At 64.7% G+C, this 57,671-nt stretch carries 50 protein-coding genes and 1 pseudogene (2 of these 51 running past the window's edge); 15 read left to right on the top strand and 36 right to left on the bottom strand.

What is annotated here, in order from left to right:
• Positions 1 to 60: the 5' end (the start) of a phage holin family protein gene (locus tag ACDI39_RS23610; protein WP_225787366.1), read on the bottom strand. It extends 279 nt beyond the left edge of the window; the window shows 60 of its 339 coding nt (coding positions 1–60); it begins with the start codon at positions 58 to 60; the stop codon falls past the left edge of the window.
• Positions 61 to 323: 263 nt separating this feature from the next.
• Positions 324 to 1,070, bottom strand: coding sequence for a LexA family transcriptional regulator (locus tag ACDI39_RS23605; RefSeq protein WP_486537093.1), 747 nt, complete (start codon positions 1,068 to 1,070; stop codon positions 324 to 326).
• A 125-nt stretch (positions 1,071 to 1,195) separates the two neighbouring features.
• Between ACDI39_RS23605 and ACDI39_RS23600 the strand changes: the two genes are divergently transcribed.
• Positions 1,196 to 2,092, top strand: a complete 897-nt coding sequence (locus ACDI39_RS23600) for a LysR substrate-binding domain-containing protein (RefSeq protein ID WP_253102055.1) — start codon at positions 1,196 to 1,198, stop codon at positions 2,090 to 2,092.
• 33 nt (positions 2,093 to 2,125) lie between these two features.
• On the opposite strand, the gene ACDI39_RS23595 is transcribed toward ACDI39_RS23600, so the two are convergent.
• Positions 2,126 to 3,511, bottom strand: coding sequence for an amino acid permease (locus ACDI39_RS23595; RefSeq protein ID WP_225787363.1), 1,386 nt, complete (start codon positions 3,509 to 3,511; stop codon positions 2,126 to 2,128).
• Between the two features lie 233 nt (positions 3,512 to 3,744).
• On the opposite strand from ACDI39_RS23595, the gene ACDI39_RS23590 reads away from it, so the two are divergent.
• The 3 genes from ACDI39_RS23590 to fdxA all read left to right on the top strand — a co-directional run bounded on the left by ACDI39_RS23590 (position 3,745) and on the right by fdxA (position 7,974).
• Positions 3,745 to 4,545 (top strand): phytanoyl-CoA dioxygenase family protein, encoded by an 801-nt coding sequence (locus ACDI39_RS23590; protein WP_486537092.1) that lies wholly within the window; start codon positions 3,745 to 3,747, stop codon positions 4,543 to 4,545.
• Between the two features lie 396 nt (positions 4,546 to 4,941).
• The gene (mutS, locus tag ACDI39_RS23585) at positions 4,942 to 7,512 is read left to right on the top strand and encodes a DNA mismatch repair protein MutS (protein WP_225787465.1); all 2,571 of its coding nucleotides are present in this window, start codon (positions 4,942 to 4,944) and stop codon (positions 7,510 to 7,512) included.
• Between the two features lie 138 nt (positions 7,513 to 7,650).
• On the top strand, positions 7,651 to 7,974 hold the full coding sequence (fdxA, locus tag ACDI39_RS23580; protein ID WP_225787361.1) for a ferredoxin FdxA: 324 nt from the start codon (positions 7,651 to 7,653) through the stop codon (positions 7,972 to 7,974).
• A gap of 513 nt (positions 7,975 to 8,487) precedes the next feature.
• On the opposite strand, the gene rpoS is transcribed toward fdxA, so the two are convergent.
• The 8 genes from rpoS to ACDI39_RS23540 all read right to left on the bottom strand — a co-directional run bounded on the left by rpoS (position 8,488) and on the right by ACDI39_RS23540 (position 15,689).
• Positions 8,488 to 9,495 carry an RNA polymerase sigma factor RpoS gene (rpoS, locus tag ACDI39_RS23575; protein WP_253090632.1) on the bottom strand — a complete coding sequence of 336 codons (1,008 nt, stop codon included), beginning with the start codon at positions 9,493 to 9,495 and terminating at the stop codon, positions 8,488 to 8,490.
• Between the two features lie 107 nt (positions 9,496 to 9,602).
• On the bottom strand, positions 9,603 to 10,457 hold the full coding sequence (locus ACDI39_RS23570; protein WP_253090653.1) for a peptidoglycan DD-metalloendopeptidase family protein: 855 nt from the start codon (positions 10,455 to 10,457) through the stop codon (positions 9,603 to 9,605).
• Positions 10,458 to 10,638: 181 nt separating this feature from the next.
• A complete protein-coding gene (locus tag ACDI39_RS23565; RefSeq protein ID WP_225787463.1) occupies positions 10,639 to 11,277 on the bottom strand; it encodes a protein-L-isoaspartate(D-aspartate) O-methyltransferase in 639 nt (212 codons plus the stop codon).
• 38 nt (positions 11,278 to 11,315) lie between these two features.
• Complete coding sequence (gene surE, locus ACDI39_RS23560; protein WP_225787359.1) at positions 11,316 to 12,065, bottom strand: 5'/3'-nucleotidase SurE; 750 nt, start codon at positions 12,063 to 12,065, stop codon at positions 11,316 to 11,318.
• Positions 12,053 to 13,111: a tRNA pseudouridine(13) synthase TruD gene (truD, locus tag ACDI39_RS23555; protein ID WP_225787358.1), complete on the bottom strand. Its 1,059-nt coding sequence runs from the start codon at positions 13,109 to 13,111 to the stop codon at positions 12,053 to 12,055. The genes surE and truD overlap by 13 nt, the downstream gene beginning before the upstream one ends.
• Positions 13,108 to 13,581: a 2-C-methyl-D-erythritol 2,4-cyclodiphosphate synthase gene (gene ispF / locus ACDI39_RS23550; RefSeq protein ID WP_225787357.1), complete on the bottom strand. Its 474-nt coding sequence runs from the start codon at positions 13,579 to 13,581 to the stop codon at positions 13,108 to 13,110. The genes truD and ispF overlap by 4 nt, the downstream gene beginning before the upstream one ends.
• Before the next feature lie 132 nt (positions 13,582 to 13,713).
• On the bottom strand, positions 13,714 to 14,568 hold the full coding sequence (gene fghA / locus ACDI39_RS23545) for an S-formylglutathione hydrolase (RefSeq protein ID WP_253079940.1): 855 nt from the start codon (positions 14,566 to 14,568) through the stop codon (positions 13,714 to 13,716).
• 8 nt (positions 14,569 to 14,576) lie between these two features.
• The gene (locus ACDI39_RS23540; RefSeq protein WP_225787355.1) at positions 14,577 to 15,689 is read right to left on the bottom strand and encodes an S-(hydroxymethyl)glutathione dehydrogenase/class III alcohol dehydrogenase; all 1,113 of its coding nucleotides are present in this window, start codon (positions 15,687 to 15,689) and stop codon (positions 14,577 to 14,579) included.
• Between the two features lie 108 nt (positions 15,690 to 15,797).
• Here ACDI39_RS23540 and ACDI39_RS23535 point away from each other — a divergent pair, with 108 nt between their 5' ends.
• Positions 15,798 to 16,694 (top strand): LysR substrate-binding domain-containing protein, encoded by an 897-nt coding sequence (locus tag ACDI39_RS23535; RefSeq protein ID WP_225787354.1) that lies wholly within the window; start codon positions 15,798 to 15,800, stop codon positions 16,692 to 16,694.
• 94 nt (positions 16,695 to 16,788) lie between these two features.
• Here ACDI39_RS23535 and ispD read toward each other — a convergent pair whose 3' ends face one another.
• The 23 genes from ispD to rpsB all read right to left on the bottom strand — a co-directional run bounded on the left by ispD (position 16,789) and on the right by rpsB (position 42,945).
• Positions 16,789 to 17,496 (bottom strand): 2-C-methyl-D-erythritol 4-phosphate cytidylyltransferase, encoded by a 708-nt coding sequence (gene ispD, locus ACDI39_RS23530; protein WP_225787353.1) that lies wholly within the window; start codon positions 17,494 to 17,496, stop codon positions 16,789 to 16,791.
• Entirely contained in the window at positions 17,493 to 17,774 is a 282-nt protein-coding gene (gene ftsB, locus ACDI39_RS23525; protein ID WP_225787352.1) for a cell division protein FtsB, read from the bottom strand. Before ftsB ends, ispD begins: the two co-directional genes overlap by 4 nt.
• Positions 17,775 to 17,931: 157 nt before the next feature.
• Entirely contained in the window at positions 17,932 to 19,221 is a 1,290-nt protein-coding gene (gene eno / locus ACDI39_RS23520) for a phosphopyruvate hydratase (protein ID WP_225787351.1), read from the bottom strand.
• A gap of 152 nt (positions 19,222 to 19,373) precedes the next feature.
• The gene (gene kdsA / locus ACDI39_RS23515; RefSeq protein ID WP_225787350.1) at positions 19,374 to 20,219 is read right to left on the bottom strand and encodes a 3-deoxy-8-phosphooctulonate synthase; all 846 of its coding nucleotides are present in this window, start codon (positions 20,217 to 20,219) and stop codon (positions 19,374 to 19,376) included.
• A gap of 3 nt (positions 20,220 to 20,222) precedes the next feature.
• Positions 20,223 to 21,851 carry a CTP synthase gene (gene pyrG, locus ACDI39_RS23510; protein ID WP_225787349.1) on the bottom strand — a complete coding sequence of 543 codons (1,629 nt, stop codon included), beginning with the start codon at positions 21,849 to 21,851 and terminating at the stop codon, positions 20,223 to 20,225.
• Positions 21,852 to 22,120: 269 nt separating this feature from the next.
• The gene (tilS, locus tag ACDI39_RS23505) at positions 22,121 to 23,416 is read right to left on the bottom strand and encodes a tRNA lysidine(34) synthetase TilS (protein WP_253102040.1); all 1,296 of its coding nucleotides are present in this window, start codon (positions 23,414 to 23,416) and stop codon (positions 22,121 to 22,123) included.
• 233 nt (positions 23,417 to 23,649) lie between these two features.
• Positions 23,650 to 24,597 carry an acetyl-CoA carboxylase carboxyltransferase subunit alpha gene (locus ACDI39_RS23500; protein WP_225787347.1) on the bottom strand — a complete coding sequence of 316 codons (948 nt, stop codon included), beginning with the start codon at positions 24,595 to 24,597 and terminating at the stop codon, positions 23,650 to 23,652.
• Positions 24,598 to 24,702: 105 nt separating this feature from the next.
• Entirely contained in the window at positions 24,703 to 28,227 is a 3,525-nt protein-coding gene (gene dnaE / locus ACDI39_RS23495) for a DNA polymerase III subunit alpha (RefSeq protein WP_225787346.1), read from the bottom strand.
• Between the two features lie 129 nt (positions 28,228 to 28,356).
• Positions 28,357 to 28,986 carry a ribonuclease HII gene (rnhB, locus tag ACDI39_RS23490; protein ID WP_225787345.1) on the bottom strand — a complete coding sequence of 210 codons (630 nt, stop codon included), beginning with the start codon at positions 28,984 to 28,986 and terminating at the stop codon, positions 28,357 to 28,359.
• Position 28,987: 1 nt separating this feature from the next.
• Complete coding sequence (gene lpxB / locus ACDI39_RS23485) at positions 28,988 to 30,115, bottom strand: lipid-A-disaccharide synthase (RefSeq protein WP_225787344.1); 1,128 nt, start codon at positions 30,113 to 30,115, stop codon at positions 28,988 to 28,990.
• 1 nt (position 30,116) lies between these two features.
• Positions 30,117 to 30,893, bottom strand: coding sequence for an acyl-ACP--UDP-N-acetylglucosamine O-acyltransferase (gene lpxA, locus ACDI39_RS23480; protein ID WP_225787343.1), 777 nt, complete (start codon positions 30,891 to 30,893; stop codon positions 30,117 to 30,119).
• Entirely contained in the window at positions 30,890 to 31,330 is a 441-nt protein-coding gene (fabZ, locus tag ACDI39_RS23475; RefSeq protein ID WP_225787342.1) for a 3-hydroxyacyl-ACP dehydratase FabZ, read from the bottom strand. Before fabZ ends, lpxA begins: the two co-directional genes overlap by 4 nt.
• 113 nt (positions 31,331 to 31,443) lie before the next feature.
• Positions 31,444 to 32,499, bottom strand: coding sequence for a UDP-3-O-(3-hydroxymyristoyl)glucosamine N-acyltransferase (lpxD, locus tag ACDI39_RS23470; protein ID WP_253090631.1), 1,056 nt, complete (start codon positions 32,497 to 32,499; stop codon positions 31,444 to 31,446).
• Between the two features lies 1 nt (position 32,500).
• Complete coding sequence (locus ACDI39_RS23465) at positions 32,501 to 33,004, bottom strand: OmpH/Skp family outer membrane protein (protein ID WP_225787340.1); 504 nt, start codon at positions 33,002 to 33,004, stop codon at positions 32,501 to 32,503.
• A 44-nt stretch (positions 33,005 to 33,048) separates the two neighbouring features.
• Complete coding sequence (gene bamA, locus ACDI39_RS23460; RefSeq protein WP_253079938.1) at positions 33,049 to 35,397, bottom strand: outer membrane protein assembly factor BamA; 2,349 nt, start codon at positions 35,395 to 35,397, stop codon at positions 33,049 to 33,051.
• Between the two features lie 76 nt (positions 35,398 to 35,473).
• Positions 35,474 to 36,814: an RIP metalloprotease RseP gene (rseP, locus tag ACDI39_RS23455; protein WP_225787338.1), complete on the bottom strand. Its 1,341-nt coding sequence runs from the start codon at positions 36,812 to 36,814 to the stop codon at positions 35,474 to 35,476.
• An 84-nt stretch (positions 36,815 to 36,898) separates the two neighbouring features.
• Entirely contained in the window at positions 36,899 to 38,089 is a 1,191-nt protein-coding gene (ispC, locus tag ACDI39_RS23450) for a 1-deoxy-D-xylulose-5-phosphate reductoisomerase (RefSeq protein ID WP_486537091.1), read from the bottom strand.
• On the bottom strand, positions 38,086 to 38,901 hold the full coding sequence (locus ACDI39_RS23445; protein ID WP_225787336.1) for a phosphatidate cytidylyltransferase: 816 nt from the start codon (positions 38,899 to 38,901) through the stop codon (positions 38,086 to 38,088). The genes ispC and ACDI39_RS23445 overlap by 4 nt, the downstream gene beginning before the upstream one ends.
• Positions 38,901 to 39,656, bottom strand: coding sequence for a polyprenyl diphosphate synthase (gene uppS / locus ACDI39_RS23440; RefSeq protein WP_225787335.1), 756 nt, complete (start codon positions 39,654 to 39,656; stop codon positions 38,901 to 38,903). The genes ACDI39_RS23445 and uppS overlap by 1 nt, the downstream gene beginning before the upstream one ends.
• A gap of 15 nt (positions 39,657 to 39,671) precedes the next feature.
• The gene (gene frr / locus ACDI39_RS23435; protein ID WP_253079936.1) at positions 39,672 to 40,229 is read right to left on the bottom strand and encodes a ribosome recycling factor; all 558 of its coding nucleotides are present in this window, start codon (positions 40,227 to 40,229) and stop codon (positions 39,672 to 39,674) included.
• Positions 40,226 to 40,969, bottom strand: a complete 744-nt coding sequence (gene pyrH / locus ACDI39_RS23430) for a UMP kinase (protein ID WP_225787333.1) — start codon at positions 40,967 to 40,969, stop codon at positions 40,226 to 40,228. Before pyrH ends, frr begins: the two co-directional genes overlap by 4 nt.
• Before the next feature lie 182 nt (positions 40,970 to 41,151).
• Positions 41,152 to 42,018 carry a translation elongation factor Ts gene (gene tsf, locus ACDI39_RS23425; protein ID WP_225787332.1) on the bottom strand — a complete coding sequence of 289 codons (867 nt, stop codon included), beginning with the start codon at positions 42,016 to 42,018 and terminating at the stop codon, positions 41,152 to 41,154.
• Between the two features lie 189 nt (positions 42,019 to 42,207).
• A complete protein-coding gene (gene rpsB, locus ACDI39_RS23420; RefSeq protein ID WP_084854358.1) occupies positions 42,208 to 42,945 on the bottom strand; it encodes a 30S ribosomal protein S2 in 738 nt (245 codons plus the stop codon).
• A gap of 347 nt (positions 42,946 to 43,292) precedes the next feature.
• On the opposite strand from rpsB, the gene map reads away from it, so the two are divergent.
• From map to dapC, 3 genes are read left to right on the top strand one after another with little or no spacing between them, the layout of a single operon-like run.
• Positions 43,293 to 44,075: a type I methionyl aminopeptidase gene (gene map, locus ACDI39_RS23415; protein ID WP_225787331.1), complete on the top strand. Its 783-nt coding sequence runs from the start codon at positions 43,293 to 43,295 to the stop codon at positions 44,073 to 44,075.
• A gap of 38 nt (positions 44,076 to 44,113) precedes the next feature.
• The gene (locus ACDI39_RS23410; protein WP_368815599.1) at positions 44,114 to 46,816 is read left to right on the top strand and encodes a [protein-PII] uridylyltransferase; all 2,703 of its coding nucleotides are present in this window, start codon (positions 44,114 to 44,116) and stop codon (positions 46,814 to 46,816) included.
• Positions 46,817 to 46,838: 22 nt separating this feature from the next.
• Positions 46,839 to 48,035 (top strand): succinyldiaminopimelate transaminase, encoded by a 1,197-nt coding sequence (gene dapC / locus ACDI39_RS23405; RefSeq protein WP_225787329.1) that lies wholly within the window; start codon positions 46,839 to 46,841, stop codon positions 48,033 to 48,035.
• A gap of 33 nt (positions 48,036 to 48,068) precedes the next feature.
• Here dapC and ACDI39_RS23400 read toward each other — a convergent pair whose 3' ends face one another.
• Entirely contained in the window at positions 48,069 to 49,715 is a 1,647-nt protein-coding gene (locus ACDI39_RS23400) for a Na+/H+ antiporter (protein WP_225787328.1), read from the bottom strand.
• Positions 49,716 to 50,014: 299 nt separating this feature from the next.
• Here ACDI39_RS23400 and ACDI39_RS23395 point away from each other — a divergent pair.
• From ACDI39_RS23395 to ACDI39_RS23375, 5 genes and pseudogenes are all read left to right on the top strand, one after another.
• Positions 50,015 to 50,235 (top strand): annotated as a pseudogene (locus tag ACDI39_RS23395) (HigA family addiction module antitoxin).
• Between the two features lie 111 nt (positions 50,236 to 50,346).
• Positions 50,347 to 50,694, top strand: coding sequence for an ArsC family reductase (locus ACDI39_RS23390; protein ID WP_225787462.1), 348 nt, complete (start codon positions 50,347 to 50,349; stop codon positions 50,692 to 50,694).
• A gap of 42 nt (positions 50,695 to 50,736) precedes the next feature.
• Positions 50,737 to 51,771 carry a 2,3,4,5-tetrahydropyridine-2,6-dicarboxylate N-succinyltransferase gene (gene dapD / locus ACDI39_RS23385; RefSeq protein WP_225787327.1) on the top strand — a complete coding sequence of 345 codons (1,035 nt, stop codon included), beginning with the start codon at positions 50,737 to 50,739 and terminating at the stop codon, positions 51,769 to 51,771.
• Between the two features lie 78 nt (positions 51,772 to 51,849).
• Complete coding sequence (locus tag ACDI39_RS23380) at positions 51,850 to 53,055, top strand: cysteine desulfurase (RefSeq protein WP_253079934.1); 1,206 nt, start codon at positions 51,850 to 51,852, stop codon at positions 53,053 to 53,055.
• Positions 53,052 to 53,462: a SufE family protein gene (locus ACDI39_RS23375; protein ID WP_225787325.1), complete on the top strand. Its 411-nt coding sequence runs from the start codon at positions 53,052 to 53,054 to the stop codon at positions 53,460 to 53,462. The genes ACDI39_RS23380 and ACDI39_RS23375 overlap by 4 nt, the downstream gene beginning before the upstream one ends.
• 113 nt (positions 53,463 to 53,575) lie before the next feature.
• Here the strand turns inward: ACDI39_RS23375 and tcdA are convergent, their stop codons facing one another.
• Entirely contained in the window at positions 53,576 to 54,397 is an 822-nt protein-coding gene (gene tcdA / locus ACDI39_RS23370; protein WP_225787324.1) for a tRNA cyclic N6-threonylcarbamoyladenosine(37) synthase TcdA, read from the bottom strand.
• Between the two features lie 274 nt (positions 54,398 to 54,671).
• On the opposite strand from tcdA, the gene ACDI39_RS23365 reads away from it, so the two are divergent.
• Together ACDI39_RS23365 and dapE are read left to right on the top strand one after the other, a co-directional pair.
• On the top strand, positions 54,672 to 57,263 hold the full coding sequence (locus ACDI39_RS23365; protein ID WP_225787323.1) for a glycosyltransferase: 2,592 nt from the start codon (positions 54,672 to 54,674) through the stop codon (positions 57,261 to 57,263).
• Between the two features lie 133 nt (positions 57,264 to 57,396).
• Positions 57,397 to 57,671, top strand: partial view of a succinyl-diaminopimelate desuccinylase gene (gene dapE / locus ACDI39_RS23360; RefSeq protein ID WP_225787322.1) — the 5' end (the start) only. 877 nt of this gene lie beyond the right edge of the window; 275 of the gene's 1,152 nt are visible here — the first part of the coding sequence; the start codon lies at positions 57,397 to 57,399; its stop codon lies beyond the right edge, outside the window.

Here is a 57,671-nt window from a genome sequence, read left to right as displayed (position 1 = left end):
CGCCAGGACGATTACCAGCCAGAGCGGGAGTTCCAGCAACACCTGCTGCTCGTTCGCCACTGTCCTGCCTCCTTTGCAAGGCCCATCGGCATTGCCCACGGGCCGGTTGTGTTTCGAACTCGGCGTAACGACGCCTGGCCTGTAGCCGAGGCAATTCCCCCAGCGGTCGAGCCCCATGTAACAACCGATGTCAGCTGATGCGAAACAAATCTATGCATTAACGCATATACAGTCAATGCATTTCATCATATTTCCAGGCGCGATATCGGCCCCCCTGGAGACGAAAAACCCGCCGAGGCGGGTTTTCAGGAAGTGGGAGGGAGTCAGCGGGCGTACATGCCCCACCAGAATACATGGCCGAGCAGGCTGATCTGCTCCTCCTGCATCTGCTGGAAACTGTAGTCCTCGTCGGGGTGTTCGTCGCGGTTGAAGCTGCGCAGGCGGATGCCCGTTGGCAGGCGATAGACCTGCTTCACGCGCAACTGGCCGTTGTGGTTGATGGCATAGAGGTCGCCATCGATGATGTCGCCGATCGCGCACCTGCCGGTGTTGACCCCCACCGTGGCGCCATCACGCAACACCGGCAGCATGCTGTTGCCCCGCACCGTCACGCACTTGGCCTGGTCGAACTGCACGCCGTTGTGGCGCAGGCTGCGCTTGCCGAAGCGCAAGCGGGCCTTCTCGCTTTCCTCGATGACGAATCTCCCTGACCCTGCTGCCAACTCGACCTCACGAAGAAAAGGAACGGACACCTCGTCATCCTCGACAGGGGTCTCGTCGTCCCATAGGCGAATGTCGCTCAATTGCGCATGGCCATGGATCGGCAGCGCTGGCGCACGGGGCTCGCCCAGTTCGGCACGACCACGCAACTGATCGGTGCTCACGCCGAAGTAGCTGGCGATCTTCGACACATGCCTGTCGGACGGATCGACGATCTTCTCGCTGAGGATGCGCGACAAGGTGGATTGAGGGACGCCCGTGCGCCGGTGCAGCTCCGTCGGTGACAGGCCGTGGCGGTCGAGCAGTACTCTGAGTACGGTGGCTACGTTGCGTTTTTGCATACCATGCATGATGGATGCGCTGCCGGGCAAATGCAATCCATGCAGGCGATTTCCCGCCTCGCACCCCACAACCGGAGAATTCCCTGTACGCTCGGTACCCGATGCCGTCCCGGGAAGAGAGGACAAGAACAACAATGATCGGCTTTACCTTCCGTCAACTCGAATACTTCGTGGCTACCGCCGAACAAGGCAGCGTCAGCGCCGCAGCGCGAGCCAAGCATATCTCGCAACCCTCGGTGTCGCTGGCGATCTCCCAGCTCGAGGCGATCCTTGGCGAGAAGCTGTTCCTGCGCCAGGCCAGCCGTGGCCTGGAACTGAGCCCGGCGGGGCGCCAGTTGCTCGAGCAGGCCCGCGAGATCCTGGCCATGGCGGCAGGCATAGGTAGTGCCGGAGACGAGCCGCAAGTGCTGCGAGGCAACCTGAGCCTGATCTGCTTCCAGGACCTCGGCCCCTGGTACGCGCCGCGCCTGCTCAGCGGCTTTCGCCAGCGCCACCCGGACGTCGCCATCACCCTGCTCGAGACCGACCTGGCCGGGGTCAACCGGCGCCTGAACGATGGCAAGGCGGAATTGGCGCTGACCTACGACGTGGGCCTCGATCCACAGGTCGAGCGGCGAGTGCTGGCGCAAGTGGCGCCCTACGCCCTGCTACCGGCCGATCATCCCTTGGCCCGCCAGGAGCAGGTGTCGTTGGCCGACCTGGCCGAGGAATGCCTGATTCTCGAAGACATCGCCAGAACCCGCGAGTACTTCCTCTCGCTGTTCTGGGCCCATGACCTGCAACCACGCTCCCAGCAGTTGACCCAGACCTTCGAGATGCAGCGTGGGCTGGTCGCCCATGGCTATGGCGTGGCGTTGTCGTGCACCCGACCGGCGGGAGACCAGAGCTACGATGGCCGGCCACTGGCGTGCCGGCCCTTGCGCGAGGCGGTCAGCCCGCAGTCGGTGGTGCTGGCGCAATCCGGCGCCATGCGCCCCTCGCCTGCGGCCCAGGCATTCCTGCGCTGGGCCAGCGAGCTGTTCGCGATCTAAGGCCTGTATGGCTGATGCCTGCAGGCTACGCCTTCATGCGCTGGCTGGCGCCGGGCGTGGCTGGCGCGCACCCCACAGCCAGTAACCCAGGGACAACAGGGCCAGCCAGCCAAGGCCGACGTACATGGCCATGCGGGTGTCCGGGAACCAGCCCAGCACGACGAAGATGAACAGCATGAACACGATGGCGCAGGCCGGGCCGACCGGCCACAGCGGCACCGGGAAGTCCAGGGCGGCGACCTCTTCGCGGCTCATGCCACGGCGCATGGCCACCTGGGAAAGCAGGATCATCAGCCAGACCCAGACGATGGAGAAGGTCACCACGGCGGCGAGCACCAGGAACAGGTTCTCAGGCACCAGGTAGTTGAGCACCACCCCCAGCAGCAGGGCGACGCCCATCACCAGCACGGTCATCCAGGGCACGCCGAAGCGCGACAGACGGGCGAAACCAGCGGGTGCCTGGCCGTTCTGGGCCATGCCGTACATCATGCGTCCGGCGCTGAAGATATCGCTGTTGATCGCCGACACCGCCGCCGAGATCACCACGATGTTGAGCAGGGTCGCCGCCGACTCGATGCCCAGGCCGCTGAAGATCTGCACGAAGGGGCTGCCTTGGCTGCCGATGTTGGTCCAGGGATAGATGGCCATCAGCACCAGCAGGGTCAACACATAGAACAGCAGGATACGCAGCGGCACCGAATTGATCGCCTTGGGCAGCACACGCTTGGGGTCCTTGGCCTCGCCGGCGGTGATGCCGATCATCTCGACGCCACCGAAGGCGAACATCACCACGGTGAACGAGGCGATCATCCCGCCGACGCCATTGGGGAAGAACCCGCCATGGCTCCACAGGTTGGAAAACCCTGTCACCGCCTCGGCGCCATTGCCCAGCTGGATGCCGAACAGCAGTACCGCGCCGCCGGCCAGGATCATCGCGACGATGGCCGTGACCTTGAGCAACGACAGCCAGAACTCCATCTCGCCGAACACCTTGACGCTGCACAGGTTCAGCGCGCCGATGAAACAGACGATGCCCAGCACCCAGATCCAGCGCGGCGTATCGGGGAACCACAGGCCCATGTAGACACCGAAGGCCGTGACGTCGGCCAGGCACACCACCAGCATGGAGAACGCATAGCTCCAGCCGGTGAGAAAGCCCAGGTAGCGGCCCAGGTACTGGCTGGTGTACAGCCCGAAGGAACCGGACACCGGGTTGCGTACCGCCATTTCGCCGAGGGCACGCATCATCATGTAGATGGCCGCGCCACCGATCAGGTAGGCCAACAGTACCGATGGCCCGGCCAGCTTGATCGCCGACGCCGAGCCGTAGAACAGCCCGGTGCCGATCGCCGACCCCAACGCCATGAAGCGGATATGCCGGGTGCTCAGGCCCCGTCGCAGGTTGTTGTGCTCGTTCATCCCAGGAGCTCCTCATTGTTCTTGTTCTTGGCCGGCAGCGCGGGCTGCCGTGGAAGGCGTCACGCAAGGCCCGGAAACCGCAGGGCGCAGGGCTATTAACCGGCCAATCGGGAGGCAAGACAACAAGACGGGGCATACAGAATAGCTATAGTGGCGAATAGGAATTCTGTGATTTACCCAGCCCTCTCCGGCACCCGATGCTGGTGCCACGACAACAACGAGAGGGTTGCCCCGTGAATCCCCATATCGAAGATTTCCAGCGTGATGGCGCAGTGATCCTGCGCGGTGTCTTCAAGGACTGGGTCGAACGCCTGCGCGAAGGCTTCGAGCAGAACCTGGCCGAACCCAGCGCCTTCGCCATCGAGAACGTCGACGCCGGCGAGGGCGGACGGTTCTTCGAGGACTACTGCAACTGGCAGCGCATTCCCGCCTTCACGGACTTCGTGATCAACTCCCCCGCGGCAGCGCTGGCCGGCGAACTGATGGGCGCGCAGCAGGTGCAGGTATTCCACGACCACATCCTGGTCAAGGAGCCCGGCACCGCCAAGTCCACCCCCTGGCACCAGGACCTGCCCTACTACTGCGTCGACGGCCTGCAGACCGCCAGTTACTGGATCCCCCTGGACCCGGTCACCCGGCAAAACACCCTGAGCGTGGTGCTCGGCTCGCATCGCTGGCCCAAGCCGGTGCGTCCCAAGCGCTGGGCCAGCAACCAGGACTTCTACGGCGCCACCGATGCCGACGGCCAGAACCTGTTCATGGACATGCCCGACGTGGAGAACGGCGAATACCAGATCCTCTCGCCGGAGCTGGAGCCTGGCGACGCCATCGTCTTCGACTTCCGCACCGTGCACGGCGCAGCGGGCAACGCCGGGACGGGCAGGCGACGGGCGTTCTCCACCCGCTTCCTGGGGGATGACGTGCGCTATGTACAGCGCCCGGGCCGCACCTCGCCGCCCTTCCCCGGTATCGGCCTTACCGATGGCGAGCGCATGCGCGAGGACTGGTTCCCGGTGGTATGGAAGCGAGGCTGAAGTCTGCTACGGGGTCAGGCTGCAGGTGGTGGATGCCAGGTCTGGCCCTACCTGGCGACGAGGATGCTTTTCTCGTTGCCATCCGCCGCCTGATCCTGATTAGGTGCATAAAAGAAATCCCTGTGCGATCGATGCCCCAGCCCAGGCTGGGGCATTCGCTTTCTTGCCAGGCAGATGGACGCACGCCTGGGTTTCCCGTGCTGAAATTGGCGCTCCCGTGGTAACCTCCCTACCCTGCAAGGCAGCGGGGATAATCCCTCCCGCCATCAGCATCATCGTTGCCTGATGAACCGGCTGAACCCATCATCGTGAAGGGCAATATCGCCTTCGATGCAAAGCCCCAAATTTGCCCCACACATTTGAGACAAGCTTCATAAGCCCTTGATGAACAAAGCAATTTCAGATTTTTCCGCACATACCCCGATGATGCAGCAGTACTGGAAGCTGAAGAACCAGCACCCAGACCAGCTGATGTTCTACCGCATGGGCGATTTCTACGAGATCTTCTACGAAGACGCGAAGAAAGCCGCCAAATTGCTGGATATCACCCTGACTGCCCGCGGACAGTCCGCCGGCCAGTCGATCCCCATGTGCGGAATCCCGTTCCACTCGGTGGAGGGCTACCTGGCCAAGCTGGTCAAGCTCGGCGAGTCGGTGGTGATCTGCGAGCAGGTCGGCGACCCGGCCACCAGCAAGGGGCCGGTGGAGCGCCAGGTGGTGCGGATCATCACCCCCGGCACGGTCAGCGACGAGGCCCTGCTCGACGAGCGCCGCGACAACCTGATCGCCGCCCTGCTGGGCGACGAGCGGCTGTTCGGCCTGGCAGTGCTGGACATCACCAGCGGTAACTTCACCGTGCAGGAGATCAAGGGCTGGGAGAACCTGCTGGCCGAGCTCGAACGCATCAACCCGGTGGAACTGCTGATCCCCGACGACTGGCCCCAAGGCCTGCCGGCGGAAAAGCGCCCGGGCTGCCGTCGTCGCGCCCCGTGGGACTTCGACCGCGATTCGGCGCGCAAGAGCCTGTGCCAGCAGTTCGCGACCCAGGACCTCAAGGGCTTCGGTTGCGACAAGCTGACCCTGGCCATCGGCGCGGCCGGCTGCCTGCTGACCTACGCCAAGGAAACCCAGCGCACCACCCTGCCTCACCTGCGCAGCCTGCGCCACGAGCGCATGGACGACACGGTGATCCTCGACGGCGCCAGCCGCCGCAACCTGGAACTGGACGTCAACCTGGCCGGTGGTCGCGACAATACCCTGCAATCGGTCATCGACCGTTGCCAGACCGCCATGGCCAGCCGCCTGCTGACCCGCTGGCTGAACCGCCCGTTGCGCGACCTCAAGGTACTCAAGGCACGCCAGGACTCGATCCGCTGCCTGCTGGACGGCTACCGCTTCGAGAAACTGCAGCCGCAGCTCAAGGAAATCGGCGACATCGAGCGGATCCTCGCCCGCATCGGCCTGCGCAACGCCCGCCCACGCGACCTGGCGCGCCTGCGTGATGCCCTCGGTGCCTTGCCCGAGCTGCAGAACGCCATGGCCGAGCTGGAGGCCCCGCACCTGGCACGCCTGGCCGCGATCACCGGTACCTACCCGGAGCTGGCCAGCCTGCTGGAGCGAGCGATCATCGACAATCCGCCGGCGGTGATCCGCGACGGCGGCGTGCTCAAGACCGGCTACGACAGCGAGCTGGACGAGTTGCTGGCCATGAGCGAGAACGCCGGCCAATTCCTCATCGACCTGGAGGCCCGCGAAAAGGCGCGCACGGGCCTGGCCAACCTCAAGGTCGGCTACAACCGGGTGCATGGCTACTACATCGAGCTGCCGACCAAACAAGCCGAGCAGGCCCCGGCCGACTATATCCGCCGCCAGACCCTAAAGGGCGCCGAGCGCTTCATCACGCCGGAGCTCAAGGCCTTCGAAGACAAGGCGCTGTCGGCCAAGAGCCGCGCCCTGGCGCGAGAGAAGATGCTCTATGACGCCCTGCTCGAAACCCTGATCGGCCACCTGGCGCCGCTGCAGGACAGCGCCGCCGCCCTGGCCGAGCTGGACGTGCTGAGCAACCTGGCCGAGCGCGCCCTGAACCTGGACCTGAACTGCCCGACCTTCGTCGACGAGCCCTGCCTGCGTATCGAACAGGGTCGTCACCCGGTGGTCGAGCAGGTACTGACCACGCCGTTCGTGGCCAACGACCTGGCGCTGGACAACAGCACACGCATGCTGATCATCACCGGTCCGAACATGGGCGGTAAGTCCACCTACATGCGCCAGACCGCACTGATCGTGCTGATGGCGCACATCGGCAGCTTCGTCCCCGCGGCGCGTTGCGAGCTGTCGCTGGTCGACCGCATCTTCACCCGCATCGGTTCCAGCGATGACCTGGCCGGCGGGCGCTCGACCTTCATGGTCGAGATGAGCGAGACAGCGAACATCCTGCACAACGCCACTGACCGCAGCCTGGTGCTGATGGACGAAGTCGGCCGAGGCACCAGTACCTTCGACGGCCTGTCACTGGCCTGGGCCGCCGCCGAGCGGCTGGCCCAACTGCGCGCCTATACCCTGTTCGCAACGCACTACTTCGAGCTGACCGTGCTGCCGGAGAGCGAACCACTGGTGGCCAACGTGCACCTGAACGCCACCGAGCACAACGAGCGCATCGTCTTCCTGCACCATGTGCTGCCGGGCCCTGCCAGCCAGAGCTACGGCCTGGCCGTGGCGCAGCTGGCCGGCGTGCCGACGGCGGTGATCCAGCGTGCTCGCGAACACCTGGGGCGGCTGGAAACCACCAGCCTGCCTCACGAGCCGCCCGCGACCAAGGCCAAGGGCGAGCCGCAGGTACCGCACCAGAGCGACCTGTTCGCCAGCCTGCCACACCCGGCCATCGAGAAGCTGGGCAAGCTGGACCTGGACGACATGACGCCGCGCCAAGCTATCGAAACGCTATATCAACTGAAAAACCTGTTATAACGGCTACCCGCGCAAGCTGGTAGAATCCGCCGCGGTTCCCGCTCGGGTGCAGGTTCATTAGCCTGGCCTGCTGCCACCGGGAACCGCGCTGCCCTGCAAGGAAGGGCACGCTGCCGTCGCCTGAGGAGAAAATTAGAAATGTCCTTCGTCGTCACCGACAACTGCATCAAGTGCAAATACACCGACTGCGTGGAAGTCTGTCCGGTGGACTGCTTCTACGAAGGCCCGAACTTCCTGGTCATTCATCCGGACGAGTGCATCGACTGCGCGCTGTGCGAACCGGAGTGCCCTGCCCAGGCCATCTTCTCGGAAGATGAAGTACCTGCGGGCATGGAACAGTTCATCGAGCTGAACGCCGAACTGGCGGAGATCTGGCCGAACATCACCGAGAGGAAGGATGCCCTGCCGGATGCCGAGGAGTGGGACGGCAAGCCCGACAAGATCGAGCACCTGGAACGCTAACGCGTCTGAATCACGAGAAGGCCCTTTACGGGCCTTTTCTTTTAGCTCTTTTGGCCACCAGGTTTGCCTGGCGATGCTTTATCGCAGGCAAAAAAAGGGGCGGTTTGACCCGCCCACATTTTTTCCATAGTCCCTGATTGTCCCGTTCATCATCCTGATGAATCGCATCCTGCGATGTCCTTGGCCGTCATCCGTGAAAGCCTGTGCCAATCCGTCGGCACAGTTCGAATACTAGCCATTCCAGCTGGCCAGGCAAGGGTGAAAGCTCTCAAAACAATACGGTGGACATACTTCTTCACATCCAAAATATTCATATTTATCAGCAAGTTAAAAACACTCAACGTTTGAAAACGACAATGATTTACTGATCCCTACGGCAAAGGCTTACACAAGCTGTAAGCAATTTCCTACATGCAACGCCACGAGGGGAGCGAAAGAAACCTTGATAGAAACACTGATTGATAGAAACAGAAACGCCCCGACATGACGGGGCGTTTTTCATGACGGTCGCGATTACTGGAACAGCGACTCGCTGGACAGGCCATTCTTCTCGAGGATCTCACGCAGGCGCTTAAGGCCCTCGACCTGGATCTGCCGGACCCGCTCGCGGGTAAGGCCGATTTCCAGGCCCACATCCTCCAGGGTGCTGCTCTCATGGCCCCGCAGGCCGAAGCGACGTACCACCACTTCACGCTGCTTGTCGGTCAGCTCGCTCAACCACTGGTCGATGCTCTGGGAGAGGTCGTCGTCCTGCAGCAACTCGCAAGGATCGGTGGGACGATCGTCGGTCAGGGTATCGAGCAGGGTCTTGTCGGAGTCCGGACCCAGGGAAACGTCCACCGACGAAACCCGTTCGTTGAGCCCCAGCATGCGCTTGACCTCGGCCACCGGCTTCTCCAGCAGGCCGGCGATTTCCTCCGGCGAAGGCTCGTGGTCGAGCTTCTGGGTCAGTTCCCGCGCAGCACGCAGGTAGACGTTCAGCTCCTTGACCACGTGGATCGGCAGGCGAATGGTGCGGGTCTGGTTCATGATCGCCCGCTCGATGGTCTGGCGGATCCACCAGGTCGCATAGGTCGAGAAGCGGAAGCCGCGTTCCGGGTCGAACTTCTCCACGGCGCGGATCAAGCCGAGGTTGCCCTCCTCGATCAGGTCGAGCAGCGACAATCCGCGATTGACGTAGCGGCGGGCGATCTTGACCACCAGGCGCAGGTTGCTTTCGATCATGCGCTTGCGACCGGCGGGGTCACCTTTTTGCGACAGGCGCGCAAAATGCACTTCCTCTTCCGGAGAAAGCAGTGGTGAAAAGCCGATCTCGTTGAGATACAGCTGGGTGGCATCGAGCGCCCGGCTGTAATCGATGTACTTGTGTTGCTTGAGCGATGAGCCTTGTTTGGCCCTGGTCCGAACCGAAGGTACAGCAGGTTCGTCTGACACCACATCCGTTTCCAAAACGATGCCCGTCTCCATCAGGAGGACGTCATCGTCGATGTCAAACTCCGGCACTTCTTTGCTGAGAGCCATTGTTATAGTCCTTTGCTGAGTTCGAACTCAGGCTCGAGCGACACCTGTTCCCTGGTAACGCTGGAGCCTGTCCCCTCTACGTCAAAGGAACAGGCTGGGTACAACGATCAACGGCGTGGCAGGAACTGGAGCGGATCGACGGGTTTGCCCTGACGGCGAATCTCGAAATGCAGCTTCACCCGATCAGTGCCCGTGGACCCCATTTCAGCGATCGTCTGCCCTGCCTTGACCTGCTGCCCCTCCCGAACCAAAAGCCTGCGGTTGTGGCCGTAGGCGCTGACGTAGGTATCGCTGTGCTTGATGATGATCAACTCGCCGTAGCCCCTCAAGCCACTCCCGGCGTAGACCACTGTACCACCAGACGCAGCAAAAACAGGCTGTCCCAAATCACCGGCGATATCAATGCCTTTATTCAAACTACCGTTTGAAGCGAATTTACCAATCAGCACACCGTTGGCCGGCCAGGTCCAGCCCCCGGCGGTACGCTCTGCGGCGGGCACCGGCGTCACCACCGGCTTGCTCGCGGCAGGGGGTGGCGTGGCAGGCCTGGCAGTGCCCCCAGACGGTGGCGTGGTGGTCGCGACAGGGCGGCGGATGACGGTGGTCTTGCTCGATGAGGAGGGGCTGGATACCACCCTGGTGCTGCCGCCCACGCCGCTGCTGAAACGGATGGCCTGGCCCGGGCGGATGGTATAGGGCGCACCGATGTTGTTGCGCGCGGCCAGTTCCTTGTAGTCCCAGCCGTAACGGAACGCGATGGAATACAGGGTATCGCCGGGCCTGACGATGTACTGACCCGACGTCACGGTCGGGCGCTTGGGGACCGCGTTGCGATCGACCACACGGGCGCCGTTCGAGCCGCTGCTGGAGCAACCCGCGAGCAAGGCCCCCATGGCCAGCGCAATCACCAGAAGCTTGAAACCCGACCGATCCTTGCGCTGCCGAATGATTGTGTGACCCACCCGCGCTCCCCTTATGGTGCCGATAACCGATATGACGCTACGCAATGCAATATTGTTGCAATTATAAACGAGGCCACCCGGCTTGGGTGGCTTCATGCTCCGGGCCTTCGCCGCAGAGGCAGCCAGATAGACAGGGCCAGGGCCCGAGAATTCGTCGCCGCAGCAAATATTCCGCGTCCCCTCAGGCCAGCGGACCGTTGAGCAGCGGCACGAAACGCACGGAACCCAGGACCCGGCGGGAGAAACCGTGCTCCTCGCGCACGATGAGCATCAGTTGCTGCGCCTCGCCGGCCGCCCCCACTGGAATCACCATGCGCCCTCCCGGGGCCAACTGGTCCAGCAGGGCCTGGGGCACTTCCGCGGCCACGGCAGTGACGATGATGCCGTTGTACGGCGCCAGCGCCTGCCAGCCTTCGCAACCGTCGCCCCAGCGGAACACCACGTTGCGCAGGTTGAGCTCGACCAGGCGTTCCTTGGCCCTGTCCTGCAGGACCTTGATCCGTTCCACCGAGAACACCCGCTCCACCAGTTGGGCGAGGATCGCAGTCTGGTAGCCAGAGCCCGTGCCGATCTCCAGCACCTTGTCCAGCGGCCCGGCCTCCAGCAGCAGCTCGCTCATGTGCGCGACCATGAACGGCTGGGAGATGGTCTGGTTATGCCCGATCGGCAGCGCCGTATCCTCGTAGGCCCGGTGCGCCAGGGCCTCGTCGACGAACAGATGGCGTGGCGTGCGGCGGATGACCTCGAGCACATGGGTGTTCGAGACCCCTTCCTCGTACAGCCGCTGGATCAGCCGCTCACGCGTGCGCTGGGAAGTCATGCCGATGCCACGGCGCAGCAGATCGTCCTGTTCGCGCATCAGAGCAGTCCCTCCAGCCAGCCGTCCAGACGCTCGAAGGCGTCGTTGAAGGTGCGGTCCAGCTGCAACGGCGTGATCGAGACATAGCCCTGCATCACCGCATGGAAGTCCGTGCCCGGCCCACCGTCCTCGGCATCGCCGGCCACGGCGATCCAGTAGCCTTCCTTGCCCCGGGGGTTGACCACCTTGGTCGGCGCCGCCGCGCGCGCGCGGTGGCCGAGGCGAGTGAGCTGGATACCCCGGATGTGCTCCAAGGGCAGGTTGGGGATGTTGACGTTGAGCACGGTACGCGGCGGCAGCTCCAGGCGCGCCTGGGCCTCTACCAGGCGGCGGGCGATGTAGGCGGCGGTGGGCAGGTTGTCCGGCTGGCGCGACAGCAGCGAGAACGCCAGCGACGTGCCACCGAGGAAACGCCCTTCGAGCGCTGCGGCGACCGTGCCGGAATAGAGCACGTCGTCGCCCAGGTTGGCGCCCAGGTTGATGCCGGAGACGACCATGTCGGGCGTTTCCGGCAGCAGGCCGTTGAGCCCCAGGTGCACGCAGTCGGTGGGCGTGCCGTTGAGGCTGATGAAACCGTTGGCCAGGGTCTGCGGGTGCAGGGGCCTGTCCAGCGTCAGCGAACTACTGGCGCCGCTCTTGTCTTGATCCGGGGCAATCACCACGCACTCGGCATGATCCACCAGCGCAGCGTGCAGCGCGGCGAGGCCGGGTGCGGTAACACCGTCGTCATTCGAAATCAGAATACGCATGGGCTGTCCGTCTGCCCCGCCGGCACCAGATCGACAAGCTCGCGCACCACAACGGTGGCGAAGCATCCGGCCGGAAGGACGAATTCCAGTTGCAGGATATCAGGCTCGGGATAATGCCACGTCAGCCCGCCAATAGGGAGCCGCAGGATACGCCGCTCGTGCTTCATGTCCGCCAGGGCCAGCCACTGGCACAACGCCGGGTGCCGCTCGCCGATGGCGGTTTCCAGTGCCGCGCCAGCCCCGCCAGCAGGTGTAGAACCCGCGCCCCAGAGCGGCCCGGTGGGGTGAAGATCGAGAATGTCCAGGCGCGGATCGGCGCACTCCTGTTCGCCTGCCGCGAAGAAACTACGGCTGTCGGTGAAAGCCAGCAAATCACCGACCTGGGCCCGCTGCCAGCTGCCGTCGGCGACCCGTGCGGCCAAGACCTGGTTGAACAGGTAGCTGCGCGCCGCCGACAACAGGCGCGAACGCAGGTTGCGCTGCTCCGGCAGGGCCGCGCGGGCCGCCCAGTCCTGGGCGTCATGGACATTGCCACCGGCATGGCCGAAGCGCTGGCTGCCGAAGTAGTTCGGCACGCCCTGGCGCTTGAGTTGCTCCAGGCGAGCATCCAGGGCCTGGCGATTCGCCACCAGGGCGGTCAGGCGCAGGGTGAAGCCGTTGGCTGAATGGGCGCCACGCTGCAGCTTGCGCTGGTGGCGCACCCGCTTGAGCACGCGCAGGCTGGCGTCCTCGGCACGCGACAGATCAGGGTCGGCCTTGCCCGGCAGGTGCAGGCTGAACCACTGGCGGGTCAGGGCCTGGCGGTCCTTGAGCCCGGCGTAGCTGATGGCGCGCAGGGGCACGCCGGCAGCACGGGCCAGGCGGCGGGCAGCCTCCTCGGTGTTCAGGTCACGCTTTTCGACCCACAGCCAGAGGTGCTCGCCCTGGCCGGACAAGGGAATGTCCAGCACTTCGTCGACCTGGAAGTCTTCGGCCACCGCCTTGAGCACCGCGCTGCCCAACGCCTCGCCCGATGCACGCGGACCCAGCAGTTCCAGTTCGGTCATGCTGGCAGCAACAGGGCCACCGCGTGCACGGCGATGCCCTCCTCGCGGCCGGTGAAGCCCAGCTTCTCGGTGGTGGTGGCCTTGACGTTGACCTGGTCCAGTTGCACCTGCAAGTCTTCGGCGATCAGCTGGCGCATGGTCTCGATGTGCGGTGCCATCTTCGGCGCCTGGGCGACGATGGTGGCGTCGACGTTGCCGACCTTCCAGCCCTTGGCCTGGACGATGCCGACCACATGGCGCAGCAACACGCGGCTGTCGGCGCCCTTGAACTGCGGGTCGGTGTCGGGAAAATGCTTGCCGATGTCGCCCAGCGCCGCGGCGCCGAGCAGCGCATCGCTCAGGGCGTGCAACAGCACATCGCCGTCGGAATGGGCCAGCAGGCCGTACTTGTGGGGGATACGTACCCCACCCAGGGTAATGAAATCGCCGTCGCAGAAACGGTGCACATCGTAGCCGTGGCCAATACGCATAGAAAAACGCCCCGATTTGAGTCAGGGCGTGATTCTACCTGCTTTGCTCGACCTTGCGCGGATGCTCTTCCCTGCTCTGAGCTGCAAGCAAAAGCACATCGGCGGCGGACTGCTTTTTCTTGCAGCTTGCGGCTAGACCCGGCCCAGCGCTACGGCGTGGTGGCGCAGGTGCTCGTCGATGAAGCTGGCGATGAAGTAGTAGCTATGGTCGTAACCTGGCTGCAGGCGCAGGGTCAGCTCGTGGCCGGCCTTGCGTGCGGCTTGCTCCAGGGCCTCGGGCTTGAGCTGCTTTTCCAGGAAGTCGTCCCGGTCGCCCTGGTCCACTAGCAACGGCGGGCACTGGCCGGACGGCGTCTCGGCCAACAGCACGCTGGCATCCCACTCGCGCCAGCGTGAGCGATCCTCGCCCAGGTAGCGGGAAAACGCCTTCTCGCCCCAGGGGCAGTCCATCGGATTGCTGATCGGCGAGAACGCCGACACCGAACGATAGCGCCCCGGATTGCGCAAGGCGCATACCAGTGCGCCATGACCGCCCATGGAGTGACCGCTGATACTGCGCTGGTCGGACGCAGGGAAATGCGCCTCGACCAGGGCGGGCAGTTCCTCCACCACATAGTCGTGCATGCGGTAGTGCTGGGCCCAGGGTCGCTGGGTGGCATTGAGGTAGAAGCCGGCGCCCAGGCCAAAATCCCAGGCGCCGTCCGGATCGCCCGGCACCTGCTCGCCACGCGGGCTGGTGTCGGGGGCGACGATGATCAGCCCAAGCTCCGCGGCCAGGCGCTGGGCGCCGGCCTTCTGCATGAAGTTCTCGTCGGTGCAGGTCAGGCCGCTGAGCCAGTACAGTACCGGCAGCTTCTCGCCCTGCTCGGCCTGCGGCGGCAGGTAGACGGCGAACACCATGTCGCAGCCCAGCACCTTGGAACTGTGTCGGTAGCGCTTGTGCCAGCCGCCGAAGCTCTTCTGGCAGGAGATGTTTTCCAGGCTCATGGCAGACCTCAGAAGTGGATCACGCTACGGATGCTCTTGCCTTCGTGCATCAGGTCGAAGGCTTTGTTGATGTCCTCCAGGCCCATGGTGTGGGTGATGAAGGTGTCCAGCGGGATCTCGCCCTTCTGCGACATTTCCACGTAGCTTGGCAGTTCGCTGCGGCCACGCACGCCGCCAAAGGCCGAACCGCGCCAGACACGGCCGGTGACCAGCTGGAACGGACGGGTGGAGATCTCCTGGCCGGCACCGGCCACGCCGATGATCACCGACTCGCCCCAGCCCTTGTGGCAGCATTCCAGGGCCGCACGCATCAGTTGGACATTGCCCACGCATTCGAAGGAGAAGTCCACGCCGCCGTCGGTGAGGTCGACGATGACCTCCTGGATCGGGCGGTCATAGTCCTTGGGGTTGACGCAATCGGTGGCACCCAGCTGGCGGGCGATCTCGAACTTGGCCGGATTGATGTCGACGGCGATGATGCGCGAGGCCTTGGCCTTGACCGCGCCGATGATCGCCGACAGGCCGATACCGCCCAGGCCGAAGATGGCCACGGTATCGCCGGGCTTGACCTTGGCGGTGTTGAGCACGGCGCCGATACCGGTGGTCACGCCGCAGCCGAGCAGGCAAACCTTCTCCAGGGGTGCGTCCTTGGCGATCTTGGCCACGGAGATTTCCGGCAGCACGGTGTACTCGGAAAAGGTCGAGGTGCCCATGTAGTGGAACAACTGCTGGCCCTTGTAAGAGAACCGGGTGGTGCCATCCGGCATCAGGCCCTTGCCCTGGGTGGCGCGGATCGCCTGGCACAGGTTGGTCTTGCCGGAGCGGCAGAACTTGCACTGGCCGCATTCGGGGGTATAGAGCGGGATCACATGGTCACCGACCGCCACCGAGGTCACGCCCTCGCCCACCGCCTCGACGACCGCCCCGCCCTCGTGGCCGAGGATCGACGGGAAGATGCCCTCCGGGTCGGCGCCAGACAGGGTGTAGGCGTCGGTGTGGCAGACACCGCTGGCCACCACGCGCAGCAGCACCTCGCCGGCCTTGGGCATGGCCACGTCCACTTCGACGATTTCCAGGGGTTTCTTGGCCTCGAAGGCAACGGCAGCGCGGGACTTGATCATCAAGGGTCTCCAGACAAGGGGAAGGATTCACGCTGGCAGTGTAATTCAGGGGCTTTTCGTGAATAATCCGGCTTGAGTCAAAACATTATTGCCATACAGGGATAATCCATGAGCAGTCGCTGGGAAGGCATCGACGAATTCGTCGCGGTGGCCGAGTCGGGCCAGTTCACCAGCGCGGCCGAACGCCTGGGGGTTTCCTCCTCGCATGTCAGCCGCCAGATCGCCCGTCTGGAGGAGCGCCTGCAGACCCGCCTGCTGTACCGCAGTACCCGGCGCGTGACCCTGAGCGAGGCCGGGCAGACCTTCCTGCAGCATTGCCAACGGCTGCAGGATGGCCGCGAGGAGGCCCTGCGTGCCATGGGCGACCTGGCCAGCGAACCCAAGGGGTTGCTGCGCATGACCTGCGCGGTGGCCTACGGCGAGCGCTTCATCGTGCCGCTGGTGACCCGCTTCCTGGCGCTCTATCCACAATTGCGGGTAGAAGTGGAGTTGAGCAACCGCACCCTTGACCTGCTGCATGAAGGCATGGACCTGGCGATCCGCCTCGGCCGCCTGCAGGACTCACGCCTGGTAGCCACCCGCCTGGCGCCGCGGCGCATGTACCTGTGCGCCTCGCCGGCCTACCTGGAACGCTACGGGCGGCCCCACAGCCTGTCGGAGCTGGCCCGGCACAACTGCCTGATCGGCAGTTCGGACATCTGGGTCCTGCAGCAGGACGGACGCGAGCTGAGCCAACGCGTCCAGGGCAACTGGCGCTGCAACAGCGGGCAGGCGGTGCTGGATGCGGCATTGCTGGGGATGGGGTTGTGCCAGTTGCCGGACTACTACGTGCTCGAGCACCTCAACAGCGGGGCACTGGTGTCGTTGCTGGAGGCGCACCAGCCGCCGAATACCGCAGTATGGGCACTGTATCCGCAACAGCGGCACCTGTCGCCGAAGGTGCGCAGGCTGGTGGACTACCTCAAGGAAGGCTTGGCGCAGTTGCCGGAGTACCGGGCGGCATGAGGTGCCAGGGATTGCGCCTTTGCACAGTTCGGCAAATGCTGCGAAGCGGCCCCAAACGCCGCTAAAGATCTTAACTGACCCGCCAGAGGCTCGATCAGCGCCGGCTGGCCCAGCGCTGGCGCAACCATTCCAGGTCTTCCGGACGGGTCACCTTGATGTTGTCGCTGCGCCCCTCGACCAGTCGCGGTGCGTGGCCGGCCCACTCGATGGCGGATGATTCGTCGGTGACGACCACATCCGCCACCAGGCACTCGGCCAGCGCCCGGTGCAAGGCGCCGAGGCGGAACATCTGCGGGGTATAGGCCTGCCAGATGGTGCTGCGGTCCACCGTGGCGCTGACCCGCCCATTGCCATCGGCACGCTTGAGGGTGTCGCGCGCGGGTACCGCAAGTAAACCTCCCACAGGGTCGCCAGCCAATTCCGACAGGAGCCGGTCCAGATCGCTGCGTGCCAGGTTCGGTCGCGCGGCGTCGTGCACCAGTACCCAATCGTTGTCCGACGCCCCCTGGGCATGCAACAGCAACAACGCATTGAGCACCGAGTCGGCCCGTTCGCGGCCACCGGGCGCTCGCTGGATGCGCGGATCGCCGGCACAGCGCAAGCCGGGCCAGTACGGATCGTCGGCGGCGATACTGACCACCACGCCCTTGAGCGTGGGATGGTCGAGGAAACAGTCCAGGCTATGCTCGAGCAGGGTCTGCCCCCCCAGTTGCAGGTACTGCTTGGGGCGGTCGGCAGCCATGCGGGCGCCAATGCCCGCGGCGGGAATCACGGCCCAGAAGGCCGGTAGTGTCTGGGTCATTTCTGCGGCAGCTGGTAGAGGGTTTCGCCCTCCTTGACCATCCCCAGTTCGTGGCGGGCCCGTTCTTCCACGGTTTCCATACCTTTTTTCAACTCCAGGACTTCGGCGTCGAGCACACGATTGCGCTCCAGCAGCCGCTCGTTCTCCGCTTGCTGCTCGGCAATCTGCTGCTTGAGCTCGGCCACGTGCGCCAGGCTACCGTTACCCACCCACAGGCGATACTGCAGGCCACCGAGCAACAGGAGCAGGACGAGGAACAACCAATAGGGACTGCGCATCAAGATATCCAGAGGTAAAAGGCCGCCGCAGCGAACTTCCAATAGCACGAAGCCTGGCCGAGGCCAGGCTTCGTCGACAGAAACCCGTAAGAAGCGTCTGACTGTTCAGTACGAACGTTCAGACAGCCTCGGCTGCTGCCTTTTTACCATCTCTTGCTCAGCCGCGAAACTCGGCACGACCGCGGTACACCGCCTTGGCCCCCAGTTGCTCTTCGATGCGCAGCAGTTGGTTGTACTTGGAGACGCGGTCGGAACGGCACAGCGAGCCGGTCTTGATCTGGCCGGCAGCGGTACCGACAGCCAGGTCGGCGATGGTCGAGTCCTCGGTTTCGCCCGAACGGTGCGAGATCACCGCGGTGTAGCCGGCGGCCTTGGCCATCTGGATGGCTTCCAGGGTCTCGGTCAGCGAGCCGATCTGGTTGAACTTGATCAGGATCGAGTTGCCGATGCCCTTCTCGATGCCTTCCTTGAGGATCTTGGTGTTGGTCACGAACAGGTCGTCACCGACCAGTTGCACCTTGGCGCCGATCTTGTCGGTGAGGATCTTCCAGCCAGCCCAGTCGGACTCGTCCAGGCCATCTTCGATGGAGATGATCGGGAAGCGCTCGGTCAGGCCCTTCAGGTACTCGGCAAAGCCTTCGGCGTCGAACGACTTGCCTTCGCCGGAGAGGTTGTACTTGCCGTCCTCGTAGAACTCGGAAGCCGCGCAGTCCAGGGCCAGGGTCACGTCGCTGCCCAGCTTGTAGCCGGCCTTCTCGACGGCTTCGGCGATGGCGCCCAGGGCGTCTTCGTTGGAGGTCAGGTTCGGTGCGAAACCACCTTCGTCACCCACGGCGGTGTTCAGGCCACGGGCCTTGAGCACGGCCTTGAGGTGGTGGAAGATCTCGGTGCCCATGCGCAGGGCGTCGGAGAAGGTCTTGGCGCCGACCGGCTGGACCATGAACTCCTGGATGTCGACGTTGTTGTCGGCGTGCTCGCCACCGTTGATGATGTTCATCATCGGCACCGGCATGGAGTACTGACCCGGGGTGCCGTTGAGGTTGGCGATGTGTGCGTACAGCGGCAGCTCCTGGTCCTGGGCAGCGGCCTTGGCGGCGGCCAGGGAGACGGCCAGGATGGCGTTGGCGCCCAGCTTGGCCTTGTTCTCGGTACCGTCCAGCTCGATCATGGCGCGGTCCAGGGCTTTCTGGTCGGCCGGGTCCTTGCCCAGCAGCAGGTCGCGGATCGGGCCGTTGATGTTGGCGACGGCCTTCAGCACGCCCTTGCCCAGGTAACGGCTCTTGTCGCCATCACGCAGCTCCAGCGCTTCGCGCGAGCCAGTGGAAGCACCGGACGGCGCGCAAGCGCTGCCGATGATGCCGTTGTCGAGCAGAACATCGGCTTCCACGGTGGGGTTGCCACGCGAATCGAGAACTTCACGACCTTTGATGTCGACGATTTTTGCCATTGTTGTAAGCACTCCAAAATTGACGAAAACAACGCAGCTTAGGAAATCCGGCCGTTCGCCAGGCAGTTCGTGAACGGGCAGGCCTGGCGAAGGCGACCCCTGACTCATCGGTCAGGGGTGGAACGTGCGGTACTTTACCGGAGAAATGGGCTTTACGCGGTTTCTACCGTCGGAAAACTTTTCACCAGGTCGTCCAGTTGCTTGAGCTGGGCCAGGAACGGCTCCAGCTTGTCCAGGCGCAGGGCGCAGGGACCATCGCACTTGGCGTTATCCGGGTCCGGGTGGGCTTCGAGGAACAGGCCCGCCAGGCCCTGGCTCATGCCAGCCTTGGCCAGGTCGGTGACCTGGGCGCGGCGCCCGCCGGCGGAGTCGGTGCGACCGCCCGGCATCTGCAGGGCGTGGGTCACGTCGAAGAACACCGGGTATTCGAACTGCTTCATGAGGCCGAAGCCGAGCATGTCCACCACCAGGTTGTTGTAGCCGAAGCTCGAACCACGCTCGCAGAGGATCAACTGGTCGTTGCCGGCCTCCACGCACTTGTCCAGGATGTGCTTCATTTCCTGGGGCGCGAGGAACTGAGCCTTCTTGATGTTGATCACCGCGCCGGTCTTGGCCATGGCCACGACCAGGTCGGTCTGGCGCGACAGGAAGGCCGGCAGCTGGATGATGTCGCAGACCTTGGCCACGGGCTCGGCCTGGTAGGGCTCGTGCACGTCGGTGATCACCGGCACCTTGAAGGTCTGCTTGATCTCCTCGAAGATCTTCAGCCCTTCTTCCATGCCCGGGCCACGGAAGGATTTGACCGACGAACGGTTGGCCTTGTCGAAGCTGGCCTTGAACACGTACGGGATGCCGAGCTTCTCGGTCACCCGCACGTATTCCTCGCAGACCTTCAGGGCCAGATCACGGGACTCCAGGACGTTCATGCCGCCGAACAGGACGAACGGCTTGTCGTTGGCGATCTCGATGTTACCGACGCGAATGATCTTCTGGGTCATGGATCAGGCCTTGTTCTTCTGTGCCAGGGCCGCCTTGACGAAGCCACTGAACAGCGGATGGCCGTCACGCGGGGTCGAGGTGAACTCCGGGTGGAACTGGCAGGCGACGAACCAAGGGTGGTCCTTGGATTCGACCACTTCGACCAGGGCACCGTCGCCGGAGCGGCCGGACACCAGCAGGCCAGCGTCGATCATCTGCGGCAGCAGGGTGTTGTTGACCTCGTAGCGGTGGCGGTGGCGTTCGACGATCACGTCCTTGCCATAGCATTCATGGACCTTGGAGCCACCGACGATCTGGCACTCCTGGGCCCCCAGGCGCATGGTGCCGCCCAGGTCGGAGGCTTCGGTACGGGTCTCGACGGCACCGGTGGCATCGGCCCACTCGGTGATCAGGCCGACCACCGGATGGCCGCTGTTGCGGTCGAACTCGGTGGAATTGGCGTCTTTCCAGCCCATGACGTTGCGGGCGAACTCGATGACCGCGACCTGCATGCCCAGGCAGATGCCCAGGTACGGCACCTTGTTCTCGCGGGCGTACTGCACCGCGGTGATCTTGCCTTCCACGCCGCGCAGGCCGAAACCGCCAGGCACGAGAATGGCGTCGGCGCCCTCGAGCAGGCTGGTACCCTGGTTCTCGATGTCTTCGGAGTCGATGTAGCGCAGGTTGACCTTGGTGCGGTTCTGGATACCGGCGTGGCTCATCGCCTCGATCAGCGACTTGTAGGCATCCAGCAGTTCCATGTACTTGCCGACCATGGCGATGGTGACTTCATGCTCGGGGTTGAGCTTGGCGTCCACCACCTTGTCCCACTCGGACAGGTCGGCGCTGCCGCACTGCAGGCCGAAGCGCTCGACCACGAAGTCGTCCAGGCCCTGGGCATGCAGCACGCCCGGGATCTTGTAGATGGTATCGACGTCCTGCAGGGAGATCACCGCACGCTCTTCGACGTTGGTGAACAGGGCGATCTTGCGGCGCGACGAGGCGTCGACCGGGTGGTCGGAACGGCAGATCAGCACGTCCGGCTGCAGGCCGATGGAGCGCAGTTCCTTGACCGAGTGCTGGGTCGGCTTGGTCTTGGTCTCGCCAGCGGTGGCGATGTACGGCACCAGGGTCAGGTGCATCAGCATGGCGCGCTTGGAGCCCACTTCGACGCGCAACTGGCGGATCGCCTCGAGGAACGGCTGCGACTCGATGTCGCCGACGGTGCCGCCGATTTCCACCAGGGCCACGTCGGCATCGCCGGCGCCCTTGATGATGCGGCGCTTGATCTCGTCGGTGATGTGCGGGATGACCTGGATGGTCGCGCCCAGGTAGTCACCACGGCGCTCCTTGCGCAGCACGTGCTCGTAGATACGGCCGGTGGTGAAGTTGTTGTTCTGGGTCATGGTGGTGCGGATGAACCGCTCGTAGTGGCCCAGGTCGAGGTCGGTCTCGGCGCCATCGTGGGTGACGAACACCTCGCCGTGCTGGAACGGGCTCATGGTGCCGGGGTCGACGTTGATGTACGGGTCCAGCTTGAGCATGGTGACCTTGAGCCCCCGCGCCTCCAGGATGGCCGCCAAGGAAGCCGAGGCAATGCCTTTCCCCAATGAAGAAACAACACCGCCCGTGACGAATATGTAGCGCGTCATGAAAAACCCTAGAAGTCTGCGTTAAAGCGGCCAGCGCCGCCGGAGAAAGCGAAGGAAGGCCGAAGCCCCCGATCACCTGCGTCAATCACAGTGCATCTCGAAAAACTGCCGCGTCTGTACAGACCGGGGGCATCCCCGGCATGGAGCTCGCTCGTCATTTTAAGAATCAGCCCAGCAAAAAACTGCTTGGTAATCGGCAACTCCCGTGTTTTCGATGAACCCACAGAAGCTGTATCAAGAAGGGAGGGTAGTCTACCCGAATGTACCCTTCAGCTCAAACCTTGCACGTTCGTCGGCGGCTGCCAGCACAGGCGCACCGCGCCCTGCCCCGGCAAGGGCAGGTTGGCCAGCGCCAGCAGGCGCTCGCCCTGGTACAGCAGCGGCAGGCGCGGGCGCACGAAGTGCGGTACCTGCAGCTCGTTGAGCAGGCGCTTGAGGTCTCGTCGGCCACGGCCAGGCAGGTCGAGCACCTCGCCGCCCTGACGATAGGCGATGGACAATTCGCCAGGCGGGGCCTCGCCTGCCAGGTGCACGCTGCCGTTGCCGGGCAGCGGCAGCACCCCACCAGGATCGTCCCAACCATGCCGGCCCTGCACCGGCGCCAGCCAGGCGCCGCTCAACCACCAGATGCGGCCGTGGCTACGCTGCACCACCCCGTCGGCCAGGCACCATAGCGGCTGGCCGTCCGCCGCAGCGTCACGCAGGCACTCCCAGCCGGCCCAGTGCCGGCTGTCGGGCAGGCGTGTGCGGCTGCTCAGCCAGTACTGCAGGGCATTACGCTGGCGTGCGGGTGACAATGCTGCCAGCGTGGCCAGGTCGAGGGAGTCCAGGCCGAGCCAGGCGAATGGCGCCTGGCCGTGGGCCGCCACCAGGTCGGCGGCGGCCAGGTCGTCCAGCAGACCCAGCGCTTCGCCCAGGTGCTCGGCCGTGCGCGCCAGATTGGCGGCGGCCTGGGGCCAGCGCTGGCGCAGCAGCGGGAAGACCTCGCCACGCAGGTAGTTGCGGGCGAAGGCGGTGTCGGCGTTCGAAGGGTCCTCGATCCATGACAGCCCCCGTGTTCCGGCATATTCAAGCAACGCGGCCCGCGTCACCGCCAGCAGCGGCCTGGCCAACCTGCCCTGCCCCAGCGGCCGCTGCACAGGCATGGCCGCCAGCCCGCGCAGGCCGGCACCGCGTAGCAGGCGAAACAGCAGCGTCTCGGCCTGGTCTTCGCGGTGCTGGCCAGTGAACAGCACCTCGCCCGGCCCCAGTATTGCGGCGAAGGCGGCATAGCGGGCATCGCGGGCGGCCTGCTCGAGGCTGGCGCCAGGGGCGACCTGGACGCGGATCACCTTCAGTTCGATACCCAGGGCGGCGCAGATTGCCTGGCAATGCCCCGGCCAATCGTTGGCGGCGGGCTGCAGGCCATGGTGGACGTGCACGGCACGCAGCGGTGGCGCGTCATGGGTACGGCGGTAGTCGGCCAGCAAGTGCAGCAAGACGGTGGAGTCGAGGCCGCCGGAGAAGGCGACGCACCAGGCAGGGGCATTGAGCCAGGGAGAGAGGGAAGCGGTAAGGTCGATCATGAAGGCCTCGCACGTGAGCGGGGTAGCCCCATTACGCTGCCATTGGGGGCCGCTTCGCCCCTCGCCGGCAAGCCGGCTCCCACAGGGGCCAGCGGTGTTCAAACATCACCTGCCTGGCAGAAGCGCTTGTGGGCGCTTGGGGTTCACACATCGAGTGCCGGGCAGAGGATTCTGTGGGAGCCGGCTTGCCCGAGGGGCTGCAAAGCAGCCCCAGTGCCGCTCGACGGCTGGCCTTAGACGCCGTAGCTCATCAGGCGCTCGTACCGGCGCTCCAGCAGGGCGTCGTAGTCGAACTTGCCGAGCATGTCCAACTGCTCGACCAAATCGGCGCGGATGCTCTCGGACATCTTCGCCGGGTCGCGGTGGGCACCGCCCAGCGGCTCGTTGATGACTTTGTCGACGATGTTCAGGCTCTTCAGGCGCTCGGCGGTGATGCCCATGGCCTCGGCAGCATCGGCAGCCTTGTCGGCGGTCTTCCACAGGATCGAGGCGCAGCCTTCCGGCGAGATCACCGAGTAGGTGGAGTACTGCAGCATGTTCAGCTGGTCGCACACACCGATGGCCAGCGCGCCGCCCGAGCCACCTTCACCGATCACGGTGGCGATGATCGGGGTCTTCAGGCGCGCCATCACGCGCAGGTTCCAGGCGATGGCCTCGCTCTGGTTGCGCTCCTCGGCGTCGATGCCCGGGTAGGCGCCCGGCGTGTCGATGAAGGTGAGGATCGGCATCTTGAAGCGCTCGGCCATTTCCATCAGGCGGCAGGCCTTGCGGTAGCCTTCCGGACGCGGCATACCGAAGTTGCGGCGCACCTTCTCGCGCACTTCACGGCCCTTCTGGTGGCCGATGACCATCACCGGCTTGCCATCCAGGCGCGCGGTACCCCCGACGATCGCGGCGTCGTCGGCGAAATGACGGTCGCCGTGCAGCTCTTCGAACTCGGTGAAGATGTGCTGGATGTAGTCCAGGGTATAGGGGCGGCGTGGGTGACGGGCCAGGCGGGCGATCTGCCAGCTGGTCAGGTTGCCGAAGATGCTTTCGGTGAGGGTGCTGCTCTTGTCTTGCAGACGGGCAATTTCATCGCTGATGTTCAGCGAGTTGTCGTTGCCCACCAGGCGCAGCTCTTCGATCTTGGCTTGCAGGTCGGCAATCGGCTGTTCGAAATCCAGGAAATTCGGGTTCATAGGCATCCGTCTTGGGTCTACGGCCAGGCGGCCGGCCGGTTGATCCGTTTGGCGCCCTACCTTAAGGGATCAGGCGCATTCAGGTCGAGATTAAAATTGGTCGATTCAGCGGTATTGCAGGAAGACGTTCTCACGCCCGAACTGGTCACGCAGGGCCTGGATCAGGCCATCGGCCGGGTCGATCGACCACTCGTCGCCGAATTGCAGCATGGCCCGCGCATCGCTGCCGGTGTACTCCAGGGTGATCGGGCAGCCCCCGCGATGGCGGGTGATCAACTCGCCGAGCCAGGCCAGGCGATCGCCCTTGAGGGCATCATGGGCCACCTTCAGGCGCAGGCTCTCGGCCAGCTTGGTGCGAGCGTCCTCCATGGTCATCACTTGCTTGACCCGCAGGCGCAGGCCACCGGAGAAATCGTCGTGGCTGACCTCGCCCTCCACCACCACCATGGCGTCGGTCTGCAGCAGCGCCTGGGCGGCCATGAAGGCATCGGCGAACAGCGAGGCCTCGATGCGCCCCGAACGGTCGTCGAGGGTGATGAAGCCCATCTTGTCGCCCTTCTTGTTCTTCATCACCCGCAGGGCAATGATCATCCCCGCCACCGTCTGGGTGTCACGCGACGGCTTGAGGTCGACGATGCGCTGGCGGGCGAAACGGCGGATCTCGCCCTCGTACTCGTCGATCGGGTGGCCGGTCAGGTACAGGCCAAGGGTATCCTTCTCGCCACGCAGGCGTTCCTTGAGGGTCAGCTCGCGGACCTTGCGGTGGTTGGCATAGACATCGGCGTCCTCCTCGACGAACAACCCGCCGAACAGGTCGGCGTGACCACTGTCGGCGGTGCGAGCGGTCTGCTCGGCGGCCTTGATCGCCTCTTCCAGGGCCGAAAGCAGCACCGCGCGGTTGCGGTCGATATTGGCCTGGTAGGCCTTGAGCTCGTCGTGGAAGTACGGGCCCAGGCGATCCAGCGCACCGCTGCGGATCAAGGCATCGAGGGTACGCTTGTTGATGCGCTTGAGGTCGACCCGCTCGCAGAAGTCGAACAGGTCCTTGAACGGCCCGCCCTCGGCACGCGCCTCGACGATGGCCTCCACCGGCCCCTCGCCGACGCCCTTGATCGCACCCAGGCCATAGACGATGCGGCCATCGTCGTTGACCGTGAACTTGAAGTCGGAGCTGTTCACATCCGGCGCGTCCAGGCGCAGCTTCATGCTGCGCACTTCCTCGATCAGCACCACCACCTTGTCGGTGTTGTGCATATCCGCCGACAGGACCGCCGCCATGAACGGCGCCGGGTAGTGCGTCTTGAGCCAGGCGGTCTGGTAGGAGACCAGTCCGTAGGCGGCCGAGTGCGACTTGTTGAAACCATAGCCGGCGAACTTTTCCACCAAGTCGAAGATGTTGCCCGCCAGCTCGGCATCGATGCCGTTCTGCGCGCAGCCCTCGATGAAGCCACCGCGCTGCTTGGCCATCTCCTCGGGTTTCTTCTTACCCATCGCCCGGCGCAGCATGTCGGCGCCACCGAGGGTATAGCCAGCCATCACCTGGGCGATCTGCATCACCTGTTCCTGGTACAGGATGATGCCGTAGGTCGGTGCCAACACCGGCTTGAGGCCGTCGTACTGGTAGTCCGGGTGCGGGTAGGCGAGCTCGGCGCGGCCGTGCTTGCGGTTGATGAAGTCGTCCACCATGCCCGACTGCAGCGGGCCGGGGCGGAACAGCGCCACCAGTGCGATGAGGTCTTCCAGGCAGTCGGGCTTGAGCTTCTTGATCAGCTCCTTCATGCCACGGGATTCGAGCTGGAACACCGCCGTGGTCTCGGCCTTCTGCAGCAGGTCGTAGGTCTTCTTGTCATCCAGCGGGATGAAGTCGATGTTGACCTCGGGCAGGTTCTTGCGCGCCTGGTCGCGGTTGATGGTCTCCATCGCCCACTTGATGATGGTCAGGGTTCGCAGGCCGAGGAAGTCGAACTTCACCAGGCCCGCGGCCTCCACGTCGTCCTTGTCGAACTGGGTCACCAGGCCGCCGCCCTCTTCGTCACAGGCGATCGGCGAGAAGTCGGTCAGTTTGGTCGGCGCGATCACCACGCCACCGGCGTGCTTGCCGGTACCCCGGGTGACGCCCTCGAGCTTGAGGGCCATGTCCCAGATCTCACGGGCGTCCTCGTCGCTCTTGAGGAAGTCGCGGAGCATCTCTTCCTGCTCGTAGGCCTTCTCCAGGGTCATGCCGACCTCGAAGGGGATCATCTTCGACAGGCGGTCGGCCAGGCCGTAGGACTTGCCCTGGACCCGCGCCACGTCGCGCACAACCGCCTTGGCGGCCATGGTGCCGAAGGTGATGATCTGGCTCACCGCATTGCGCCCGTAGGCCTCGGCCACGTAGTCGATCACCCGGTCGCGGCCGTCCATGCAGAAGTCGACGTCGAAGTCGGGCATGGAAATACGTTCAGGGTTGAGGAAGCGCTCGAACAGCAGGTCGTAGGCCAACGGATCGAGGTCGGTGATCTTCAGCACGTAGGCCACCAGCGAACCGGCACCCGAACCCCGGCCGGGGCCGACCGGTACGCCGTTGTTCTTGGCCCACTTGATGAAGTCCATAACGATCAGGAAGTAACCGGGGAAGCCCATCTGGATGATGATGTCCAGTTCGAACTTCAGGCGGTCCAGGTAGACCTGGCGCTTCTCTTCGTAGTTGGGCGTGGTCTCCTTGGGCCAGAGCACCGCCAGGCGCTCCTCCAGGCCTTCGTGGGCGACGTGGCGCAAGTAGTCGTCGATGCCCATGCCGTTGGGCGTGGGGAAGTCGGGGAGGAAGTACTTGCCCAGCTGTACCTGGATGTTGCAGCGCTTGGCGATCTCCACGGTGTTGGCGATCGCGTCCGGCAGGTCGCTGAACAGCTCGGCCATTTCCTCCGCGCTCTTGAGGTACTGCTGATCGCTGTACAGGCGCGGGCGACGCGGATCGTCCAGGGTCCAGCCCTCGCCGATGCAGACGCGGGTCTCGTGGGCGTCGAAGTCCGACTGCTTGATGAAACGTACGTCGTTGGTCGCCACCAGCGGCGCGCCGAGGCGATCGGCCAGGGCCACGGCGGCATGCACGTATTCCTCGTCGCCCGCGCGGTTGGTGCGCTGCAGCTCGACGTAGAAGCGCTCGGGGAACATGCCCATCCAATCGCGCAGCAGGGCTTCGGCCTCGTCGATCTTGCCCGCCAGCAGGGCCATGCCGATGTCGCCTTCGCGGGCTGCGGACAGGCCGATCAGCCCTTCGCTGGCCGGGGCGATCCACTCGCGCTGGATGACCACCAGACCGTTGCGCTGGCCTTCGACCCAGCCACGGGAGATCAGCTCGGTGAGGTTGCGATACCCCTTGGGGTTCATGGCCAGGAAGCAGATGCGCGAGAGCGGTGCCTCCGGGTCGGTGCCAGCCAGCCACAGGTCGGCACCGCAGATCGGCTTGATGCCGGCCCCCATGGCGGTCTTGTAGAACTTCACCAGCGAGCACATGTTGCTCTGGTCGGTGATCGCCACCGCCGGCATGTTCATCCCGGCCAGGGCCTTGGCCAGCGGCTTGATCCGCACCAGGCCGTCGACCAGCGAGAATTCGGAGTGCACACGAAGATGAACGAAGGAAACCGGCATGGATGATCCTGTGGCAGTGCGGAACGACAAGGGCGGGATTGTAACCCAACAGCCGGTCGAGTGAGTGTCGGGGGGAGGTAATTAGGCAGTGCGCACGGGCTTTTCGGGAGATGGCAATCTTGGGGCCAATCAAGGCTCGAGCAGAGACCCGGTGATACCGTCGCGGGCTTCCCAGGCTGCGCGCACCGGTGCGAAGGAGCGCCGGTGGATCGGCGTCGGCCCGAGCCGCGCCAGGGCTTCCAGGTGCACCGGCGTGGGATAGCCCTTGTGTCCGCCAATACCATAGCCAGGGTAGATCAGCTCGAAGGCGCTCATTTCCCGGTCACGGGTGACCTTGGCCAGGATCGAGGCAGCGGCGATGGCCGGGACCTTGGCATCGCCCTGGACCACTGGCGCAGCCGGCACGGCCAGTTTTGGGCAGCGGTTGCCATCGATCAGCGCCAGCTTCGGCGTGATGCTCAGGCCCTCCACCGCGCGCTGCATGGCCAGCATGGTCGCGTGGAGGATATTCAGGCGGTCGATTTCCTCGACCTCGGCACGGGCGATACAAAATGCCAGGGCCTTTTCGCAGATCTCGTCGAACAGCACCTCACGCTTGGCTTCGGTGAGTTTCTTCGAATCGTTCAGGCCGAGGATTGGCCTGTGCGGGTCGAGGATCACCGCAGCGGTGACCACCGCTCCGCACAGCGGGCCACGGCCGACTTCGTCGACACCGGCGACCAGCTCCTCGACCAGGTTGAAATCCAGTCCCATTTGCATCCTATCGGGCTCCCAGCAAGCTCAACACCGCATCGGCCGCCTGGTTGGAGGCGTCGCGACGCAAGGTACGGTGGATCTGGTCGAAGTGTTCGGTCTGCTGGCTGCCATCGGTGATCAGCGGCGCCAGGGCCTGGGCGAGGGCTTCGCTGGTGGCGGCGTCCTGCAGCAACTCCGGTACCAGCAAGCGCTGGGCCAGCAGGTTGGGCAGCGACACGTAGGGGCTGCGCACCATGCGCTTGAGAATCCAGAAGGTCAACGGCGCCAGGCGATAGGCGACCACCATCGGCCGCTTGTACAGCAAGGCTTCGAGGGTCGCGGTACCGGAGGCGATCAGCACCGCATCGCAAGCCGCCAGGGCCTGGTGCGACTGGCCGTCGAGCAGGGTCAGCGGCAGGTCGCGGCCTTGCAGCATCTGTTCGAGCTGGGCACGTCGCGCCGGATTGGCGCACGGTGAAACGAAACGCACGTCCGGCACCCGTTCGCGCAGGCGCTGGGCGGTGTCGAGGAACAGTTCGCCCAGGCGCCCCACCTCGCCGCCCCGGCTACCGGGCATGAGCGCCACCAAGGGGCCGTCGCCGAACCCGAGCGCGGCTCGGGCAGCCTGGCGGTCGGCCTCCAGCGGTATGGTGTCGGCCAGCGGATGGCCGACGAAACGCACCGGCACACCCTGCTCTTCGTAGAACTTCGCCTCGAACGGGAGCAGGGTGAGCATCAGGTCGCAGCCTTCGCGAATCTTCAGCACACGCTTCTGCCGCCAGGCCCAGACCGATGGGCTGACGTAGTGCACGGTCTTGATCCCGGCCTGGCGCAGCTTCAGTTCGATGTTGAGCGTGAAGTCCGGCGCATCGATGCCGATGAACACGTCCGGTTTCTCGGCAATCAGGGTCTGGATCAGTGCCTTGCGCCGCTTGAGCAGCTCGCGCAGGCGCCCCAGCACCTCGACCAGCCCCATGACCGCCAGGCGCTCCATGGGGAAGTAGGAAACCAGACCCTCGGCCTCCATCAACGGGCCACCCACGCCAATGAAGCGTACGTCGGGATGGCGCGCCTTGAGCGCGCGCATCAGGCCGGAACCGAGAATGTCGCCGCTGGCCTCGCCCGCGACCAGCGCTACGCAGAGTTGGGCCATGTCAGCGCGTGATGCCGCGGGCGGAGCCGAGGATCGACTGGCGGAACAGCTCGACCTCCGGGAACTGGCCGGCCAGCTCCTCCAGTTCCTTGAGCGCCTCTTCCACGGTCAGGCCCTGGCGATAGACGATCTTGTAGGCGCGGCGCAGGGCGTGGATCACCTCGTCGCTGAAGCCACGACGGCGCATGCCTTCGAAGTTCATGCTGCGCGCCTCGGCCGGGCTGCCGAACACGGTGACGAAGGCCGGGACGTCCTTGCCGATCGCCGTGCCCATGCCGGAGAAAGCGTGGGCACCGATATGGCAGTACTGGTGCACCAGGGTATAGCCAGACAGGATCGCCCAGTCGCCCACATGCACGTGCCCGGCCAACGCCGTGTTATTGACCAGGATGCAGTGGTTGCCGATGACGCTGTCATGCCCGATATGGGCATAGGCCATGATCAGGTTGTGATCGCCAAGGGTGGTTTCCGAGCGATCCTGGATGGTGCCCCGGTGAATGGTCACGCCTTCGCGGATCACATTGTGATCACCGATCACCAGGCGCGTCGGCTCGCCCTTGTACTTGAGATCGGGGGTGTCTTCACCGATGGAGGAAAACTGGAAAATGCGGTTGTGCCTGCCGATCCGGGTCGGCCCCTTGAGCACCACGTGCGGACCGATGACGGTGCCCTCCCCGATTTCCACATCGGGGCCAATGATCGACCAAGGGCCCACCTCGACGCCGTCGGCCAGCCTGGCCGCAGGGTCGATGATCGCCCGAGGATCAATCGAACTCATAGTTCACGTTCCGCGCAGATAATCTCCGCCGAGCAGACCTGCTTGCCATCGACGGTGGCCTGGCACTCGAACTTCCAGATCGAACGCTTGCGGCTGAGGAACTTGGCCTCGAGGATCAACTGGTCGCCCGGCAGCACAGGCTGGCGGAAGCGCAGGTTGTCCGAGCCGACGAAGTAATAAAGGGTACCGTCCGCCGGCTTGGCATCGAGCATCTTGAAACCGAGAATCCCGGCCGCCTGGGCCATCGCCTCGATGATCAGCACGCCCGGCATGATTGGGTGCGCGGGAAAATGGCCATTGAAGAACGGCTCATTGATGCTGACATTCTTGTAGGCACGAATGCTCTGGGCCTCGAAGTCCAGGTCCGTCACCCGGTCCACCAGCAGGAACGGGTAACGGTGAGGCAGGTATTCGCGAATCTCGTTGATGTCCATCATTTCGGGGGGAAGCCTGTAGTAAGAATAGGGAGCGCAGGTGCTGACCACACGCTCCTTTTACAATCCAAAGAGGAGCCAGCTAGCGACGGTTCACTCTTGCTCAGGGAATGGTATCAGCCTTCTGATGCCGGCTGACCACCTGAGGTCACGGTATCGACACGTTTTTCCAGCTGCTGGAGACGCTTGGACATCTCGTCCAACTGGCGAATACGCGCGGCGCTCTTGCGCCATTCGGCCAAGGGTTGCATGGCCGTGCCGGAGGAATAGGCGCCCGGTTCGGTGATCGAACGGGTCACCATGGTCATCCCGGAAACGAATACGTTATCGCAAACATCGATATGACCGACCATGCCGACACCGCCAGCGATGGTGCAATGCTTGCCGATGCGGGTGCTGCCAGAGATCCCCACGCAGGCCGCCATGGCGGTGTGCTCGCCGATCTGCACGTTGTGGGCGATCTGGATCTGGTTGTCCAGTTTGACCCCATCGTTGATCCGCGTGTCCGACAGCGCACCACGGTCGACGGCGGTGTTCACGCCGATCTCCACGTCGTCGCCGATGGTCACCCCGCCGATCTGGGCGATCTTGCGCCAGATGCCCTTCTCGTTGGCGAAGCCGAAGCCCTCGCCACCGATCACCGCACCCGACTGGATCACCACGCGCTTGCCGATGGTCACGTCGTGGTACAGGGTTACCCGCGGCGCCAGCCAGCCACCTTCGCCGATCACGCAGCGCGCACCGACGAAGCAGTGGGCACCGATGGTCACGTTGGCGGCGATCCGCGCGCCGGCCTCGATCACCGCGAACGGGCCGATGCTGGCACTGGCGTCCACCTGGGCATCCTCGGCCACCACGGCGCTGGGATGAATACCCGCCACAGCCTTGGGCTTGGGATCGAACAGGTGGGAAATGCGCGCGTAGGCCAGGTACGGGTCGGCGACGATCAGGGCATTGCCGGCAAAGCCTTCGGCATCCGCGGCCTTGAGCAGCACCGCGGCGGCCTGGCTGTTGTCCAGGTACTTGCGATACTGCGGGTTGGCCAGGAAACTCAATTGCCCGGGCCCGGCCTCCTGCAAGGTGGCCAGCCCGGTGATCTGCAGCCCCTCGGGCCCCTTGAGGGTGGCCCCGAGGGCCTCGGCCAGTTGGCCAAGCGTCATGGTCACGGTCATATCAACGAGCTTGGTTCATACGCTCGATGACTTGGCGGGTGATGTCGTACTGCGGCTTGACATCGATCACCGCACCACGCTCGAGCACCAGGTCGTAGCCACCACGCTTGATGACCTCCTCGACGGCGCCGTCGAGCTTGGGCTTGAGTTGCTTGAGCATGTCGCGGTCGGCGACGGCCTTGGCTTCGTTCAGCTCCTTGGACTGGAACTGGAAGTCACGGGCCTTCTGCTTGAATTCGAGTTCCAGGCGCTCGCGCTCCTGCTGGGGCATCTTGTCGCCACCCTTGATCAGGCGGTCCTGGATGCCCTTGGCGCTGCTTTCCAGATTCTTCAGCTTGGTCAACTGCGGGCCGAACTTCTTCTCGGCATCGACCGCGTACTTCTTCGCCGCGTCCGATTCGAGCAGTGCCATCTGGTAGTTCAGCACGGCGATCTTCATTTCGGCGAAAGCCGGGGTGGCGACCAGCGCCGCGGCCAAGATGGCCAGTTGAGTCAACTTACGCACGATGCACTCCTGGATAAACCGTTTTCGTTGAGCGAGGGCCGACCTCAGAAGGTCTGGCCCAGAGAGAATTGGAACACCTGGGTATCGGCATCGTCCGGCTTCTTGACCGGCATCGCCAGGCTGAAGCTCAGCGGGCCCAGCGCAGTGATCCAGGTGACGCCCAGGCCAACCGAGCTGGCCATGCCCGAGAAGCCGACCTTCTCGCAGTCCGGCTTGCTGCCGCAGTTGGTGTCGAACACGTTACCGACGTCCCAGAACACCGAGGTACGCAGCGAACGCTGGTCCTTGACGAACGGCAGCGGGAACAGCAGCTCGACACCACCCTGGACGAGGACGTTGCCACCGAACGGCAGCGGGTCCTGGTCCGGGTCGCGGATGGTACCGGGGTTGTTGCCCTGGCTCGGGGTACTGCGAGGGCCCAGGCTGCTGTCCTTGAAGCCACGGACAGAGTTGAAGCCACCGGCATAGTAGTTCTCGTAGAACGGCAGGCCCGAGGTACCACCGAAACCATCACCATAGCCCAGTTCGGTGTGCAGGCGCAGGGTGTAGTCGTTGGTGATCGGCTTGAACAGCTGGCCACGGTAGTCGAGCTTGTAGAACGACAGGTCGCTGCCCGGCACGGTGGTTTCCAGGGTCAGGCTCTGGGAATGACCACGGGTCGCCAGCACGCCCTTGTTCAGGGTGGACTCGGACCAGCCCACCGACGCCTTGAAGTTCAGGAAGCTGTCGCCCTCCTCCTCGAGGAAGTCGAAGATCTCGTCGACGGTGTAGCGGCCGGTCTTGATCTCGTCCCGCTGCACGGAAAGGCCGTAGGTCAGGCGCGAGGTCTCGCTGATCGGGTAGCCGATGCTGACACCGGCGCCCAGGCTGTCCACCGCATAGCTGGCCACGTCGACGTCGAGGTCGTCGTAGTCGGTGCTGCGGTAGAAGGCGTTGTAGCCCAGGCTGACGCCATCGGCGGTCCAGTAGGGGTCGACGAAGCCGAAGTTGTAGCGGGTCTGGTACTCGCTACGGGTCAGGCCGATGGAGACCTTGTTACCGGTCCCCAGGAAGTTGCTCTGGCTGATCGAGCCACCCAGGATCAGCCCCGCGCTCTGGGCGAAACCGACGCTGGCGGTGATCGAGCCGGAGGCCTGCTCCTCGACGCTGTAGTTGACGTCGACCTGGTCGTCGGTGCCCGGCACCGGCGGGGTCTCGACGTTGACTTCCTTGAAGAAGCCCAGGCGCTCCAGACGGGTCTTGGACTGGTCGATCAGGTAGGTCGAGGCCCAGCCGCCCTCCATCTGGCGCATCTCGCGACGCAGCACTTCGTCTTCGGTCTTGGTGTTGCCGCGGTAGTTGATGCGGTTGACGTAGGCGCGCTTGCCCGGGTCGACCACGAACATGATGTCGACGGTATGGTCTTCGTCGTTGGGTTGCGGCACGCCGTTGACGTTGGCGAAGGTATAGCCCTCGTTGCCCAGGCGACGGGTGATCAGGTCGGAGGTGGTGGTCATCACCTTGCGCGAGAACACCTGGCCCGGCTGCACCAGCAGCAACGACCGGACCTGGTCTTCCGGTACCTTGAGGTCGCCGGAGAGCTTCACGTCGCGAACGGTGTACTTCTCGCCTTCGTTGATGTTGACGGTGATGTAGACGTGCTTCTTGTCCGGGGTGATGGACACCTGGGTCGAGGCGATGTCCATGTTGATGTAGCCGCGGTCCAGGTAGTAGGAACGCAGGCGCTCCAGGTCACCGGAGAGCTTCTCGCGGGCGTACTTGTCATCGTTCTTGAAGAACGACAGCCAGTTGGTGGTCTTGAGCTCGAAGAGCTGGGTCAGGTCTTCGTCGCTGAAGACGGTGTTGCCCACCACGTTGATGTGCTGGATGGCGGCGACGGTGCCTTCGTTGATCTTGATCTTCAGGCCGACCCGGTTGCGCGGTTGCGGCACCACCTCGGCGTCGACCTCCGCCGAATAGCGGCCCTGGGCCACGTACTGGCGCTGCAGCTCGTTACGCACACCCTCGAGGGTGGCCCGCTGGAAGATCTCGCCCTCGGCCAGGCCCGACTGCTTCAGGCCCTTCATCAGGTCTTCGGTGCTGATGGCCTTGTTGCCCTCGATCTCGATGCTCGAGACCGACGGACGTTCGACCACGTTGATGATCAGGACATTGCCGTCGCGGCTCAGCTGGATGTCCTGGAAGAAGCCGGTCTTGAACAGCGAGCGGGTGGATTCCACCAGACGCCGATCGTCGACCTGGTCGCCCACGTTCAGTGGCAGGGCCCCGAACACGCTGCCTGCGGAAACCCGCTGCAGACCATTGACACGAATATCGGAGATGGTGAAGGACTCGGCGTGAACTTCAGCGATCATCAGTGCGGAGAGGACCGCAGTTAGCAGCAGACGTTTCATGAAGTCCTTTTATTCCAACTGGCAATAAACAACCCGCCGCGAGTGGGGCGGCAGGTTCGCAATTGAGCGAAGCTTTTTATAGTCGACCCAGATCGTTGATCAGGGCGAGCAACATCACCCCAATGACTAAACTGATACCGATCTGGACCCCCCAACCTTGCACCCGATCCGAGAGCGGACGACCGCGCGCCCACTCGATCAGGTAGAACAGCAAATGCCCCCCATCCAGTACTGGGATGGGCAGCAGGTTAAGAACCCCCAGGCTTATGCTCAGGTAGGCCAGGAAATTCAGGAAATCCCCCACGCCCGACTGGGCTGAAGCGCCCGCCACTTTAGCAATGGTTATCGGTCCGCTCAAGTTTTTTACCGAGAGCTCCCCGAACAGCATTTTCTTCAGCGATTCGAGGGTCAGGACGCTCATGCTCCAGGTTCGCGACAGGCCCTCGCCCACCGCTTCCAGGGGGCCATAGCTGACTTCGCGAAGCATGCTGGCGGGCCATTCGACGCCCTTGACACCTGCCCCCAGGTAGCCACCCTCGCCCTGCCGGGCCAGGGTGACCGGGACCTCCAGCTGCGCCCCGTCACGCTCCACGCGCAGCAGCACCTTGGCCTCTGGGCGGGCACGCACGCCGTCGACCACCTGCTGCCAGTCGCTCAGCGCGACCCCGTCCAGGGCCAACAATTTGTCGCCACTCTTGAGCCCGGCGGCGGCAGCCGGCCCCTTGGGATCGATCTGCGCCAGCACCGGCGTCACCGCCGGGCGCCAGGGGCGCAAGCCGAGGGAGCGGATCGGGTCGGGTTCGTCGACGCCCTTGAGCCATTGGTCCAGGCGGATATCGTGCTGGCGCTCGACCGAGCCGCCCTCGTCACGCACACCGACCCGCAGGGTCCCGCTCTCGCCCAGGCGACGAACCAGCTGCAGGTTGACCGCCGACCAGCCATTGGTCGGCTTGCCGTCGACGGAGACGACTTCCTGACCGGCGGCCAGGCCGGCGGATGCCGCCAGGCTGCCCGACTCGACCGCGCCGATCACCGGACGGACCTGCTGGGTGCCGAGCATGGCCAGGAGCCAGAAGAACAGGATGGCCAGGAGGAAGTTGGCGATGGGGCCGGCCGCGACGATAGCGATGCGCTGGCGCACCGGCTTGCGGTTGAAGGACTGCTCCGCCAATGCCGGCGGCACGTCGCCCTCGCGCTCGTCGAGCATCTTGACGTAGCCACCCAGGGGAATCGCCGCGACCACGAACTCGGTGCCATGACGGTCGTGCCAGCGCAGCAGTGGCGTGCCGAAGCCCACGGAGAAGCGCAGCACCTTGACGCCACAACGCCTGGCCACCCAGAAGTGGCCGAATTCATGGAAAGTGACCAATACACCCAAGGCAATCAGGGTGCCGATAATCATGTAGAGCGCTGTCATATCTATCTCCAAATGACGTTCAGCCCAGCCCTGGACCTTGTACGAAAAGTGCCGGAGCGGCGACTTTTCGTACAAATCTCACCATCAGCGACCGTGGCGCCTCAGCCATTCCCGGGAAAGCTCCCGGGCGCGCTGGTCGGCGGCGAACACCGCGCCCAGCGACGGCAACGGCACCACGGACTCCTGGTCGAGCACCTGTTCGATCATACCCGCGATCTCCGGGAAGCGGATACGCCGCTGGAGAAATGCCTCCACCGCCACTTCGTTGGCCGCATTGAGTACCGCCGGGGCGCTGTTGCCGGCCTCGGCAGCCTGGCGCGCCAGGCGCAGGCAGGGGAAGCGCTGTTCGTCGGGCGCCTGGAAATCCAGGCGGGCGATGGCGAACAGGTCCAGCGGCGCGACCCCGGAATCGATCCGCTCGGGCCAGGCCAGGGCATTGGCGATCGGCGTGCGCATGTCCGGGTTGCCCAGCTGGGCGAGCACCGAACCATCCACGTAGTCCACCAGGGAGTGGATCACACTCTGCGGGTGCACCACCACTTCCACCTTGTCCGGCGCGGCATCGAACAGCCAGCAGGCCTCGATCAGCTCCAGGCCCTTGTTCATCATGCTCGCCGAGTCGACCGAGATCTTCCGCCCCATGGACCAGTTGGGGTGAGCGCAGGCCTGCTCCGGCGTGACGTTCGCCAGGGCGGCTGCCGGCGTCTCGCGGAACGGCCCGCCCGAGGCGGTCAGCAGGATGCGCCGCACACCCACCGGGGCCAAGCCACGGGCGTAGTCGCCTGGCAGGCACTGGAAGATCGCGTTGTGCTCGCTGTCGATCGGCAGCAGCACGGCACCACTGCGCCGCACCGCCCCCATGAACAGCGCACCGGACATCACCAGGGCTTCCTTGTTGGCCAGCAGCACCTTCTTGCCCGCCTCGACGGCCGCCAGGGTCGGGCGCAGGCCCGCGGCACCGACGATGGCCGCCATCACCGCGTCCACTTCGGCCGCGCGGGCCACCTGGCACAACCCCGCCTCCCCTTCCAGCACCTCGGTGGCGCAGCCGGCCGCGGCCAACCCCTCGCGCAGGCGCGTGGCGGCCTCGGCGCTCGGCACCACGGCATAGGCCGGGCGGTGCCGCTCGCACAGCGCCAGCAACTGGTCGAGACGGGAATAGCCACTCAGGGCGAACACCTGGTAGCGCTCAGGATGACGGGCGATGACATCCAGGGTGCTCAGGCCGATGGAGCCGGTCGCCCCCAGCACGGTAATGCGTTGCGCGCGACTCACATCACACCCCACTCGGCCGCCCAGAGCAGCACGGCGAACATCGGGATCGCCGCGGTCAGGCTGTCGATGCGGTCGAGCACGCCGCCATGGCCGGGCAGCAGATTGCTGCTGTCCTTGATGCCTTCGCGGCGTTTGAACATGCTCTCGGTCAGGTCACCGATCACCGAGGACATCACCACGACCACGGCGCCCAGCAGGCCCAGCAGCAACTGACCGATACCCCAGTCGCGGGCCAAGCCCACGCCCAGGGCGATCAGCAGGCTGACCGCCAGGCCGCCATAGACCCCTTCCCAGCTCTTGCCAGGGCTGACCTGTGGCGCCAGCTTGCGCTTGCCGAACGCGCGCCCCGAGAAGTAGGCGCCGATATCGGCGGCCCAGACCAGCACCATGACCGCCAGGATCAGCCCGTTGCCCAGCGGCCAGTGCTTGAGCAGCACCAGGCCCTGCCAGGCCGGCAGTAGCACCAGCAGGCCGATCAGCAGGCGACAGGCAGCGCTGGCCCACAGCTCGCTACTGCGTGGGTAGGTGAGCACCAGCCAGGTGGCCAGCCCCCACCAGATCACCGAGGCGCCAAGCACCCAGGGCGCAAGGTCCGGCATCAGGTAAAGCAGCATCAGCGCCCCGGCGACCACCGCGGCATAGGCCAGGCGCAACGGCTGGGCCACGAGCCCCGCCAGGCGCGCCCACTCCCAGGCGCCGACGGTCACCACGAAGCCGATGAACAAGGCGAAATCCCCGCCGTGTAGCAGGAAGAATCCACCCAGCGCGATCGGCAGCAAGATCAGCGCAGTAATGATGCGTTGTTTAAGCATTAAGCACGAGCTCCAGCCTCGACCTGCTCGCTGGTCTTACCGAAGCGGCGCTGGCGCGAAGCGAAATCGGCCAGGGCGTTGCGCATGGCCTCGTGTTTGAAGTCCGGCCAGTACAGGTCGGAGAAGTACAGCTCGGCATAGGCCAACTGCCACAGCAGGAAGTTGCTGATGCGATGCTCGCCCCCGGTACGGATGCACAGGTCGGGCAACGGCAGGTCGCCGGTGGCCAGGCAGGTTTGCAGCAGCCCCGGGGTGATGTCGTCCGGACGCAGGTGGCCAGCCTGGACTTCCCGCGCCAGGCGTTGGGCGGCCTGGGCGATGTCCCACTGGCCACCGTAGTTGGCGGCGATCTGCAGGATGAAGCGATCGTTGCCGGCGGTCAGGGCCTCGGCCTCGCGCATGGCGGCCTGCAGCTCAGGGTGGAAGCGCGTGCGGTCACCGATGATGCGCAGGCTGATGCGGTTCTCGTTGAGGCGCTTGGCCTCGCGGCGCAAGGCCGAGAAGAACAGCTCCATCAGGGCACCGACCTCCTCGGCCGGGCGCTGCCAGTTCTCGCTGGAGAAGGCGAACAGGGTCAGCACCTCGACCCCCGCCTCGGCGCAGACTTCGATCACCGCGCGCACGGCGTCCACGCCAGCCTTGTGCCCGGCGACGCCGGGCAGCAGGCGCTTCTTCGCCCAGCGGTTGTTACCGTCCATGATGATCGCGACGTGACGCGGCACCGAAGGCGATGCCGCTGGCTTGGTCTTTTCCATGAAAAAGTCCCGGCCTCAGACGGCCATCAGGTCCTTTTCCTTGGCTTCGAGGGCCTTGTCGACCTCGCCGACATACTTGTCGGTCAGTTTCTGCAGCTCGTCGGCGGCACGACGCTCTTCGTCCTCGCTGATCGCCTTGTCCTTGGACAGCTTCTTCAGGTCGGCCAGGGCGTCACGACGCACGTTGCGCACGGCGACCTTGGCTTCCTCGGCAACGGCACGGGCCTGCTTGGTGTAGCCCTTGCGGGTTTCCTCGGTCAGGGCGGGCATCGGCACGCGGATGGTGGTGCCGGCACTGGACGGGTTCAGGCCCAGGTCGGAGGTCAGGATGGCCTTCTCGATGGCAGCGCTGAGGTTCTTGTCGTGGGCGACGATCTTCAGGGTGCGGGCGTCCTCGACGGTGATCGCGGCCACCTGGTTCAGCGGCATCTCGCTACCCCAGGCCGGGACCTTGACGCTGTCCAGGATGCTCGGGTGCGCGCGACCGGTGCGGATGGACGCCAGGTTGCGGCCAAGGGCCTCGATGGACTTGCCCATGCGCTCCTGGGCGTCTTTCTTGATGTCGTTGATCATGCTTCGCCTTCCTCGATCAAAGTTCCTTCAGCGCCACCCACTACGATGTTCAGCAGGGCGCCAGGCTTGTTCATGTTGAATACCCGCAATGGCATCTTGTGGTCGCGGCACAGGCAGATTGCGGTCAGGTCCATGACGCCGAGCTTGCGATCCAGGACCTCGTCGTAGGTCAGGTGATCGAACTTCTCGGCATGCGGGTCCTTGAATGGATCGGCAGTGTAGACACCATCGACCTTGGTCGCCTTCAGCACGACATCGGCATCGATCTCGATAGCGCGCAGGCAGGCAGCGGAGTCGGTGGTGAAGAACGGGTTGCCGGTACCGGCGGAGAAAATTACCACATCCCCGGAGTTGAGGTGACGAATAGCTTTGCGACGATCGTAATGATCGGTGACGCCAACCATGGAAATGGCCGACATGACGATGGCCGGGATGTTCGAACGCTCGAGGGCGTCACGCATGGCCAGCGCGTTCATCACCGTGGCCAGCATCCCCATGTGGTCGCCGGTGACGCGGTCCATGCCAGCCGCGCTGAGGGCGGCGCCGCGGAACAGGTTGCCACCACCGATCACCAGGCCGACCTGGACACCGATGCCGACCAGTTGGCCAACTTCCAGGGCCATGCGATCCAGGACTTTCGGGTCGATCCCGAACTCTTCCGACCCCATCAGGGCCTCGCCGCTAAGTTTGAGCAAAATGCGTTTATAGCGAGGTTGGCGACCACTCACCTGCTGGGCCATTCGAGTCTCTCCTGCGGCGTTCTTTGAGAAAATTCCGTGCGGGCTGTGTGCAGCCTGCTAACTGTAGCGTGGCGCCGCTTCGGCGCCAGCGGACAGGAGCGGGATAAACCCCCGTCCGGTTTGACAAAGAGGCTGCGCGCGTGAGCGGGCAGCCTCTTCGGGGCGACAGATGAAAATCCGTCTTATTGCTTCTGGGCAGCAGCCACTTGAGCAGCAACTTCTTCGGCGAAGTTGTCTTCTTTCTTCTCGATGCCTTCACCGACTTCGTAGCGAACGAAGGAAACGATCTCGGCACCGGCTTTCTTGGCCAGCTCGCCGACCTTGACTTCCGGATCCATGACGAAGGCTTGCTCGACCAGGCTGGCTTCGGCCAGGAACTTGGTGATACGGCCCTTGATCATGTTCTCGACGATGTTTTCCGGCTTGCCGGCGATCTTGTCGGCATTCAGTTGCAGGAAGATTTCCTTTTCCTTGGCAACCAGCTCTTCGGAAACGTCTTCCGGACGCACGACTTCCGGCTTCGAGGCCGCCACGTGCATGGCGATCTTCTTGGCCAGTTCTTCGTCGCCGCCTTTCAGGACGACCAGGACACCGATGCGGTGGCCGTGCAGGTAGGAACCGATCACGTCACCCTGGACAGCGGTCAGGCGACGGATGTTGACGTTCTCGCCGCACTTGGCGACCAGGGCTTCACGCGCCGATTCACGCGAGGCGATCAGCGGAGCGGCGTCGGTCAGGTTCTGCTCGAACGCTTCGTTCAGGCTGTCCTTGACGAAGCCTTTGAAGTCGTCCTGCAGGGCCAGGAAGTCGGTCTGCGAGTTGACTTCGATGATCAGGCCACGGCCGCCTTCGGCGCGAACGGCGATCGAACCTTCGGCAGCGATGTTGCCGGCCTTCTTGGCGGCCTTGATGGCGCCGGAGGCGCGCATGTCGTCGATGGCCTTCTCGATGTCACCGCCGGCAGCAACCAGTGCTTTCTTGCACTCCATCATGCCCTGGCCGGTACGCTCACGCAGTTCCTTGACCAGCGCTGCAGTAATTTCTGCCATTTCAAAATCCTCGTTGGATAGGTTTTCAACCATTCCACCCGCGCGCGGCGGGCGTTCAATTCTGCGAATCACTGCCTTCATGCCAGCGAAGCACGATGATGCGGCGCTCTTTCTGACAGCAGGATTTCAAGGTGGCAAAAAGGGGGCCAAGCCCCCTTTTCGCGTGCCAAGTCAGACGCTAGGCGTCAATCACTCGGCAGCTGGTGCAGCCGCTTCTTCAGCGTAAACTTCGGTGCCGCCGGCAACGTTGTTGCGGCCGCGGATGACCGCGTCGGCCATCGAAGTCATGTACAGCTCGATGGCGCGGATGGCGTCGTCGTTGCCTGGGATGACGTAGTCAACGCCTTCCGGGCTGCTGTTGGTATCGACAACGCCGATGACCGGGATACCCAGCTTGTTGGCTTCGGTGATGGCAATGCGCTCGTGCTCGACGTCGATCACGAACAGTGCGTCCGGCAGGCCGCCCATGTCCTTGATGCCGCCCAGGCTGCGATCCAGTTTTTCCAGGTCGCGGGTACGCATCAGGGCTTCTTTCTTGGTCAGCTTGGCGAAGGTGCCGTCTTCGGCCTGGGTTTCCAGGTCGCGCAGACGCTTGATCGAAGCGCGGATGGTCTTGTAGTTGGTCAGCATGCCGCCCAACCAGCGGTGGTCAACGTATGGCGAACCGCAACGAGCAGCCTGCTCGGCGACGATCTTGCCGGCGGAACGCTTGGTGCCGACGAACAGGATCTTGTTCTTGCCCTGGGCCAGGCGCTCGACGAACGACAGGGCGTCGTTGAACATCGGCAGGGTTTTTTCCAGGTTGATGATGTGGATCTTGTTACGAGCGCCGAAAATGAACTTGCCCATTTTCGGGTTCCAGTAACGGGTCTGGTGGCCGAAGTGCACACCGGCCTTCAGCATATCGCGCATGTTGACTTGGGACATGATAGTTCCTTGATAAGTCGGGTTGGGCCTCCACGTATCCCAATGACCAACCCGCGAACCCAGCGAGTTCGGGGCACCCAGGTCATCGTGTCGACACGTGTGTGGGTTTGGGCTTGCGGGGGACCTCCCCCGAAAGCGGCGCATTTTATACCACAGACCGCGGGCGAACGGAACCCGGATGGTGCTTCGTCCGTCAGCGGCTTTTGCAGCATGCCGGCAATCGCGCCAGAATGCTCTCGGTAGACACCGGATTTGCCGGTTTATCCCGACAGATGGGCGCCTCGCTCTGGTAGAATCCGGCCTTTCCCGTTCGTTCGCGCCCTTCCCGGCGCCGTAGAGAGCCTGTAATGACCGTCACCATCAAGACCGCAGAAGACATCGAGAAGATGCGCATCGCCGGCCGCCTGGCCGCCGAAGTCCTCGAGATGATCGAGGAACACGTCAAGCCCGGTGTCACCACCGAGGAACTGGACCGCCTGTGCCACGACTACATCGTCAACGTCCAGCAGGCCATTCCGGCGCCGCTGAACTACAAGGGCTTCCCCAAGTCGATCTGCACCTCGATCAACCATGTGGTCTGCCACGGCATCCCCAATGAGAAGCCGCTGAAGAAAGGCGACATCATCAACATCGACGTCACCGTGATCAAGGACGGCTACCACGGCGACACCAGCCGCATGTTCTACGTCGGCGAGGTGCCGGAGTGGGCCGAGCGCCTGTGCAAGGTCACCCAGGAGTGCATGTACAAGGCCATCGAACTGGTCAAGCCGGGCTGCCGCCTGGGCGACATCGGCGAGGTGATCCAGAAGCACGCCGAGAAGAACGGCTTCTCGGTGGTCCGCGAGTTCTGCGGCCATGGCATCGGCAAGGTGTTCCACGAGGAGCCGCAGGTCCTGCACTACGGCAAGGCCGGCACCGGCATGGAACTCAAGGAAGGCATGACCTTCACCATCGAGCCGATGATCAACCAGGGCAAGGCCGACACCAAGGTCCTGGGCGACGGCTGGACCGCCATCACCAAGGACCGCAAGCTCTCGGCCCAGTGGGAACACACCATCCTGGTGACCGCCAGCGGCTACGAGATCTTCACCCTGCGCAAGGACGACACCCTTCCACGCATTTCGGCCTGAGCCAGCCCCGGGCAGACCAACGACAGGAACGCGACCCGATGACCCAGGTGGATCCGGAGCTGTTCGACCGTGGCCAGTTCCAGGCGGAACTGGCGCTCAAGGCGAGCCCTATCGCCGCCTTCAAGAAAGCCATCCGCCAGGCCGGCGCGGTGCTCGACAGGCGTTTTCGCGAAGGCGGCGAGATCCGCCGGCTGATCGAGGACCGCGCCTGGTTCGTCGACAACATCCTGCAACAGGCCTGGAACCAGTTCGACTGGTGCGACCAGGCCGGTATCGCCCTGGTCGCCGTCGGCGGCTACGGCCGTGGCGAGCTGCACCCCTGGTCGGACATCGACCTGCTGATCCTGCTGGACGCCGCCGAGCATGAGCAGTACCGCGAGGCCATCGAGCGCTTCCTCACCCTGCTCTGGGACATCGGCCTGGAAGTGGGCCAGAGCGTGCGCACCGTCCAGGAGTGCGCCGAACAGGCCCGCGCCGACCTGACGGTGATCACCAACCTGATGGAAAGCCGTACCATCGCCGGCCCCGAATCGCTGCGCCAGCGCATGCTGGAAGTGACCAGCACCGAGCACATGTGGCCGAGCAAGGAGTTCTTCCTGGCCAAGCGCGCCGAACTCAAGGCCCGCCACCACAAGTACAACGATACCGAGTACAACCTCGAGCCCAACGTCAAGGGCTCCCCGGGCGGCCTGCGCGACATCCAGACGGTGCTGTGGGTGGCCCGTCGCCAGTACGGCACCCTGAACCTGCATGCCCTGGCCGGCGAGGGCTTCCTGCTGGAAAGCGAGAACGAGTTGCTGGCCTCTTCGCAGGCCTTCCTCTGGCGCGTGCGCTATGCCCTGCACATGCTCGCCGGGCGTGCCGAGGACCGCTTGCTGTTCGACCACCAGCGCAGCATCGCCGCGCTGCTGGGCTACAGCGACGAAAACCCCAAGCGCGCCATCGAGCAGTTCATGCAGCAGTACTACCGGGTGGTGATGAGCATCAGCCAGCTGTGCGACCTGATCATCCAGCACTTCGAGGAAGTCATCCTCGCCGACGACGACAGCGGCACCACCCAGCCACTGAATGCGCGCTTCCGACTCCACGACGGCTATATAGAAGCGGCTCACCCGAACGTCTTCAAGCGCACCCCATTCGCCATGCTGGAGATCTTCGTGCTGATGGCCCAGCACCCGGAGATCAAGGGCGTGCGCGCCGACACCGTGCGCCTGTTGCGCGAACATCGGCACCTGATCGACGACAGGTTCCGCCACGATATCCGCAATACCAGCCTGTTCATCGAGCTGTTCAAATGTGAGATCGGCATCCACCGCAACCTGCGCCGGATGAACCGCTACGGCATCCTCGGCCGCTATTTGCCGGAGTTCGGCCTGATCGTCGGGCAGATGCAGCACGACCTGTTCCACATCTACACGGTCGACGCCCACACCCTCAACCTGATCAAGCACCTGCGCAAGCTGCAGTACACGCCGGTCTCGGAGAAGTTTCCGCTGGCCAGCAAGCTCATGGGCCGCCTGCCCAAGCCCGAGCTGATCTACCTGGCCGGCCTGTACCACGATATCGGCAAGGGCCGCCAGGGCGACCACTCCGAGCTCGGCGCGGTGGATGCCCAGGCCTTCTGCGAGCGCCACCAGTTGCCGGCCTGGGATACCCGGCTGATCGTCTGGCTGGTGCAGCAGCACCTGGTGATGTCCACCACCGCCCAGCGCAAGGACCTCTCCGACCCGCAGGTGATCAACGACTTCGCCCTGCTGGTGGGTGACGAGACGCGCCTGGACTACCTCTACGTCCTGACCGTGGCCGACATCAACGCCACCAACCCCAGCCTGTGGAACTCCTGGCGCGCGAGCCTGCTGCGCCAGCTCTACACCGAGACCAAGCGCGCCTTGCGCCGGGGCCTGGAAAACCCGCTGGACCGCGAGGAGCAGATCCGCCAGACGCAGAACGCGGCGCTGGACATCCTGGTCCGCGAGGGCACCGACCCGGACGACGTGGAACAGTTGTGGGCGCAACTGGGCGATGACTACTTCCTGCGCCACACCGCCGCCGACGTGGCCTGGCACAGCGATGCGATCCTCCAGCAACCGGCCGACGGCGGCCCGCTGGTGCTGATCAAGGAAACCACCCAGCGCGAGTTCGAGGGCGGCACGCAGATCTTCATCTATGCCCCCGACCAGCACGACTTCTTCGCCGTGACGGTGGCCGCCATGGACCAGCTCAACCTGAACATCCACGACGCGCGGATCATCACCTCCAGCAGCCAGTTCACCCTCGACACCTACATCGTGCTGGACAACGACGGCGGCGCCATCGGCGACAACCCGCAGCGGGTCAAGGAGATCCGCGAAGGCCTGACCGAGGCCCTGCGCAACCCCGAGAACTACCCGACCATCATCCAGCGCCGGGTGCCGCGCCAGCTCAAGCACTTCACCTTCGCGCCCCAGGTGACCATCCTCAACGATGCCCAGCGGCCGGTGACCATCCTCGAGATCACCGCCCCCGACCGCCCGGGCCTGCTGGCGCGGCTGGGCAAGATCTTCCTGGAGTTCGACCTGTCGCTGCAAAACGCCAAGATCGCCACCCTCGGCGAGCGCGTGGAAGACGTGTTCTTCATCACCGACGCCGACAACCAGCCGCTGTCCGACCCGCAACTGTGCAGCCGCCTGCAGGAGGCCATCATCCAGCAGTTGCAACCCAGCCCGGCCAGCGAACCCAGCACCACCCGCGTGACTTTCTAACGATTGACGAGACCTTGCGCCGATGAACCATGCCTTGACCCAGCTTCAGCCCTACCCGTTCGAGAAACTCCGCGCCCTGCTGGGCAGCGTGAAGCCGGCTGCGGACAAACGCGCCATCGCCCTCTCGATCGGTGAACCGAAGCACGAATCGCCCGCCTTCGTGGCCCAGGCCATGGCCGACAACCTCAAGCAACTGGCGGTCTACCCGAGCACCATCGGCCTGCCCGCCCTGCGCCAGGCCATCGGCCAGTGGTGCGAGCGGCGCTTCGGCGTGCCGGCCGGCTGGCTCGACGCCGAGCGCCATATCCTGCCGGTCAACGGCACCCGCGAGGCACTGTTCGCCTTCACCCAGGCCGTGGTCAACCGTGCCGATGACGGCCTGGTGGTCAGCCCCAACCCGTTCTATCAAATCTATGAAGGCGCGGCCCTGCTGGCCGGCGCCACCCCGCACTACCTGCCATGCCTGGCGGACAACGGCTTCAACCCGGACTTCGACGCCGTGCCGGCCGAGGTCTGGCAGCGCTGCCAGATCCTCTTCCTGTGCTCCCCGGGCAACCCCACCGGCGCTCTGGTGCCGATGGACACGCTCAAGAAACTGATCGCCCTGGCTGACGAGCACGACTTCGTGATCGCCGCCGACGAATGCTACAGCGAGCTGTACTTCGACGAGGACGCACCGCCGCCCGGCCTGCTGAGCGCTTGCGCGGCGCTTGGCCGCAGCGACTTCAAGCGCTGCGTGGTGTTCCACAGCCTGTCCAAGCGCTCCAACCTGCCAGGGCTGCGCTCGGGCTTCGTGGCCGGTGACGCCGAGATCATCAAGCCGTTCCTGCTGTACCGCACCTACCATGGCTGCGCCATGCCGGTGCAGACCCAGCTGGCCAGCATCGCCGCCTGGCAGGACGAAGCCCACGTGCGCGAGAACCGCGACCAGTACCGGGCCAAGTTCGACGCCGTGCTGGACATCCTCCAGCCGGTCATGGACGTGCAGCGCCCGGATGGCAGCTTCTACCTGTGGGCCAAGGTGCCGGGCAGCGACGCCGACTTCGCCCGCGACCTGTTCGAGGCCGAGCATGTGACGGTGGTGCCGGGCTCTTACTTGTCGCGCGAGGTGGATGGGGTCAACCCGGGGGCCGGGCGCGTGCGGATGGCACTGGTCGCGCCACTGGCCGAGTGCATCGAGGCAGCCGAGCGGATTCGTGACTTCCTGAGCGAGCGCTGATGCCTCGGGGGCCGCTTTGCAGCCCCCGGCGATCTACCTGACCTGCCCCAGGTTCGCCTCGCTCATGTCCAACTCCCCGAGCACCTGGCGCACCACCTCGTCCCCGACCAGATGCTGGCGGTGCAGGTTGTAGAGCTCCAGGCGCTGGGCCCGCAACGCGCGTATGCGCAGGCGGCGCTCCAGTTGATCCATCTGCTCGGCCAGGGCCCGCGCCTCGGCGCTGTCGTTGTAGCTGGCCAGCTCATCGCGATACTCGGCCATCAGGCGCGCCTTGAGTTCGGTGGCCAAGGTCGCCTGGGCCGCATCCTGGGGGGCATTGGCATCGATGACCTCCTCGGCCTCCAGGGCGTGGATGGCCGCCTCCGCCGTACGTCGCCAGGCGTCCTGGACTTCCTGGCGCAAGCGCTCGTCCGGGCTCTTGGTCACGCCGCGCAACAACAGCGGCAAGGCGATGCAGGCACTGACCAGCGACATCAGGATCACCCCGGCCGCGATGAAGATCAGCAGGTCACGCTCGGGGAACGCCTTGCCGGCACCGATCAGCAACGGCACCGACATCACACCGGCCAGGGTCACCGCGCCCCGTACACCGCCGAGAGTCAGCAGCAGGCAGGAGCGTGTGGTCGGCAACAGCACCAGGTCCGGCTTGCCACGCCAACGCCGGATGACACCGATCGCACGCCAGATGCTCTGCACCCAGACGAAGCGCAGCAGCACCAGCGCCACGAAGATCGCCACCACGTCCAGGCAACGCCAGGCCAGCGTCGGCCATAACGAAGTCTCGTGGCTGACCACCGCCTTGATGATGTCTGGCAGTTGCAGGCCCAGCAGCAGGAAGATCAGGCCGTTGAAGGCGAACTCCAGCAACGACCAGACACTGCGGTTGAGCAAGCGCGTACTGGTCTGCCGCGGCAACAGGTCGAGCCAGCTCTGCATCATGCCGGCAGCCACCGCAGACAGGATGCCGGACACGCCCAGGCGCTCGGCCACCACGTAGGCGGCGAACGGCAGCAGCAGCATGAACACCACATGGGTCGCCGGGTCGTCCCAGCCACGGGCGATCATCCAGGCCCGCAGGCGACCGACCAGCCAGCTCAGGGCGACACCGACAGCCAGGCCGCCGAGCGCCACCAGGACGAAGGTCAGGCTCGCTTCGGCGAGGGAGAACACCCCGGTGATCGCCGCTGCCAGGGCGAACTTGAAGGTCACCAGGCCCGAGGCATCGTTCATCAGCGCTTCGCCCTGGAGCATGTGCATCAAGGGCGTGGGCAAACGGTCCTGGGTAATGGCCGAGACCGCCACGGCATCGGTGGGCGACAGTACCGCCGCCAGGGCGAAGGCCACCGCCAGGGGGATGCTCGGCAGCAACCAATGGATGAAGTAGCCTGCGCCGACCACGGTGAACAGCACCAACCCCACCGCCAGCGCCACCACCGGCCCGCGCAGGCGCCACAACTCGCGCTTGGGCATGCGCCAGCCATCGGCGAACAGCAGCGGCGGCAGGAACAGGAAGAGGAACAGCTCCGGGTTCAGGGTCACATGCAGGCCCAGGGTCGGCCAGGCCAGCAAGGCGCCGGCGGCGATCTGCACCAGCGGCAGGGGCAACGGGATCATCCGCCCGACCAGTTTCGACACGCTTACCAGCGTCAGCAAGATAAGGACGGTATAGGCTGACTGCATCGGCAAAGCTTCCTGTGTGATCCGAACAAAGCGACAGCGGGGCGAATCATCGCCATTGAAACAATATGTTAGCGATGTCCCGGGAAGAAGGAACGCTGCACGAAAGTCGCAGCTGGCTGAAGAATATGTAACACAATACTACCCGCACCTGATTGACCCGCCTGGCCAAAGCTCGTCCACTGGCACGCTGGCGGCGCCCGATCAACGCTCAATGGCACCTGGGCTGTCTATGGGCCGTGAGGGCCGGAAGACGTTGAAATTGTCGATTACCACTGAGGTGCATCATGCTCAAGAACGGCATGCGTCCAATACATCCTGGCGAAATCCTGCGCGAAGAGTTCCAGCGGGAGATGGTTTTCAGCGCGGCGGCATTTCGGCCGACATGGCGCTACGGCTATCCATTTGCCTGAACACCACTGCGCAATTCTGGCTCGACTTGCAAATGGCCTATGACCTGCGCAAGGTCGAGCAGGAGCATGGCGTGCAAATCCTGCGAACCGTGCACCCCCTGGTCGCCTGACCTGGCTGCGCCAGCCGTGGCGCTGAGGGGAACGATGTCGCATAATCCGGCGACTTATTTTCGGGAGAACAGGGGGAGGATTGGGGAAGCCAACGATCCCCGATGAATTCAATGGCTTACACTCTCTACGGCATCAAGGCCTGCGACACCATGAAAAAGGCCCGTACCTGGCTTGACGAAAAAGCCATCGGCTACCAATTCCATGACTACAAGACCCAGGGCATCGACCGCGACAGCCTCAACCGCTGGTGCGACGAGCACGGCTGGGAAGTGGTCCTCAACCGCGCCGGCACCACCTTCCGCAAGCTCGACGACGCCAGCAAGGCCGATCTCGACCAAGCCAAGGCCGTCGAACTGATGCTCGCCCAACCGTCGATGATCAAGCGCCCGGTGCTCGACCTCGGCGAGCGCACCCTGGTCGGCTTCAAGCCCGACCTGTACGCCGCGGCGCTGGCCTGAGCCCGCCTTCGCTTCAACCCCTTATTCGCATGAGGTAACTGCATGTCCACTACCCTGTTCAGCCTGGCCTTCGGTGTCGGCACCCAGAACCGCCAGGGCGCCTGGCTGGAAGTCTTCTACGCCCAGCCCCTGCTCGCCCCGAGCGCCGAGCTGGTCGCCGCCGTGGCGCCGATCCTTGGCTATGAAGGCGGCAACCAGGCCATCACCTTCAGCACCGCCCAGGCTGCCCAGCTGGCCGAAGCGGTCAAAGGCATCGATGCCGCCCAGGGCGCGCTGCTGACCCGCCTGGCCGAAAGCCACAAGCCGCTGGTCGCCACCCTGCTGGCCGAGGACGGCGCCCTGGCCTCCACTCCCGAGGCCTACCTGAAACTTCACCTGCTGTCCCACCGCCTGGTCAAGCCCCACGGCGTGAGCCTGGCCGGCATCTTCCCGCTGCTGCCGAACGTCGCCTGGACCAACCAGGGCGCCATCGACCTGGCGGAACTGGCCGAGCAGCAGCTGGAAGCGCGCCTGAAGGGCGAGCTGCTGGAAGTGTTCTCGGTGGACAAGTTCCCCAAGATGACCGACTACGTGGTCCCGGCCGGCGTGCGCATCGCCGACACCGCCCGTGTACGCCTGGGCGCCTACATCGGCGAAGGCACCACCATCATGCACGAGGGCTTCGTCAACTTTAACGCCGGCACCGAAGGCCCGGGCATGATCGAAGGGCGCGTGTCGGCCGGCGTGTTCGTCGGCAAGGGTTCCGACCTGGGTGGCGGCTGCTCGACCATGGGCACCCTGTCCGGCGGAGGCAACATCGTCATCACCGTCGGCGAAGGCTGCCTGATCGGCGCCAACGCCGGTATCGGCATCCCGCTGGGCGACCGCAACACCGTGGAAGCCGGCCTGTACATCACTGCCGGCACCAAGGTGCAACTGCTCGACGAGCAGAACCAGTTGGTCAAAGTGGTCAAGGCACGCGAACTGGCCGGCCAGGCCGACCTGCTGTTCCGCCGCAACTCGGTTTCCGGCGCCGTGGAGTGCAAGACCCACAAGTCGGCCATCGAGCTGAACGAGGCGCTGCACGCCCATAACTGAGAACCTTCCGCGGTTCGAAGTGATAAGATCGGGTCTGGCCCTGTGCCAGGCCCGTTTTTATTTCCAGGTCTCAACACCATGTTCCAGCCCTCCCCCTGGCGTGCCGACTTTCCCGCCATCGCCGCCCTGCAACGGCAGCACCAGACCTACCTGGACAGCGCCGCCACCACCCAGAAACCCCAGGCGTTGCTCGACGCCCTGAGTCACTACTACGGCCATGGTGCAGCCAACGTGCACCGTGCCCAGCACCTGCCTGGCGCACTGGCCACCCAGGCCTTCGAAAGCAGCCGCGACAAGGTCGCTGCCTGGCTCAATGCCGCCGATGCACGGCAGGTCATCTTCACCCATGGCGCCACCTCGGCACTGAACCTGCTGGCCTATGGCCTGGAAGCGCACCTGGAGGCCGGCGACGAGATCGCCGTCAGCGCCCTGGAACACCATGCCAACCTGCTGCCTTGGCAACAGCTGGCCCGGCGGCGCAACCTGCGCCTGGTGGTGCTGCCGCTGGACGAGCACGGGCGTATCGACCTGGACCATGCCCTGCAACTGATCGGCCCACGTACCCGCGTGCTGGCAGTCAGCCAGTTGTCGAACGTGCTCGGTACCTGGCAGCCCCTGCCAGCGCTGCTGGCCCACGCGCGGGCCCAGGGCGCCCTGACCGTGGTCGATGGCGCCCAGGGCGTGGTCCATGGCCGCCATGACGTGCAACAGCTGGGCTGCGACTTCTATGTGTTCTCCAGCCACAAGCTGTACGGCCCCGAGGGCGTCGGTGTGCTGTATGGCCAGCGACAGGCGCTGGAGAAGCTACGCCATTGGCAGTTCGGGGGCGAAATGGTGCAACTGGCCGACTACCACAGCGCGAGCTTCCGCCCCGCGCCGCTGGGCTTCGAGGCCGGCACCCCGCCGATCGCCGGGGTCATCGGCCTGGGGGCGACCCTCGATTATCTCGCCAGCCTCGACGCCCAGGCCGTGGCCAACCATGAAGCCAGCCTGCACCAGCAGCTGCTGCGCGGGCTCGCCGACCGCGAGGGTGTCCGCCTGCTCGGCACGCCCCAGGCGGCCCTGGCCAGCTTCGTCGTCGAGGGCGTGCACAACGCCGACATCGCCCACGTGCTGACCGAGCAGGGCATCGCCGTGCGCGCCGGGCACCATTGCGCCATGCCGCTGCTCAAGGGGCTGGGGCTGGAAGGGGCGATCCGCGTGTCGCTGGCCCTGTACAACGACAGCGACGACCTGCAGCGCTTCTTCGAGGCTCTCGACCAGGGCCTGGAGCTGCTGCGATGAGCCTGCCGGAAGCGGCCAGCCAAGCGCTGGAAAGCTTCGCGCAGGCCCGTGGCTGGGAACAGCGCGCGCGCCTGTTGATGCAGTGGGGCGATTGCCTGGCGCCGCTGGAGGATTCGGAAAAGACCGAGGCCAACCGTGTGCATGGCTGCGAGAGCCTGGTCTGGCTGGTGGCCGAGCAGCAGGACGGCCAGTGGCGTTTCAAGGCCAGCAGCGATGCCCGCCTGTTGCGAGGCCTGCTGGCCTTGCTGCTGGTACGGGTGCAAGGGCTGGACAGCGCGCAGTTGGCGCAGGTCGACCTGGGCGGCTGGTTCGCTTCATTGGGGCTGGAGCGACAGCTCTCGCCCTCGCGCAGCAATGGCCTGCATGCGGTGCTGCAGCGCATGGCGGAATTGGCATCCGGCCATTGAGTCGGTGGTGAATCCATTCGCGGGCGGGCCGCAATGCCAGACAAGTCAAGCAGCCCCAAGGACAGCTGAAAAGCTTGAGAGCTGACCCTCACAGGAACCTGACGGTCGCCCCCTCACTCGGCCGCTGGTACCGCCTTCACCCGCTCCGACGGCCGCCGGGCGCCGCCCACCAGTTTTTCCACCGCCTTGCTCGCCGCGACCATGCCGAAGGTCGCGGTGACCATCATCACCGCACCGAAGCCCCCGGCACAGTCCAGGCGCACGCCCTCGCCGACGAAGCTCTTCTGCAAACACACGCTGCCATCGCCCTTGGGGTAGCGCAGTTGCTCGCTGGAGAACACGCAAGGCACACCGTAGTTGCGGCTGACATTGCGCGAGAAGTTGTAGTCGCGGCGCAAGGTGGAACGCACCCGCGAGGCCAGCGGGTCATTGAAGGTCTTGTTCAGGTCGCCGATCTGTACCTGGGTCGGGTCGATCTGCCCGCCAGCGCCACCGGTGGTGACGATGGTGATCTTGCGGCGCCGGCACCAGGCGATCAGCGCGGCCTTGGCCATCACGCTGTCGATGCAGTCGATGACGCAGTCCATCTGCTCGGTGATGTACTCGACCATGGTGTCGCGGGTGACGAAGTCGGCCACCGCATGCACGCGGCAGGCCGGATTGATCGCCCGCAGGCGCTCGGCCATGACCTCGACCTTGGGCCGGCCCACCTGGCCATCCAGGGCATGAGCCTGACGGTTGGTGTTGCTGACGCAGACGTCGTCGAGGTCGAACAGGGTGATCTCGCCCACACCGCTGCGCGCCAGGGCCTCTGCCGCCCAGGAGCCGACGCCGCCGATGCCGACGACGGCCACATGGGCCTGCTGCAGGCGCTGCAACCCCTGGTCGCCGTACAACCGGGCGACGCCAGCGAAGCGTGGATCTTCTGTGCTCATCTTCATACCCCGCGAAAAACGGCGCGCATTATATGCCAGTGGAGCCGCTGCGCGCCCCTTTCGCGACACAAGGGCCACCACCTGACGCAGCCGAGCGCCCCGAATTGGTAAAGAATCCGCCAATCCTGTTTTAATGTCCCACCCAATAATCGGACCTGGACGACAACCGAGCGGGCCCAGACCTCATCTTCAGCCGACCATCCATCCCACTACCGGCACCTGGCAAGCGAAGGACCCACGCCCCGCTCCTCTCCTCGGAACCTCGAATACACGTATGTCATCACGCAAATTCGGTCTCAACCTGGTGGTGGTGCTGGCCATCGCCGCGCTGTTCACCGGCTTCTGGGCATTGGTCAACCGCCCTGTCTCGGCCCCCGCCTGGCCCGAGCAGATCTCCGGCTTCTCCTACTCACCGTTCCGCCTCGGGCAAAGCCCGCAGAAGGGGCAGTTTCCGAGCGAGGCGCAGATCCGCCAGGACCTGGAGCAGTTGAGCGGGTTGACCGACAGCATCCGCATCTACACCGTCGAAGGTAGCCAGGCACAGATCCCGCGCCTGGCCGAGGAGCTTGGCCTGCGGATTACCCTGGGCGTGTGGATCAGCCCGGACCTGGAGCGCAACGAGCGCGAGATCGCCAAGGCCATCGAGCTGGCCAACACCTCACGCAGCGTGGTACGGGTCGTGGTGGGCAACGAGGCGCTGTTCCGCGAAGAGATCACCCCCGAGGCGCTGATCCAGTACCTGGACCGGGTACGCGCCGCCGTCAAGGTACCGGTGACCACCAGCGAGCAATGGCACATCTGGAAGGCGAACCCGCAACTGGCCCGGCACGTCGACCTGATCGCCGCGCACATCCTGCCCTACTGGGAGTTCGTGCCGATGCAGGACGCCGTGCAGTTCGTCCTCGAACGCACCCGCGAGCTCAAGCAACAGTTCCCACGCAAGCCGCTGCTGCTGTCGGAAGTCGGCTGGCCGAGCAATGGCCGCATGCGCGGCGGCGCCGATGCCACCCAGGCCGACCAGGCGATCTACCTGCGCACCCTGCTCAGCACGCTCAATCGTCGGGGCTACAACTATTTCGTCATCGAAGCCTACGACCAGCCCTGGAAAGCCAGCGACGAAGGCTCGGTGGGCGCTTACTGGGGCGTGTTCAACGCCGAACGCCAGCAGAAATTCAACTTCGAAGGCCCAGTGGTGGCGATCCCGCAGTGGCGCGCCCTGGCCGTGGCCTCGGTGGTGCTGGCGATGATCGCCCTGGCGGTGCTGCTGATCGACGGCTCGGCCCTGCGCCAGCGTGGCCGCACCTTCCTCACCTTCATCACCTTCCTCTGCGGCTCGGCCCTGGTGTGGATCGCCTACGACTACAGCCAGCAGTACAGCACCTGGTTCAGCCTGACCGTCGGATGCCTGCTGGCCCTGGGCGCCATCGGCGTGTTCATCGTCCTGCTCACCGAAGCCCATGAACTGGCCGAGGCGGTGTGGATCAGGAAACGCCGCCGGGAGTTCCTGCCGGTGCAGGCCGATACCGCCTACCGGCCCAAGGTCTCGATCCACGTGCCCTGCTACAACGAACCACCAGAGATGGTGAAGCAGACCCTCGACGCCCTCGCCGCCCTCGACTACCCCGACTACGAAGTGCTGGTGATCGACAACAACACCCGGGACCCGGCCGTGTGGGAGCCGCTCAAGGCGTATTGCGAGCGGCTCGGCGAACGCTTCAGGTTCTTCCACGTGGCGCCCCTGGCCGGTTTCAAGGGGGGCGCGCTGAACTACCTGATCCCGCATACCGCCAAGGACGCCGAAGTGATCGCGGTGATCGACTCGGACTACTGCGTCGACCGCAACTGGCTCAAGCACATGGTGCCGCACTTCGCCGACCCGAAGATCGCCGTGGTGCAATCGCCCCAGGACTACCGCGACCAGCACGAAAGCACCTTCAAGAAGCTGTGCTACAGCGAGTACAAGGGGTTCTTCCATATCGGCATGGTCACCCGCAACGACCGTGACGCGATCATCCAGCATGGCACCATGACCATGACCCGCCGCTCGGTCCTGGAAGAACTGGGCTGGGCCCAGTGGTGCATCTGCGAGGACGCCGAGCTGGGCCTGCGGGTCTTCGAGCGGGGCTATTCGGCCGCCTACGCCCACCACAGCTACGGCAAGGGCCTGATGCCCGATACCTTCATCGACTTCAAGAAACAGCGCTTGCGCTGGGCCTACGGCGCCATCCAGATCATCAAGCACCACGCCGGGGCGCTGCTGCGCGGCGAGGGCAGCGAGCTGACCCGTGGCCAGCGCTATCACTTCCTGGCCGGCTGGCTGCCATGGATCGCCGATGGCATGAACATCTTCTTCACCGTCGGTGCCCTGCTCTGGTCGGCGGCGATGATCATCGTCCCGCACCGGGTCGACCCACCGCTGATGATCTTCGCCATCCCGCCGCTGGCACTGTTCTTCTTCAAGGTCGGCAAGATCATCTTCCTCTACCGCCGCGCCGTGGGCGTCGACCTCAAGGACGCCTTCGCCGCCGCCCTGGCGGGGCTGGCGCTGTCGCACACCATCGCCAAGGCGGTGCTGTATGGCTTTTTCACCAGCAGCATGCCGTTCTTCCGCACGCCGAAGCATGCCGACAGCCACGGCCTGCTGGTGGCGATCGCCGAGGCCCGCGAGGAACTGTTCATCATGCTCCTGCTGTGGGGGGCGGCGCTGGGCATCTATCTGGTCCAGGGCTTGCCCGGCACGGACATGCGCTTCTGGGTGACGATGCTGCTGGTGCAGTCGCTGCCGTACCTGGCGGCGCTGGTGATGGCCTTGCTGTCGTCGCTGCCCAGGCCGGCGACCAAGGCAGCCGAGGCCAAGGCGGCCTGATACCGGGGCCGCTTCGCGCCCCATCGCCGGCTTGCCGGCGATGGGCTGCAGCCCAATGTCCCGTGCCCGCCGGCACCGTTTGATATAAGATAACGCCCCTGTTTCCCGCCCTGCCTTGCCCCCGGAGTCCTTCATGACGGCCCCAGCCGAGCTCTCGCCCACCCTTCAACTGGCCTGCGACCTGATCCGTCGCCCCTCGGTCACCCCCGTCGACGCCGACTGCCAGGCCCAGATGATGCAGCGCCTGGAGGCCGTCGGCTTCCAGCTCGAGCCGATGCGTATCGAGGAGGTCGACAACTTCTGGGCCACCCATGGCACCCAGGACGGTCCGGTGCTGTGCTTCGCCGGCCACACCGACGTGGTTCCCACCGGCCCCGTGCAGGCCTGGCAGCATGAGCCGTTCGACGC

The sequence above is a fragment of the Pseudomonas sp. Tun-23181 genome (genome assembly GCF_057415455.1).
The sequence above is the reverse complement of the archived record's forward strand: the minus strand, read 5'-3'. Positions and strand labels throughout refer to the sequence as shown.

Coding starts and splice junctions, on each gene's coding strand:
- ACDI39_RS23605 (WP_486537093.1), bottom strand. CDS start 1,070: ATGCATGGTATGCAAAAACGCAACGTAGCCACCGTACTCAGAGTACTG.
- ACDI39_RS23600 (WP_253102055.1), top strand. CDS start 1,196: ATGATCGGCTTTACCTTCCGTCAACTCGAATACTTCGTGGCTACCGCC.
- ACDI39_RS23595 (WP_225787363.1), bottom strand. CDS start 3,511: ATGAACGAGCACAACAACCTGCGACGGGGCCTGAGCACCCGGCATATC.
- fdxA (WP_225787361.1), top strand. CDS start 7,651: ATGTCCTTCGTCGTCACCGACAACTGCATCAAGTGCAAATACACCGAC.
- rpoS (WP_253090632.1), bottom strand. CDS start 9,495: ATGGCTCTCAGCAAAGAAGTGCCGGAGTTTGACATCGACGATGACGTC.
- ACDI39_RS23565 (WP_225787463.1), bottom strand. CDS start 11,277: ATGACTTCCCAGCGCACGCGTGAGCGGCTGATCCAGCGGCTGTACGAG.
- surE (WP_225787359.1), bottom strand. CDS start 12,065: ATGCGTATTCTGATTTCGAATGACGACGGTGTTACCGCACCCGGCCTC.
- truD (WP_225787358.1), bottom strand. CDS start 13,111: ATGACCGAACTGGAACTGCTGGGTCCGCGTGCATCGGGCGAGGCGTTG.
- ispF (WP_225787357.1), bottom strand. CDS start 13,581: ATGCGTATTGGCCACGGCTACGATGTGCACCGTTTCTGCGACGGCGAT.
- fghA (WP_253079940.1), bottom strand. CDS start 14,568: ATGAGCCTGGAAAACATCTCCTGCCAGAAGAGCTTCGGCGGCTGGCAC.
- ACDI39_RS23540 (WP_225787355.1), bottom strand. CDS start 15,689: ATGATCAAGTCCCGCGCTGCCGTTGCCTTCGAGGCCAAGAAACCCCTG.
- ACDI39_RS23535 (WP_225787354.1), top strand. CDS start 15,798: ATGAGCAGTCGCTGGGAAGGCATCGACGAATTCGTCGCGGTGGCCGAG.
- ispD (WP_225787353.1), bottom strand. CDS start 17,496: ATGACCCAGACACTACCGGCCTTCTGGGCCGTGATTCCCGCCGCGGGC.
- ftsB (WP_225787352.1), bottom strand. CDS start 17,774: ATGCGCAGTCCCTATTGGTTGTTCCTCGTCCTGCTCCTGTTGCTCGGT.
- eno (WP_225787351.1), bottom strand. CDS start 19,221: ATGGCAAAAATCGTCGACATCAAAGGTCGTGAAGTTCTCGATTCGCGT.
- kdsA (WP_225787350.1), bottom strand. CDS start 20,219: ATGACCCAGAAGATCATTCGCGTCGGTAACATCGAGATCGCCAACGAC.
- pyrG (WP_225787349.1), bottom strand. CDS start 21,851: ATGACGCGCTACATATTCGTCACGGGCGGTGTTGTTTCTTCATTGGGG.
- tilS (WP_253102040.1), bottom strand. CDS start 23,416: ATGATCGACCTTACCGCTTCCCTCTCTCCCTGGCTCAATGCCCCTGCC.
- ACDI39_RS23500 (WP_225787347.1), bottom strand. CDS start 24,597: ATGAACCCGAATTTCCTGGATTTCGAACAGCCGATTGCCGACCTGCAA.
- dnaE (WP_225787346.1), bottom strand. CDS start 28,227: ATGCCGGTTTCCTTCGTTCATCTTCGTGTGCACTCCGAATTCTCGCTG.
- rnhB (WP_225787345.1), bottom strand. CDS start 28,986: ATGCAAATGGGACTGGATTTCAACCTGGTCGAGGAGCTGGTCGCCGGT.
- lpxB (WP_225787344.1), bottom strand. CDS start 30,115: ATGGCCCAACTCTGCGTAGCGCTGGTCGCGGGCGAGGCCAGCGGCGAC.
- lpxA (WP_225787343.1), bottom strand. CDS start 30,893: ATGAGTTCGATTGATCCTCGGGCGATCATCGACCCTGCGGCCAGGCTG.
- fabZ (WP_225787342.1), bottom strand. CDS start 31,330: ATGATGGACATCAACGAGATTCGCGAATACCTGCCTCACCGTTACCCG.
- lpxD (WP_253090631.1), bottom strand. CDS start 32,499: ATGACCGTGACCATGACGCTTGGCCAACTGGCCGAGGCCCTCGGGGCC.
- bamA (WP_253079938.1), bottom strand. CDS start 35,397: ATGAAACGTCTGCTGCTAACTGCGGTCCTCTCCGCACTGATGATCGCT.
- rseP (WP_225787338.1), bottom strand. CDS start 36,814: ATGACAGCGCTCTACATGATTATCGGCACCCTGATTGCCTTGGGTGTA.
- ACDI39_RS23445 (WP_225787336.1), bottom strand. CDS start 38,901: ATGCTTAAACAACGCATCATTACTGCGCTGATCTTGCTGCCGATCGCG.
- uppS (WP_225787335.1), bottom strand. CDS start 39,656: ATGGAAAAGACCAAGCCAGCGGCATCGCCTTCGGTGCCGCGTCACGTC.
- frr (WP_253079936.1), bottom strand. CDS start 40,229: ATGATCAACGACATCAAGAAAGACGCCCAGGAGCGCATGGGCAAGTCC.
- pyrH (WP_225787333.1), bottom strand. CDS start 40,969: ATGGCCCAGCAGGTGAGTGGTCGCCAACCTCGCTATAAACGCATTTTG.
- tsf (WP_225787332.1), bottom strand. CDS start 42,018: ATGGCAGAAATTACTGCAGCGCTGGTCAAGGAACTGCGTGAGCGTACC.
- rpsB (WP_084854358.1), bottom strand. CDS start 42,945: ATGTCCCAAGTCAACATGCGCGATATGCTGAAGGCCGGTGTGCACTTC.
- map (WP_225787331.1), top strand. CDS start 43,293: ATGACCGTCACCATCAAGACCGCAGAAGACATCGAGAAGATGCGCATC.
- ACDI39_RS23410 (WP_368815599.1), top strand. CDS start 44,114: ATGACCCAGGTGGATCCGGAGCTGTTCGACCGTGGCCAGTTCCAGGCG.
- dapC (WP_225787329.1), top strand. CDS start 46,839: ATGAACCATGCCTTGACCCAGCTTCAGCCCTACCCGTTCGAGAAACTC.
- ACDI39_RS23400 (WP_225787328.1), bottom strand. CDS start 49,715: ATGCAGTCAGCCTATACCGTCCTTATCTTGCTGACGCTGGTAAGCGTG.
- ACDI39_RS23390 (WP_225787462.1), top strand. CDS start 50,347: ATGGCTTACACTCTCTACGGCATCAAGGCCTGCGACACCATGAAAAAG.
- dapD (WP_225787327.1), top strand. CDS start 50,737: ATGTCCACTACCCTGTTCAGCCTGGCCTTCGGTGTCGGCACCCAGAAC.
- ACDI39_RS23380 (WP_253079934.1), top strand. CDS start 51,850: ATGTTCCAGCCCTCCCCCTGGCGTGCCGACTTTCCCGCCATCGCCGCC.
- ACDI39_RS23375 (WP_225787325.1), top strand. CDS start 53,052: ATGAGCCTGCCGGAAGCGGCCAGCCAAGCGCTGGAAAGCTTCGCGCAG.
- tcdA (WP_225787324.1), bottom strand. CDS start 54,397: ATGAGCACAGAAGATCCACGCTTCGCTGGCGTCGCCCGGTTGTACGGC.
- ACDI39_RS23365 (WP_225787323.1), top strand. CDS start 54,672: ATGTCATCACGCAAATTCGGTCTCAACCTGGTGGTGGTGCTGGCCATC.